Annotated in this window: 47 protein-coding genes and 1 pseudogene (1 of these 48 running past the window's edge); 21 read left to right on the top strand and 27 right to left on the bottom strand. The window is 73.2% G+C overall.

The genetic code is table 11. The features are described 5' to 3' along the window. The 3 genes from ACWDR7_RS00240 to ACWDR7_RS00230 all read right to left on the bottom strand — a co-directional run. Nucleotides 1–146: the 5' portion of a response regulator gene (locus ACWDR7_RS00240; RefSeq protein WP_449852937.1), read on the bottom strand. It extends 550 nt beyond the left edge of the window; only the first 146 of its 696 coding nucleotides appear in the window; the start codon lies at nucleotides 144–146; its stop codon lies beyond the left edge, outside the window. Further along, nucleotides 143–1477, bottom strand: a complete 1335-nt coding sequence (locus tag ACWDR7_RS00235) for a sensor histidine kinase (RefSeq protein WP_449852936.1) — start codon at nucleotides 1475–1477, stop codon at nucleotides 143–145. The genes ACWDR7_RS00240 and ACWDR7_RS00235 overlap by 4 nt, the downstream gene beginning before the upstream one ends. A gap of 76 nt (nucleotides 1478–1553) precedes the next feature. Beyond that, on the bottom strand, nucleotides 1554–2399 hold the full coding sequence (locus ACWDR7_RS00230) for an exodeoxyribonuclease III (protein WP_449852935.1): 846 nt from the start codon (nucleotides 2397–2399) through the stop codon (nucleotides 1554–1556). A gap of 84 nt (nucleotides 2400–2483) precedes the next feature. On the opposite strand from ACWDR7_RS00230, the gene pyrE reads away from it, so the two are divergent. Then, nucleotides 2484–3065 carry an orotate phosphoribosyltransferase gene (pyrE, locus tag ACWDR7_RS00225; protein ID WP_449852934.1) on the top strand — a complete coding sequence of 194 codons (582 nt, stop codon included), beginning with the start codon at nucleotides 2484–2486 and terminating at the stop codon, nucleotides 3063–3065. Beyond that, complete coding sequence (locus ACWDR7_RS00220; protein ID WP_449852933.1) at nucleotides 3062–3964, top strand: ROK family protein; 903 nt, start codon at nucleotides 3062–3064, stop codon at nucleotides 3962–3964. The genes pyrE and ACWDR7_RS00220 overlap by 4 nt, the downstream gene beginning before the upstream one ends. A 218-nt stretch (nucleotides 3965–4182) precedes the next feature. On the opposite strand, the gene ACWDR7_RS00215 is transcribed toward ACWDR7_RS00220, so the two are convergent. After that, nucleotides 4183–5001 (bottom strand): HAD-IIA family hydrolase, encoded by an 819-nt coding sequence (locus ACWDR7_RS00215; RefSeq protein ID WP_449852932.1) that lies wholly within the window; start codon nucleotides 4999–5001, stop codon nucleotides 4183–4185. A gap of 87 nt (nucleotides 5002–5088) precedes the next feature. Between ACWDR7_RS00215 and ACWDR7_RS00210 the strand changes: the two genes are divergently transcribed. Then, on the top strand, nucleotides 5089–6075 hold the full coding sequence (locus ACWDR7_RS00210) for an SDR family NAD(P)-dependent oxidoreductase (protein WP_449852931.1): 987 nt from the start codon (nucleotides 5089–5091) through the stop codon (nucleotides 6073–6075). 28 nt (nucleotides 6076–6103) lie between these two features. On the opposite strand, the gene ACWDR7_RS00205 is transcribed toward ACWDR7_RS00210, so the two are convergent. The 4 genes from ACWDR7_RS00205 to ACWDR7_RS00190 all read right to left on the bottom strand — a co-directional run bounded on the left by ACWDR7_RS00205 (nucleotide 6104) and on the right by ACWDR7_RS00190 (nucleotide 9890). Then, on the bottom strand, nucleotides 6104–6949 hold the full coding sequence (locus ACWDR7_RS00205) for a hypothetical protein (protein ID WP_449852930.1): 846 nt from the start codon (nucleotides 6947–6949) through the stop codon (nucleotides 6104–6106). Nucleotides 6950–6976: 27 nt separating this feature from the next. After that, complete coding sequence (locus ACWDR7_RS00200; RefSeq protein WP_449852929.1) at nucleotides 6977–7897, bottom strand: ABC transporter ATP-binding protein; 921 nt, start codon at nucleotides 7895–7897, stop codon at nucleotides 6977–6979. A gap of 120 nt (nucleotides 7898–8017) precedes the next feature. Further along, complete coding sequence (locus ACWDR7_RS00195; RefSeq protein ID WP_449852928.1) at nucleotides 8018–8620, bottom strand: metal-dependent transcriptional regulator; 603 nt, start codon at nucleotides 8618–8620, stop codon at nucleotides 8018–8020. A gap of 13 nt (nucleotides 8621–8633) precedes the next feature. Further along, entirely contained in the window at nucleotides 8634–9890 is a 1257-nt protein-coding gene (locus ACWDR7_RS00190; protein ID WP_449852927.1) for an Nramp family divalent metal transporter, read from the bottom strand. A 71-nt stretch (nucleotides 9891–9961) separates the two neighbouring features. On the opposite strand from ACWDR7_RS00190, the gene ACWDR7_RS00185 reads away from it, so the two are divergent. Next, entirely contained in the window at nucleotides 9962–10591 is a 630-nt protein-coding gene (locus tag ACWDR7_RS00185) for a TrmH family RNA methyltransferase (RefSeq protein ID WP_449852926.1), read from the top strand. A gap of 124 nt (nucleotides 10592–10715) precedes the next feature. Here the strand turns inward: ACWDR7_RS00185 and ACWDR7_RS00180 are convergent, their stop codons facing one another. Continuing rightward, nucleotides 10716–12047 (bottom strand): MATE family efflux transporter, encoded by a 1332-nt coding sequence (locus ACWDR7_RS00180; protein ID WP_449852925.1) that lies wholly within the window; start codon nucleotides 12045–12047, stop codon nucleotides 10716–10718. 37 nt (nucleotides 12048–12084) lie between these two features. Continuing rightward, nucleotides 12085–13254 carry a MarP family serine protease gene (locus tag ACWDR7_RS00175; RefSeq protein ID WP_449852924.1) on the bottom strand — a complete coding sequence of 390 codons (1170 nt, stop codon included), beginning with the start codon at nucleotides 13252–13254 and terminating at the stop codon, nucleotides 12085–12087. A 104-nt stretch (nucleotides 13255–13358) separates the two neighbouring features. On the opposite strand from ACWDR7_RS00175, the gene ACWDR7_RS00170 reads away from it, so the two are divergent. Both ACWDR7_RS00170 and ACWDR7_RS00165 read left to right on the top strand, forming a co-directional pair. Beyond that, entirely contained in the window at nucleotides 13359–15317 is a 1959-nt protein-coding gene (locus ACWDR7_RS00170; RefSeq protein ID WP_449852923.1) for a M13 family metallopeptidase, read from the top strand. 177 nt (nucleotides 15318–15494) lie between these two features. Continuing rightward, nucleotides 15495–16406 (top strand): serine hydrolase, encoded by a 912-nt coding sequence (locus tag ACWDR7_RS00165; protein WP_449852922.1) that lies wholly within the window; start codon nucleotides 15495–15497, stop codon nucleotides 16404–16406. A gap of 14 nt (nucleotides 16407–16420) precedes the next feature. On the opposite strand, the gene purU is transcribed toward ACWDR7_RS00165, so the two are convergent. The 4 genes from purU to ACWDR7_RS00145 are packed head-to-tail and all read right to left on the bottom strand — an operon-like array spanning nucleotide 16421 to nucleotide 23619. Continuing rightward, nucleotides 16421–17296, bottom strand: a complete 876-nt coding sequence (purU, locus tag ACWDR7_RS00160; protein ID WP_449852921.1) for a formyltetrahydrofolate deformylase — start codon at nucleotides 17294–17296, stop codon at nucleotides 16421–16423. Between the two features lie 4 nt (nucleotides 17297–17300). Further along, nucleotides 17301–20924, bottom strand: coding sequence for a thiol reductant ABC exporter subunit CydC (gene cydC / locus ACWDR7_RS00155; protein WP_449852920.1), 3624 nt, complete (start codon nucleotides 20922–20924; stop codon nucleotides 17301–17303). 25 nt (nucleotides 20925–20949) lie between these two features. Then, complete coding sequence (gene cydB, locus ACWDR7_RS00150; RefSeq protein ID WP_449852919.1) at nucleotides 20950–22014, bottom strand: cytochrome d ubiquinol oxidase subunit II; 1065 nt, start codon at nucleotides 22012–22014, stop codon at nucleotides 20950–20952. Nucleotides 22015–22038: 24 nt separating this feature from the next. Beyond that, entirely contained in the window at nucleotides 22039–23619 is a 1581-nt protein-coding gene (locus tag ACWDR7_RS00145; protein WP_449852918.1) for a cytochrome ubiquinol oxidase subunit I, read from the bottom strand. A 152-nt stretch (nucleotides 23620–23771) separates the two neighbouring features. Here ACWDR7_RS00145 and ACWDR7_RS00140 point away from each other — a divergent pair, with 152 nt between their 5' ends. Beyond that, nucleotides 23772–24128 (top strand): BlaI/MecI/CopY family transcriptional regulator, encoded by a 357-nt coding sequence (locus ACWDR7_RS00140; protein ID WP_449852917.1) that lies wholly within the window; start codon nucleotides 23772–23774, stop codon nucleotides 24126–24128. 52 nt (nucleotides 24129–24180) lie between these two features. Continuing rightward, nucleotides 24181–24957 carry a M56 family metallopeptidase gene (locus ACWDR7_RS00135; protein ID WP_449852916.1) on the top strand — a complete coding sequence of 259 codons (777 nt, stop codon included), beginning with the start codon at nucleotides 24181–24183 and terminating at the stop codon, nucleotides 24955–24957. 15 nt (nucleotides 24958–24972) lie between these two features. On the opposite strand, the gene ACWDR7_RS00130 is transcribed toward ACWDR7_RS00135, so the two are convergent. Further along, nucleotides 24973–25974, bottom strand: a complete 1002-nt coding sequence (locus ACWDR7_RS00130) for a DNA topoisomerase IB (RefSeq protein ID WP_449852915.1) — start codon at nucleotides 25972–25974, stop codon at nucleotides 24973–24975. Nucleotides 25975–26136: 162 nt separating this feature from the next. Between ACWDR7_RS00130 and ACWDR7_RS00125 the strand changes: the two genes are divergently transcribed. Next, complete coding sequence (locus ACWDR7_RS00125) at nucleotides 26137–27360, top strand: MFS transporter (protein WP_449852914.1); 1224 nt, start codon at nucleotides 26137–26139, stop codon at nucleotides 27358–27360. 183 nt (nucleotides 27361–27543) lie between these two features. On the opposite strand, the gene ACWDR7_RS00120 is transcribed toward ACWDR7_RS00125, so the two are convergent. Next, entirely contained in the window at nucleotides 27544–28752 is a 1209-nt protein-coding gene (locus ACWDR7_RS00120; RefSeq protein WP_449852913.1) for a cobalamin-independent methionine synthase II family protein, read from the bottom strand. Between the two features lie 166 nt (nucleotides 28753–28918). Between ACWDR7_RS00120 and ACWDR7_RS00115 the strand changes: the two genes are divergently transcribed. Beyond that, on the top strand, nucleotides 28919–30277 hold the full coding sequence (locus ACWDR7_RS00115; protein WP_449852912.1) for an FAD-dependent oxidoreductase: 1359 nt from the start codon (nucleotides 28919–28921) through the stop codon (nucleotides 30275–30277). Nucleotides 30278–30292: 15 nt separating this feature from the next. Here ACWDR7_RS00115 and ACWDR7_RS00110 read toward each other — a convergent pair whose 3' ends face one another. Further along, on the bottom strand, nucleotides 30293–30892 hold the full coding sequence (locus ACWDR7_RS00110; protein ID WP_449852911.1) for a Pr6Pr family membrane protein: 600 nt from the start codon (nucleotides 30890–30892) through the stop codon (nucleotides 30293–30295). 124 nt (nucleotides 30893–31016) lie between these two features. Beyond that, nucleotides 31017–34490, bottom strand: coding sequence for a bifunctional proline dehydrogenase/L-glutamate gamma-semialdehyde dehydrogenase (locus ACWDR7_RS00105; RefSeq protein WP_449852910.1), 3474 nt, complete (start codon nucleotides 34488–34490; stop codon nucleotides 31017–31019). A gap of 99 nt (nucleotides 34491–34589) precedes the next feature. On the opposite strand from ACWDR7_RS00105, the gene ACWDR7_RS00100 reads away from it, so the two are divergent. The 3 genes from ACWDR7_RS00100 to ACWDR7_RS00090 are packed head-to-tail and all read left to right on the top strand — an operon-like array spanning nucleotide 34590 to nucleotide 36913. Continuing rightward, complete coding sequence (locus ACWDR7_RS00100; RefSeq protein WP_449852909.1) at nucleotides 34590–35552, top strand: LysR family transcriptional regulator; 963 nt, start codon at nucleotides 34590–34592, stop codon at nucleotides 35550–35552. Nucleotides 35553–35574: 22 nt separating this feature from the next. Beyond that, nucleotides 35575–36183 carry a hypothetical protein gene (locus tag ACWDR7_RS00095; protein WP_449852908.1) on the top strand — a complete coding sequence of 203 codons (609 nt, stop codon included), beginning with the start codon at nucleotides 35575–35577 and terminating at the stop codon, nucleotides 36181–36183. A gap of 49 nt (nucleotides 36184–36232) precedes the next feature. Continuing rightward, complete coding sequence (locus ACWDR7_RS00090) at nucleotides 36233–36913, top strand: GNAT family N-acetyltransferase (protein WP_449852907.1); 681 nt, start codon at nucleotides 36233–36235, stop codon at nucleotides 36911–36913. Between the two features lie 108 nt (nucleotides 36914–37021). Here the strand turns inward: ACWDR7_RS00090 and ACWDR7_RS00085 are convergent, their stop codons facing one another. Beyond that, nucleotides 37022–38467 (bottom strand): helix-turn-helix domain-containing protein, encoded by a 1446-nt coding sequence (locus ACWDR7_RS00085; RefSeq protein WP_449852906.1) that lies wholly within the window; start codon nucleotides 38465–38467, stop codon nucleotides 37022–37024. Between the two features lie 136 nt (nucleotides 38468–38603). On the opposite strand from ACWDR7_RS00085, the gene aceA reads away from it, so the two are divergent. Both aceA and aceB read left to right on the top strand, forming a co-directional pair. Further along, the gene (gene aceA, locus ACWDR7_RS00080; protein ID WP_449852905.1) at nucleotides 38604–39899 is read left to right on the top strand and encodes an isocitrate lyase; all 1296 of its coding nucleotides are present in this window, start codon (nucleotides 38604–38606) and stop codon (nucleotides 39897–39899) included. 52 nt (nucleotides 39900–39951) lie between these two features. Continuing rightward, nucleotides 39952–41604 (top strand): malate synthase A, encoded by a 1653-nt coding sequence (gene aceB / locus ACWDR7_RS00075; protein ID WP_449852904.1) that lies wholly within the window; start codon nucleotides 39952–39954, stop codon nucleotides 41602–41604. A gap of 240 nt (nucleotides 41605–41844) precedes the next feature. On the opposite strand, the gene ACWDR7_RS00070 is transcribed toward aceB, so the two are convergent. The 3 genes from ACWDR7_RS00070 to ACWDR7_RS00060 all read right to left on the bottom strand — a co-directional run bounded on the left by ACWDR7_RS00070 (nucleotide 41845) and on the right by ACWDR7_RS00060 (nucleotide 45643). Continuing rightward, nucleotides 41845–43029, bottom strand: a complete 1185-nt coding sequence (locus ACWDR7_RS00070; RefSeq protein ID WP_449852903.1) for an ROK family protein — start codon at nucleotides 43027–43029, stop codon at nucleotides 41845–41847. A gap of 95 nt (nucleotides 43030–43124) precedes the next feature. After that, complete coding sequence (locus tag ACWDR7_RS00065; RefSeq protein WP_449852902.1) at nucleotides 43125–44162, bottom strand: ABC transporter permease; 1038 nt, start codon at nucleotides 44160–44162, stop codon at nucleotides 43125–43127. Continuing rightward, nucleotides 44159–45643: a sugar ABC transporter ATP-binding protein gene (locus ACWDR7_RS00060; RefSeq protein WP_449853121.1), complete on the bottom strand. Its 1485-nt coding sequence runs from the start codon at nucleotides 45641–45643 to the stop codon at nucleotides 44159–44161. Before ACWDR7_RS00060 ends, ACWDR7_RS00065 begins: the two co-directional genes overlap by 4 nt. A gap of 285 nt (nucleotides 45644–45928) precedes the next feature. On the opposite strand from ACWDR7_RS00060, the gene ACWDR7_RS00055 reads away from it, so the two are divergent. The 3 genes from ACWDR7_RS00055 (at nucleotide 45929) to ACWDR7_RS00045 (ending at nucleotide 49314) form a co-directional block, all read left to right on the top strand. Beyond that, nucleotides 45929–46978 carry a substrate-binding domain-containing protein gene (locus ACWDR7_RS00055; RefSeq protein ID WP_449852901.1) on the top strand — a complete coding sequence of 350 codons (1050 nt, stop codon included), beginning with the start codon at nucleotides 45929–45931 and terminating at the stop codon, nucleotides 46976–46978. A gap of 145 nt (nucleotides 46979–47123) precedes the next feature. Beyond that, nucleotides 47124–48272 (top strand): Gfo/Idh/MocA family protein, encoded by a 1149-nt coding sequence (locus ACWDR7_RS00050; protein ID WP_449853120.1) that lies wholly within the window; start codon nucleotides 47124–47126, stop codon nucleotides 48270–48272. A 37-nt stretch (nucleotides 48273–48309) separates the two neighbouring features. Beyond that, on the top strand, nucleotides 48310–49314 hold the full coding sequence (locus tag ACWDR7_RS00045; protein WP_449852900.1) for a sugar phosphate isomerase/epimerase family protein: 1005 nt from the start codon (nucleotides 48310–48312) through the stop codon (nucleotides 49312–49314). A 51-nt stretch (nucleotides 49315–49365) separates the two neighbouring features. Here ACWDR7_RS00045 and ACWDR7_RS00040 read toward each other — a convergent pair whose 3' ends face one another. After that, on the bottom strand, nucleotides 49366–50808 hold the full coding sequence (locus ACWDR7_RS00040) for an MFS transporter (RefSeq protein WP_449852899.1): 1443 nt from the start codon (nucleotides 50806–50808) through the stop codon (nucleotides 49366–49368). Nucleotides 50809–50882: 74 nt separating this feature from the next. Here ACWDR7_RS00040 and ACWDR7_RS00035 point away from each other — a divergent pair, with 74 nt between their 5' ends. From ACWDR7_RS00035 to ACWDR7_RS00025, 3 genes are all read left to right on the top strand, one after another. Continuing rightward, nucleotides 50883–51608 carry a YdeI/OmpD-associated family protein gene (locus tag ACWDR7_RS00035; RefSeq protein ID WP_449852898.1) on the top strand — a complete coding sequence of 242 codons (726 nt, stop codon included), beginning with the start codon at nucleotides 50883–50885 and terminating at the stop codon, nucleotides 51606–51608. Between the two features lie 78 nt (nucleotides 51609–51686). Further along, nucleotides 51687–53072 (top strand): glycine--tRNA ligase, encoded by a 1386-nt coding sequence (locus ACWDR7_RS00030; protein ID WP_449852897.1) that lies wholly within the window; start codon nucleotides 51687–51689, stop codon nucleotides 53070–53072. 83 nt (nucleotides 53073–53155) lie between these two features. Continuing rightward, nucleotides 53156–53809, top strand: a complete 654-nt coding sequence (locus ACWDR7_RS00025; RefSeq protein ID WP_449852896.1) for a GntR family transcriptional regulator — start codon at nucleotides 53156–53158, stop codon at nucleotides 53807–53809. Nucleotides 53810–53825: 16 nt separating this feature from the next. Here the strand turns inward: ACWDR7_RS00025 and ACWDR7_RS00020 are convergent, their stop codons facing one another. From ACWDR7_RS00020 to ACWDR7_RS00005, 4 genes and pseudogenes are all read right to left on the bottom strand, one after another. Continuing rightward, complete coding sequence (locus ACWDR7_RS00020; RefSeq protein WP_449852895.1) at nucleotides 53826–54404, bottom strand: hypothetical protein; 579 nt, start codon at nucleotides 54402–54404, stop codon at nucleotides 53826–53828. Nucleotides 54405–54456: 52 nt separating this feature from the next. Further along, complete coding sequence (locus ACWDR7_RS00015) at nucleotides 54457–55053, bottom strand: winged helix-turn-helix transcriptional regulator (protein ID WP_449852894.1); 597 nt, start codon at nucleotides 55051–55053, stop codon at nucleotides 54457–54459. 115 nt (nucleotides 55054–55168) lie between these two features. Next, nucleotides 55169–55657: pseudogene (locus ACWDR7_RS00010) on the bottom strand (HhH-GPD-type base excision DNA repair protein); the annotation flags it as partial. A gap of 123 nt (nucleotides 55658–55780) precedes the next feature. Beyond that, a protein-coding gene (locus ACWDR7_RS00005) for an IS5 family transposase (RefSeq protein WP_449852893.1) occupies nucleotides 55781–56675 on the bottom strand; the annotation gives its coding sequence in 2 pieces (ribosomal slippage) (nucleotides 55781–56323 and nucleotides 56325–56675; 894 coding nt in all). Nucleotides 56676–56816 lie beyond the last annotated feature (141 nt).

The following is a 56816-nucleotide window of genomic DNA, read 5'->3' as shown; positions in this document are numbered from 1 at the left end:
ACGTCGGGCCGCATGCTGCCCACGGCATCCACCGCCTCGCGTCCGGTCGCGGCCTCGCCCGCGACCTCGACGCCGGAGGCCGCGAGGATCGTGCGGAAGCCCATCCGCATGGCGGCGTGATCGTCGACGATCAGCACGCGCGTCACGCGGCGCTCCCCTGCTCGCCGCGCGTGACCGGCACGCGCACGCGGACGAGGTACCCCGTGCGCTCGAGGCCGCCGGCGGCGTGACGGGGGCCCAACTGCAGCGTGCCGCCGCAGGCCGTGGCGCGCTCGCGCATGCCGAGCTGCCCGATCCCCGGGCGCGCGCCCGAGCGCACCCATCCCGTGTTCGCGATCTCCAGCTCGACGGCGTCGGGCTCGTAGCGCAGCCGCACGTCGGCGGTGACGTCGGGACCGCCGTGACGACGCGCATTCGTGAGGGCCTCCTGCGCGATGCGGTACAGGTTCACGTGCACGAGATCCGAGACCTCGACCGGCTCGCCGACCACGGTGAACCGCGTGGGCGTGCCCGCCGCCGTCATGGCGCGGGCCAGCTCCTCCAGGCCGGAGAGCCGCAGGGCCGAGGGCGCCTCGCGCGCCTCGCGCGCCTCGTCCTCGGGGCTGCGGAGCGTGTCGAGCAGGTGGTGCAGCTCATCGATCGCCGAACGCGCCGAGTCCTCGATGCCGCGGAGCATTCCCTCCGCGGCATGCGGATCCGTCTCGAGCACCGTGCGCGCCGCCCCGGCCTGCACGCCCATGACCGACACGTGGTGGCCGACGACGTCGTGCAGCTCGCGCGCGATCCGCACGCGGTCCAGCGCCACCGCCTGCGCGGCCGAGAGCTCGCGTTCCTCCTCGAGCCGGGCGGCCAGCGCGCTGAGCGCCTGCCGGTCGAGGGCCGCGCGGTACGCGTGGTCGCCCAGGAACCAGGCGCCGCCGAAGTACGCCGCGTTGATGAGCCACTGGATGAGCATGAAGGCGACGAGCGGCGAGAAGGCGCCCGCGTACAGGTCCGGATCGTCCGAGGCCTCGCCCGTGACGGCGAGGAAGGTGGTCACGAGCATCCACACGAACATCGCGATGACGATCCCCGTGCGCGCCCAGAACGCGCGGCGACGGTCGTTCAGCCACGCGCCGATCGTGTAGATCGCGATGAACATGGCCACATTGCTCGCGAACGCCTCGGGCACATAGGCGGTCACGCCCACGAAGTAGGCCGCGCAGATGACCACGGCGACGGCAACGGGGTACCGCCGGCGCAGCGCGAGCGGCAGCGTCGTGCCGATGGCGAGCGGGATCGTCCACACGACGTCGGCGGTCCGCTCGCCGTAGAACTGCGAGATGGACGAGAGCGCCCCGCTCACGATCGCGGCGACGAACATCGTCCCCGCGAGCACGAGGTCCATGCGCAGCTGCTGCCGCGTCGGTCCGGTCCTGCGCGCCGAGTCGGCCGGCGCCGCGGGGGCGCCGACGGGCGCGTCCTGTACTGCCGTCATCCCTTCACCGTACGGGGCCGCTCGGCCGGGATCCTCCCCCGCGCGACGGATCCGCGGGCCGAAGCACCGGGCGGGCTCAGCCGAAGATCATCGGGACGTCGGCGTCGTCCTCGTCCACGGGGAAGTCGAGATCGACGACGACGGGCACGTGGTCGCTCGGCTGCACGCCCTTGCGCTCCTCGAGGTGGATGGCGGCGCCGGCCGCCGCGTCGGCGAGGGCGCGCGAGCCGAGGATGAAGTCGATGCGCAGGCCCTGGTTGCGGGGGAACTTCAGCTGCTTGTAGTCCCAGTACGTGAAGCCCTCGGGCACGAACGGCCGCACGACATCGCGCAGGCCGGCGTCCTCCAGCGCGCGGAACGCCTCGCGCTCGGCGGGCGAGACGTGGGTGGAGGCGCCCTCGACGACCGCGGGGTCGCCGTTGTCGGCGTCGGTCGGGGCGATGTTGAAGTCGCCCACGAGCGCGAGCGGCAGATCTGGATCGGCGGCGAGGGCACCCGCCGTGTACTGCCGCAGCGCCTCGAGCCAGCGCAGCTTGTACGCGTAGTGCGGGTCGGCGAGCGTGCGGCCGTTGGGCACGTAGAGGCTCCACACCCGCACGCCGTTCACGGTCGCGCCGATCGCGCGCGCCTCCTGCGGGGCGTCGTCGCCGTCGTGCCCCTTCAGGAAGCCGGGCATGCCGTCGAAGGCATACTCCACGTCCTCGATCGGCTCGCGGCTGGCGATCGCGACGCCGTTCCACTGGTTCAGACCGTGTGCCTCGACGTGATACCCGGCGGCCTCGAACGCCTCGTACGGGAACTGCTCGGGCTTGCACTTGATCTCCTGCATCGCCAGCACGTCGACGTGCTCGCGATCCGCGAAGCCCACGATGCGATCCACGCGGGCGCGGATCGAGTTCACATTCCAGGTGGCCAGGCGCATGGCTCCCAGCCTAATCGGCGTCCCCGACGCCGCATCGCGCCGCCCGCGGCGCGGCCGGCCCGCGCGCTCCCTAGACTGGGGCGCATGGCCGCACCCGCATCCACGCCCGAGCTCGAAGCCGACCGTCAGCAGCTCATCGAGCTCATCAAGGCGGAGGCGGTGTTCCACGGCGACTTCACGCTCTCGAGCGGCAAGAAGGCCACGTACTACGTGGACATGCGCAAGCTCACGCTCGACCACCGCGCCGCCCCGGCGATCGGCCGCATCATGCGCGACCTCATCGCCGACATCGACGGCGTCGTGGCGGTCGGCGGCCTCACGCTCGGCGCCGACCCGATCGCGAACGCCGTGATGCATGCCTCGGCCGGCACGGATCGGCCGCTCGACGCGTTCGTCGTGCGCAAGGAGCCGAAGGACCACGGCCGCGGCCGCCAGATCGAGGGCGCGGAAGTCGAGGGCAGGCGCGTCGTCGTGCTCGAGGACACCTCCACCACGGGGCAGTCCGCCCTGAAGGCCGTCGAGGCGCTGCGCCGCGCGGGCGCGGAGGTGCTCGCGGTCGCCGTGATCGTCGACCGCAAGACCGGCGCGCAGGCGGCCGTCGAGGCCGAGGGCCTGGAGTGGCGCGCCGCGATCGACCTCGACGACCTGGGACTCGAGCCGCAGTGAGCGCCGTCGCCCTGGGCGTGGACCTCGGCGGGACCAAGGTCGAGGCGGCGCTCGTCGCCGCCGACGGCAGCGTCCTGCCCGGCACGCGCCATCGCAGGGCGACGGGCCGCGACATCACCTCGCACGGGCTGCGCGAGGCCGTCTCGGCCGTCGTCGGCCAGGCGCTCGCCCACCTCCCCGTCGACGCGGACTTCGCCGGCGCCGGCATCGGATCGGCCGGACCCATCGACCTGGACGCCGGCACGATCGCGCCGGTGAACATGCCGGGCGCGCACGGCTTCGCGATCGTCGACGCGGTGCGCGACGCCGTGATCGGGGCGACCGGTCTGCCCGACGCCGAGGTGCGCCTGCGGCACGACGGCGGCTGTCTCGCGCTCGCGGAATCGTGGATCGGCGCGGCGGCCGGATCGCGCGCCTCGCTGTCGATCGTCGTCTCGACGGGCGTGGGCGGCGGGATCGTCGTCGAGGGGCGCCCGGTCGGCGGGGCGAGCGGCAACGCGGGGCACCTGGGCCAGACGCACGTCGACGGGGCGACGACCGAGGAGAGCGCATCGGGGCCGCACACCGTCCGCTGGGCGCGTGAGCAGGGCTGGACGGGCGAGACCGGCGAGGACCTCGCGCGATCCGCCGCCGCCGGCGACGCGGTCGCGCGCGGGGCGATCGAGCGATCGGCGCGCGCCGTGGGCCGCGCGCTCGCGGATGCGACGACGCTGCTCGACCTCGAGGTCATCGCCATCAGCGGGGGTTTCTCGCGCGTCTCGGCCGACTACGTCGACCTCGTCGCGGCGGCGCTGCGCGAGGCGGCCGCGCTCCCCTACGCCCGCGCGACGCGCGTGGTCCGCAGCGCGCTCGGCGACGAGGGCCCGCTCGTCGGCGCCGCCGCCCTCGTGCTGCGCTGAGCGCCGGCGCCCCCGGTCGCCGAGAATCCACCTGCGCGCCGACAATCCCGTTGCGCACGGATTCCCGGCGCGTGGATGGATTCTCGCGGATCGCGGCTACTTGTCGCGGTTGCGCCACCACTGCATCACGAACACCACCAGCGTGCCGCCGATGCACAGCACGGCGACGGCGAACAGCAGATCGCGCGCGTCCATGATCCCCCTCCGGTCGGGGCCGGTCAGACCCCGGCGTCCAGCTCCGCGCCGCCGTCGCCCTCGATCGAGGGATCGAGCAGGTCGGCGACCGAGTCGACGATCTCGTCGGGCCGGAACGGGTAGCGCTCGATCGACGACGGCGTGCTGATGCCCGTGAGCACGAGCACCGTGTGCAGGCCGGCCTCGATCCCCGCGACGATGTCGGTGTCCATGCGGTCGCCGATCATGCCCGTGTTCTCGCTGTGCGCGCCGATCCGATTGAGCGCCGAGCGGAACATCATCGGGTTCGGCTTGCCCACGATGTACGGCTGCTTGCCGGTGGCCGCCGTGATGAGCGCGTTGATGGCGCCGGTGGCGGGCAGCACGCCCTGCGCGCTCGGGCCCGTCGCATCGGGGTTGGTGGAGATGAACCGCGCTCCCCCGTTGATGAGCCGCACGGCCTTCGTGAGCGCCTCGAACGAGTAGTTGCGGGTCTCCCCCACCACCACGTAGTCGGGATCGGACTCCGTCATGATGAACCCGGCCTCGTGCATGGCTGTGAGGATGCCCGCCTCGCCGATGACGAACGCCGTGCCGCCGGGGCTCTGCGACTTGAGGAACGCCGCCGTCGCGAGCGCGCTCGTCCAGATGTTCTGCTCGGGCACCTCGATGCCCGAGTTGCGCAGCCGCGCCGAGAGGTCGCGGGGCGTGAAGATCGAGTTGTTCGTGAGCACGAGGAACGGCGTGCCCGTCTCGCGCCACTGCGTCAGCAGCTCCCGGGCGCCGGGGACGGGCTGGTCCTCGTGCACGAGGACGCCGTCCATGTCGGTCAGCCAGCACTCGATTCCGTCGCGTCGCGCCATGTGGCCAGCCTATTCCGCGCGGCCGCCGTGCGCTCCCCGGCAGCGCGCCGTGCCGATCCGGGCACGCGCCGGGGATATGTTCGGAGGGTGATCGCCCGCGAACGTCCGTCGTGGGATCCCGCGCGCCTGCCGGACCAGTCCGGACGCACGTTCCTCATCACGGGCGGCAACAAGGGGCTCGGCTACTTCGCCGCCGAGCAGCTGGCGGGCGCCGGCGCGCACGTCATCCTGAGCGGGCGCAACCCGAATCGCCTCGCCGCGGCCCACGACGCCCTCGAGGCCCGCGTGCCCGGCGCGTCGGTCGAGACGCTGCTGCTCGACGTCGCGAATCCTGGATCGATCCGCGCGGCGGCGGCCTCGGTGCGCGGCGGCCTGTTCCAGCGCGGGCGCCTCGACGGCGTGCTGCTGAACGCGGGGATCGTGCACACGCCGCGCACGCGCGAGCTGACGCGAGACGGCCGCGAGCTCGTGATCGCCACCAACGCCCTCGGGCACTTCGTGCTCGCCGCGGAGCTGCTCGTGACGCTCGCGAAGACCGCGGCGCGCGGGAGTGACGTCCGGATCGTCTGGCTCGGCAGCGTCTCCACGCGGATGGGGGCGTATGACCCGACCGACATGCAGCTGGAGCGCGAGTACGCGGCGTGGCGCGCCTACGTGCAGTCGAAGGTCGTCGTCCAGGCGCTGGGGCTCGAGGCCGACGCGCGGCTGAGGGCCGCCGACGTGCCGGTGGCGAGCGTCGTGGCGCACCCCGGCTACTCGATCGGCGGGCGGACCCCCACCGTGCACGGGGTGAATCAGCCGAGCCGCTGGAAGCGCGTGCGCGACGCGCTGCAGGCGCCCATCGCGCAGAGCAAGGAGCGCGGCGCGTGGGCGCCGGTGCGCGCGCTCATCGATCCGCGCGTGCGGGGCGGGGAGTACTGGGGCCCGCGCTTCGTCACGCGCGGCGCGCCGGTGCGGCAGACGCCTTCGGCGACCTCGAGCGATCCCGAGATCCGCCGCCGGGTGTGGGAGGAGTGCGAGCGCCTCACCCGCAGCGAGTGGCCGTTCGCGAGGGCGGCCCGCGCGGCGCGCTGAGCGCGGCCGCGCGGGCGCATCCCGCGGGCTACGCGTCGCGGCGGTGCATGACGGCGGCACCGCCGGCGAAGGCCGCCGCCACCCACGCGATCGTGACCGCGAGGTCGGTCAGGTACTCGCCCGTGAGGCCGCCGGTCGTGTCGGGCAGCACCTGGATGGTCGTGCCGAGCAGGTACTCCGAGACGCGGTGGGCCCACTCCCACGGCAGCGTGGCCATGATCATCGGCAGCACGAACAGGAAGACGAAGGTGAGCGTGATCGACCACGTCTCCGAGCGCAGCATGGCCGAGAGGCCGAGCCCGAAGACGCCGGCCAGGGCCGTGCCCAACGCGAGGCCGAGCACGGGAAGCACGAGATCCGCGAGCACGTCGGGCGCGTTCGTGGGCATGCCGAAGGAGGCATAGATGGCGGCGCACGCGGCGAGGCAGAGGGCGAAGCCGACCGCCGCGAAGGCGAACAGCGTCGCCCCGACCACGACGGCCTTGGCGGCGAGGGTGGAGACGCGGCGGGGCGCGGCCGCCAGCTGCGTGCGCAGCGAGCCGGTGGCGTGCTCCTTGGCGTACGCGGCCGCGCCGAGCACCACGCCCACCGCGATCGCGACGATGTAGCCGTTGACGATGGCCATCGGCAGCGGCGGCACGGCCTCCATCGGCATGGGGAACTCGGCCTGATTGGTGGACACGCCGAACATGAAGGCCATGCCCGCGGTGAGGGCGAAGGCCAGCGCGGCTCCGACCCACAGCGACACGTGCGTGCCGCGCAGGCTGGTGAGGGCGATCCACTCGGCCTTCACGAGGCCGCCGAACGTGAGGCGGGAGGCCGTGGCGGGGGTGTGCGGCGTCTGGACGGGGGCGGCGGATGTGAGGGATGACATCGTCATATGCCTTTCGGGGAATCCAGCTCAGGCGGCGACGGCGGCGGCGTCGCTGCGGTACTCGGTGGCCTCGCCGGTGAGCGCGAGGTAGGCCTCCTCGAGGGAGGCCGAGACGGGCGTGAGCTCGTCGAGCTCGAGGCCGGCCTCGGCGGCGATGCGCGCGATGCGCCGCGGCGGCACGCCGGCGATCTCGAGGGCGCCGTCGGCTTCGGGCGGGACGGACACGCCATCCGCGCCGAGCAGCGAGGCCAGGGCGGCGGCGTCCGAGACGCGCACGCGCGTGACCTCGCGGCGTGCGGCGGCGAGGAACTCGGCGATCGGGGCGTCGGCGAGCACGCGGCCCCGGCCGAGCACGATGATGTGGTCGGCCGTCTGCGCCATCTCGCTCATGAGGTGCGACGAGATGAACACCGTGCGGCCCTCGGCCGCGCGCGCCCGCGCGAAGCCGCGCACCCAGTGCACGCCCTCGGGGTCGAGGCCGTTCACGGGCTCGTCGAAGATGAGCACCTGCGGGTCGCCCAGCATCGTCGCGGCGATCCCGAGGCGCTGGTGCATGCCCAGCGAGAATCCGCCGATCCGCCGTCGCGCCACGGACTCGATGCCCGTCAGCTCGAGCACCTCCCTCACGCGCGAGCGGGAGATGCCGTTCGTCGCGGCGAGCATGCGCAGGTGCGCCTCGGCGGTGCGGCCGGGGTGCACGGCCTTCGCGTCGAGCAGTGCGCCGGCCTGGCGCATGGGATCGGCGTGCTCCGCGAACGGACGGCCGCCCACGGTCGTGCGCCCGGACGTGGGGCGGTCGAGCCCCATGATCATGCGCATCGTGGTCGACTTGCCGGCGCCGTTCGGGCCGAGAAAGCCGGTCACCTGCCCGGGCCTGGCGACGAACGAGACGTCGTCGACCGCCGTGTGGGCGCCGAAGCGCTTCGTGAGGTTCTCTGCCGTGATCATGGGCCTCACGCTACGGGGCCGGGCGGGGCCGGTGCATCGGCGCACGGGACCATCCCGCATCGTCCCGGAGGATGATCCTCCGGCGCGCGGAGGGCGTCCCTGCTGTGGTGGCGGCGCCGGTCAGGCGCTGAGCCAGATGGCGTCCTCGGCGCCCGGGGGCACGGGGGCGCCGGCGCGCAGGGTCGAGCCGACCTCGATGCCCGCGTCTTCGATGGCGCGCAGCAACTGCGGATCGCGGTCGCTCACGCGCAGCACGCGCCCCTCGTGCCCGGGCGCGGCCTCGGCCAGCAGCACGAACGGCTCGCGCTCCACGCGGCCGGACGCATCGGGGATCGCGTCGCCGTGCGGGTCGAAGCGGGGTCGGCCCAGTCGCTCGTCGATCTTCTCGAGCAGCCGGTCGCTGATCGCGTGCTCGAGCACCTCGGCCTCGTCGTGCACCTCGTCCCACGTGTACCCGAACTCGCGCACGAGCCACGTCTCGATCAGCCGGTGCCGGCGCGTCATCTCGAGCGCGCGGCGCTCGCCCTCGGGCGTGAGGCGCACGGCGCGGTACGGCTCGTGCGCCACGAGGCCATGCGCCGCGAGCTTCTTGACCATCTCGGTCACGCTCGACGGAGCGATCCCCAGCCGCGACGCGAGCACCGACGGAGTGATGGGCGCGTCCTGCCACTCGGTGTGCGCGTACACCGTCTTCAGGTAGTCGTCGACAGCGGGGGAGGGCACGCCACCAGGGTACTCAGGTCCCCGTGAACGTCAGCCACAGCAGCGCGCCGTTGAGCGCGATGAGGAATGCGCTGCAGACGACGCCGAGCGCGGTCGTCCACCAGCGGTTGCGGAAGGGGCCGAGCGTGCGATCCTGCGCCGTGAGCGCGACGAGCGGGATGAGGGCGAAGGGGATGCCGAACGACAGCACCACCTGGCTGAGGATGAGCGCCCGCGTGGGATCGAAGCCGACCGCGAGGATCGCCAGGGCCGGCACGAGCGTGATGAGCCGGCGGGCGAGCAGCGGGATGCGCACCCGCAGCAGCCCCGACATGATCTCGGCCCCGGCATAGGCGCCCACCGACGTCGAGGCCAGCCCGCTGGCCAGCAGCCCCACCGCGAACAGCGTCGCGATCACCGGCCCGAGGCCGCTCCACAGCGCCGCATGGGCGCCCTCGAGGCTGTCGGTGCCCGGCACGCCGGGCAGGTTCGCGGCCCCCAGCAGCAGGATCGCGAGGTTCACGGTGCCGGCGATGACGAGCGCGATCGTGACGTCCAGCTTGGTGGCGCGCAGCAGGCGGGGGATGCGCACGCCGGCCTCCTCGTGCAGCGCGGATCGCCGCACGGGCGCGTGGAACCGGTCGCGCGAGAGGGCGCTGTGGGCGTAGATGGCGTGCGGCATGACCGTGGCGCCGAGGATCGACGCGGCCAGCAGCACCGACGCGGTGCCCTCGAACCGCGGCACGAGTCCCGCCGCGGTGGCGGCCGGATCGGGCGGGCCCACGAACACGCCCACCGTGAAGCCGACGGCGATGACGGCCATGAGCCCGATGATGACGAACTCGAACGGCTTCGCCCCGCGCGTGGACTGCACGGCGAGCAGGATCATCGACACGGCGCTCGTGATGACGCCGCCGACCAGCAGCGGGATGTCGAAGAGCAGCCACAGGGCCACGGCGCCGCCGATGATCTCGGCGATGTCGGTCGCCATCGCGACGAGCTCGGCCTGCAGCCAGTACGCGCGCCGCGCCCACGGCCGGCGGATGCGCTCGCCGAGGGTCTGCGACAGGCTACGACCGGTCACGACGCCGAGCTTGGCCGAGAGGTACTGGATGAGCCAGGCCATGGCGTTGCCGAGCACGACCAGCCACACGAGCAGGTATCCGAACTGCGCGCCGGCCGACATGTTCGTGGCGACGTTGCCGGGGTCGAGGTACGCGACGCCCGCCACGAGGGCGGGCCCGAGCAGCCAGGCCGGGCGGGGTGCCGAGCGCGTCTTCGCCGTCGTCATCCCGACAGTGTGCCAGATTTTTAGGCACACCGAAAAGAGCGACGATCCGGCGATCGCCGTACGCTGAACCGGTGACCGACGCGACGCCCGAGCCCAGCCGCGAGTTCACGACCCACGGCGTGGGGCCGTGGCCGGGAGAGTGGCCGGAGGGCGCGCAGTACGACCCCGAGCTGCTCGCGAACGGCGACACCCGCAACGTGATCGACCGCTACCGGTACTGGACGATGGAGGCGATCGTCGCCGACCTCGACGCGCGCCGGCACCCGTTCCACGTGGCGATCGAGAACTGGCAGCACGACATGAACATCGGATCGATCGTGCGCAGCGCCAACGCGTTCCTCGCCGACACCGTGCACATCATCGGGCGCAGGCGGTGGAACCGGCGCGGAGCCATGGTGACGGATCGCTACCAGCACGTCGTGCATCATCCGGACGTCGCCGCATTCGCCGCGTGGGCGGCAGAGGAGGGCATCCCGATCATCGCCGTCGACAACGTCGGCGAGGCCGTGCCGGTGGACCGGGCCGAGCTGCCGGAGCGCTGCGTGCTGCTGTTCGGGCAGGAGGGCCCCGGCCTGTCGGACGAGGCGCTCGCCGCGGCATCCGCTCACATCGAGATCACGCAGTACGGCTCGACGCGCTCGATCAACGCGAGCGCGGCGGCGGCCATCGTCATGTACGAGTGGGCGCGGCGCTACGCCTGAGTCCGCAAGTCTGTGCGGAATCCGCTCGTGTGAGCGCCCGGACTTGACACAGACTTGCGGACATCAGGGCAGGTAGTCGAGCGGATCGAGCGGCTCCCCGGCCGCGCGGCGCTACGCCTGAGTGTCAGGCCGACTGGTGCAGCCACGCCGTGCCTCGCACGCGGCGGTGCAGGGTCCAGAAGCGCATGCCCATGAGCACCACGAAGAAGCCGGCCGCCAGCAGCGCGAGCCCCCACGATCCCGTGGGGCGCAGCCACCACAGCACGGCGAGGTACGGCAGGAACGGGACGAGGTTGATCGCGCCCGCGATCGCGAGATAGCGGGCGTCGTTGGCGCCCATGAGCACGCCGTCGAGCACGTAGACGGCGCCGGCGAGCGGCTGCATCAGGCCCATCAGCACGAGCGCGGGCACGAGCAGCGCGGCCACGTCGGCGTCGCCCGTGAACACCAGCCCGATCACGCCGGACAGCGCGGCGATCACGGCGCCGCAGAGCACGCCGAACCACGCGCCCCACGCGAGCGTGCGCGACAGCACGCCGCGCACGTGATCCTCGTCCCCCTCGCCGAGCGAGCGCCCGATGAGCGCCTGGGCCGCGATCGCGAGCGCGTCGAGCGCGAACGCCGCGGTCGACGAGATCGTGAACACGATCTGCCACCCCGCCAGCTCGTCGGTGCCGAGCGCCGTCGCGGCGCCCACCGTCACGAGCAGGCTCAGCCGCAGGCTCACCGTGCGCAGGAACATCCACCCTCCCGAGCGCGCCGAGCCGCGCACGCCCTCGCGCTGGGGGCGGATCGACGCGCTGTGGCGTGCGGCGAGCCGGCCGATCACGAGCACGTAGGCGGCGACCATGCCCCACTGCGCCGCGACGGTGCCTGCGGCCGATCCGGCGATGCCCCAGCCGAGCCCGTACATGAACAGCCAGTTCAGCAGCGCGTTCGCCGCGAAGCCGGCGGTCGCGATCCACAGCGGGATGACGGTGTTCTGCATGCCGCGCAGCAGGCCGGTGGCGGCGAACACGATGAGCATGGCCGGCAGGCCCCACATCGAGATGCCCAGGTAGGTGGCGGCCTGCTCGGCCACGGCGTCGGTCGCGCCGAACAGGCCGACGAGCAGAGGTGTGGCGAAGTGGCCGGCCACGGCCAGTACCGCGCCGATCCCGAGCGCGAGCCACATGCCGTCGATGCCGACCGAGACCGCGCCCGTGCGGTCTCCGGCGCCGAAGCGCCGCGCCACGGCGGGGGTCGTCGAGTAGGCGAGGAAGATCATGAGCCCGACGATCGTCTGCAGCACGGCCGAGGCGATCCCGAGCCCGGCGAGCGGCGTGACGCCGAGGTGCCCCACCATGACGGAGTCGATGATGAGGAAGATCGGCTCGGCGATGAGCGCGCCGAGCGCGGGCACCGCCAGGCGCAGGATGTCGCGGTTCAGCGACCGTCGCGCGCCGGGTTCTGCCACCCTCCGAGCCTAGGGCGTGGCGCCGACACGGCCGCGGTCAGCCCGTGCAGCGCCCCGTCGGCACCGGCGCGGCCGCGGCGTCGACCGACGCGAGGACCGGCTCCAGCTCGGCGGTGGTCATGGCGTACCCGATGCCCGGATTGGCCTCGTCGCGCGCGAAGACGACGCCGGCCACGTCGCCCGACGGGGTGAGCAGCGGGCCGCCCGAGTTGCCCGGTCGCACCTCCACCGCGAGGGCGTAGGTGTCGCGCTCGGTGCGCGCGTCGCCGTAGATGTCCTGCATCGACACCGGTCCCACCGACATCACCGATCCCGCGCGGATCTCGAGGGGCCCTCCGTAGGGGTAGCCCAGCACGGCGGCCTCGGCGCCCACGCCCAGCGGCGCCGTGACGTCGAGGGGCGCGGCGGAGATGTCGGCGGCCACCACGGCCAGGTCGTCCACGGGATCGAAGTACACGATCCGCCCGTCCACGGCCGGCTGCTCGGGCAGCTCGACGACGACCGACTCGACGCCGGCCACCACGTGGGCGTTGGTGACGATGAGGTCGTCGGCCACGACGAAGCCCGAGCCGGTCGACCCGGTGCCGCACGCATAGGCGACGCCCGAGATGCGCGCGACGGACGACGCCGCCTGGGCGAGGGCGGGATCGTCGGTGTCGAGCTCGGGAGAGGGCAGCACGACGCCGGGATCGACGATGCCGCCGAGGGCCGGCAGGGCGTCGTCGACCACGACCGAGCGCAGGCGCGCGAGGGCCTCGGCGACCGGATCGGGGGTGAAGCGGTCGATCGTGCGCAGCGCGGTCGAGGAGGCCACGGCGGCCGAGACGACGGGGATGCCGGCCGTCGCGATGACGGACCCGGCCAGCGCGGCCGCGAGCGTGGCGGCGATCGCGCCGACGACGCCGCCGAGCAGCCGGTCGAGCGCGCCGACCCTGATGCGTCGGGCGCCGCGGCGCAGCAGCGAGCCGATGGAGGTGCCGACGGCCGTGCCCACGGCCAGCAGCGCGATCACCGTCGCGAACACGGCCACGCCGCGCCATGCTGGCTCGGGCACGGCACGGCTCGCCAGCGGCGCGAGCCAGGGGGCGAGCAGCGCGCCGGCGGCGAAGCCCGCCCAGGCGCCGAGCCCCGTGAACAGCCCGACGCGCAGCCCGCTCAGCAGCGCGACGACGATCACCACGATCACGACCACGTCCACCACGAGCATCCGGCGCCTCCCGCCTCTATCGTGCCCTGCCCCCGGTGCGGCGGCCGGTGAGACCGCTGGGAGGCCCGCCCGCCGCCGGGAGGCGCGACCCTACGATGGGACGCATGACTGAACCCTCCGGCATCGCCATCGACGAACTCGACCCGAACGTCCGCCCGCAGGACGACCTGTACCGGCACGTGAACGGATCGTGGATCGCGCGCACGGACATCCCGGAGGACAAGGCGCGCTGGGGCTCGTTCCACCTGCTGGCCGAGCAGGCCGAGGCGCAGGTGCGCGCGATCATCGAGGAGGCGCAGGGCGCCGAGCCCGGCACCGAGACGCGCAAGATCGGCGACCTGTACGCCTCGTTCATGGACACCGACCGGATCGCGCAGCTCGGCACGGCGCCGCTCGCACCGCGCCTGGCCGAGGTCGACGCCATCGCCGACGTGCCCGCGTTCCTCGCCGCGCTCGGCCGCCTGGACCGCGCGGGCGTCGCCGCCCTCGTCGGCATGTACGTGGGGCCCGACAAGGGCGCGCCCGACCGGTACATCGCGTACCTGATGCAGGCCGGGCTCTCGCTGCCCGACGAGAGCTACTACCGCCTCGACACCTTCGAGCAGATCCGCACCGCCTTCCGCGCCCACGCCGAGCGGCTGCTCGCGCTCGGCGGCGTCGCCGACGCGGCCGAGCAGGCGGAGCGCCTCTTCACGCTCGAGACCGAGCTCGCCACGCACCACTGGGACAAGGTGCGCAGCCGCGACGCGGTGGCCACCTACAACCTGAAGTCGTGGGCCGAGGCGCAGCAGCTCGCGGGCCTCGACCTGCAGCCGTGGCTGGAGGCCGTCGCGCCCGATCCCGCCGGGCTCGCGGAGGTCGTCGTGGCGCAGCCGTCGTACCTCGAGGGGCTCGGCTCGCTGCTCGTGCCGGAGCGGCTGGACGACTGGAAGGCCTGGCTGCGCTATCGCGTCGTGCGGGCCGCGGCGCCGTACCTCACCGACGACCTCGTCGACGAGAGCTTCTCGTTCTACGGCACCACCCTCACGGGCGTGCCGGCCAACCGCGAGCGCTGGAAGCGCGGGGTCTCGCTCGTGGAGGGATCCATGGGCGAGGCCGTGGGCAAGGTGTACGTCGAGCGGCACTTCCCGCCCGCGGCGAAGGCCGCCATGGACGAGCTCGTCGCGAACCTCATCGAGGCCTATCGGCAGAGCATCACGGCGCTGGAGTGGATGAGCCCCGCCACGCGCGAGAAGGCGCTCGCCAAGCTCGACGCGTTCACGCCCAAGATCGGCTACCCCGTGAAATGTCGCGACTACGCGGCGCTCGAGATCGACGCCGCCGACCTGCTCGGCAACGTGCAGCGCGCCGCCGCCTTCGAGCACGACCGCGAGCTGGCGAAGCTGGGCGGGCCCATCGATCGCGACGAGTGGCACATGACGCCGCAGACGGTGAACGCGTACTACAACCCCACGATGAACGAGATCGTGTTCCCCGCCGCGATCCTGCAGTACCCGTTCTTCGACGCCGAGCGCGACGCCGCCGCCAACTACGGCGGGATCGGCGCCGTCATCGGCCACGAGATCGGGCACGGATTCGACGACCAGGGATCGCAGTACGACGGCACCGGCGCGCTGCGCAACTGGTGGACGGACGAGGACCGCGCCGCGTTCGAGGAGCGCACGAAGGTGCTCATCGCGCAGTACGACGAGCTCACCCCGGAGGGCCTCGACCCGCAGACGCATCGCGTCAACGGCGCGCTCACGGTCGGCGAGAACATCGGCGACCTCGGCGGGCTCGGCATCGCGCTGAAGGCGTACGAGCTCTCGCTCGCGGGAGGGGAGGCGCCCGAGATCGACGGCCTCACGGGCGTGCAGCGCGTGTTCCTGTCGTGGGCGCAGTGCTGGCAGCAGAAGGGCCGCGAGGCCGAGACGATCCGCCTGCTCACGATCGATCCGCACGCGCCGGCCGAGTTCCGCTGCAACCAGATCGTGCGCAACATCGACGCGTTCTACGGCGCCTTCGGCGTGACGGAGTCGGACGCGCTGTGGCTCGCGCCTGACCGGCGTGTGACGATCTGGTGACGTCTTCTCCGCCCGCCGCGCTCAGCGCGGCGGGCGGATTAGTCTGCTAATGGATCGGCGCGTGAGGGTGCGCGCACGCGCGTGAGCGCACGGGGCCGGGGGCGATGAGCTCCCTGGGGGCCGGCCGCCGGGCAGCGCGCGGATCCTTCCCCCCACCCCGTCATCCCCGGAGGAATCGTGGCCGTCGAGCCCGATCACGACACCGCATCGCGGCGACGCGCGCGCGATGGCCGCTCCCGCGTCGTGCGCCGCGGACGCAACGGGGTCTTCGCCGGCACCATGGCCGCGCTCGACGATCTCGCCTCGTCCGGCGCGCAGGTGTCGATCCACATCACCGATCTCGATCGCGGGTCCGTCGTGCTGTCGGGCGACGACTACGTCACCCTGCCGATCGCCGGGCTCGGCGTCGTGCCGATCCTCGTCGAGGCCGCCGCGCGATTCGAGGAGGAGACCCTCGATCCGTTCGCGCTCGTCGAGCGGTCCGGACTCGACCGGGTCGGCGTGGCGGGGATCTGGCGCCACCTGGCGGTGCCCACGCTGCCGCTCGGCGACCTCGTCGTGCTGGCGGCGGCCACGGGCGACGCCTACGCCGTGAACGCGCTGCTCGAGTCGGTGGGGCTCGAGGCGGTCACGCGCCGGCTCGTGGAGCTGGGGATGCCGCGCTCGGCGGTGCTCGACCGCTTCCGCGACGAGCGCGGGCCGGACGACGCCCCGCACTTCGCGCTGGGCACCACGCGGGAGTACGCGAAGCTGTTCTCGGACCTCGTGAACGGCCGCGCCGTGAACGCGCGGGTGAGCGCGCAGGTGGCCGAGTGGCTGACGCTGGGCTACGACCTCACGCTCGTCGGCGCCGCGACCAACCTCGATCCGTTCGCGCACGACGACGACCGCCACGGGCTGCTCTTCCTCAACCGCACCGGCCGCAACAGCGCGGGCGTGCGCGCCGAGGCCGGCGTGATCGCGGGGCCGGGTGCGGGCATCGCGTACGCGCTCACCGTCTGCTTCGACGACCTCTCGCCCATGCACCGCGACCGCGCCCACCGGGTCTTCCGCACCCTCGGCTCCGAGCTCATGGAGTTCGTGCACTGAGCCCGTCGGTCGCCTCAGAAGACGATCGTGTGGTTGCCGTGGCGGATCACGCGATCCTGCGCGTGCCACAGCACCGCGCGCGAGAGCACGGCGCGCTCCACGTCGGCGCCGCGGCGCTGCAGATCGGCCGCGGTCTCGGCGTGCGTCACGCGCACGACGTCCTGCTCGATGATCGGGCCCTCGTCCAGCTGCTCCGTCACGTAGTGCGCGGTCGCGCCGATGAGCTTGACGCCGCGCTCCTTCGCCTTGCGGTACGGCTCGGCGCCGATGAACGCGGGCAGGAACGAGTGGTGGATGTTGATGACGGGCACGCCCAGCTTCTCGAGGAAGTCGTTCGAGATCACCTGCATGTAGCGGGCCAGCACGACGAAGTCGACGTTCCCGGCCAGCAGCTTCAGGATCGCCGCCTCCGACTCCGACTTGTCGGGGCCGACCTGCGAGGGCACGTGGAAGAAGGGCACGCCGAAGGAGCGCACGTCCTCGGCCACCTTCGTGTGGTTCGAGATGACCATGGGGATCGTCACCGGCAGGTCGCCGCGGCGGTGCCGCCACAGCAGGTCGAGCAGGCAGTGGTCGCTCTTCGACGCGAGGATCGCCATCCGCTTCGGGATCGACATGTCGTCGATCCGCCACGACATGCCGAGCGCGCCGAGCGTGCGCTCGAGGTCGTCGCGGATCTCGGGCAGCGCGGCGACGAGCTCGGGGCGGTGGAACACGACGCGCTGGAAGAAGTCGCCGCCCTCCGGGTCGCTCGAATACTGGTCGAGCGAGGTGATGTTCCCCTTGTTGCGCGAGATGAGCGCCGCGACCTCCGCGACGATCCCGCGCTGGTCCGGCCCATGCACGATGAGGCAGGCGTGGTCGATGAGCGACTCGATGGTCTCGGGCATGCGTCTATTCTGACCGCTCCCGCCGCGAGGTCGCGGCTGCTGCGGTGGCGGCGCGCACCGCGCCCAGGCGGATGACCCGGTCGCCGGCGCGCATGTCGGCGGGGCGGTGCGAGACGAGCACCGTGATGCGATCGGCCGAGGCGGCGCGGATGTCGTCCATCATGGCGGCGGCCGTCGGGGCGTCGAGGTGCGCCGTCGGCTCGTCGAGCAGCAGGATGCCTGCGCGGCTGAGCAGGACGCGCGCCACGGCCAGGCGCTGGCGCTCGCCGCCCGACAGCGCGGATCCCCCGGCGCCGACCCGCGTGTCGAACCCCTCGGGCAGCGCGTCGAGCAGCGCGCCGAGGCCCGCGCGCTCGAGCGCCCGGCGCATGTCGGCGTCGGAGGGCGCGTCCGCGCGGTCGCGCGCGAGCAGCAGGTTGCCGCGCAGGGTCGAGTCGAACACGTACGCCTCCTGCGGGCACCACGCCACGCGCCGCCGCCACGCCGCGGCGTCGAGCCGGGGCAGCGGCACGCCGTCGGCGCGGACCTCGCCCGCGGCCGCAGGCAGCGCGCCCATGAGCACCGAGAGCAGGGTGGACTTGCCCGAGCCGCTCGGCCCCGCGAGCACGAGCCACTCGCCCGCGCGCGCCGCACCGTCGACCCCCGCGAACGCCGGGGCGGCGGCGCCGGGGTACCGCGCGGAGACGCCGTCGAGCTCGATGTGCCGCACCGGATCGGCCGGCTCGCGGTCGCCCGTGAGGGCGGGCGGGATCGGGCGCAGCACGAGGGCGAGCCGGGCGAGCGCGGCGCGCAGCGCGGGCAGGCGGTGGACGGCGCGGACGAGACCGTCGAGCGGCTCCAGCGCCGCGAGGGAGAGAAGGGCGACGACGGCGAGGTCCTGGGCGAGCAGGCCGGGGGCGAGCACCGCGACGAGCGCGGCGAGCAGCGACGTGGCGAGCACGGCGACGGCCGCGCCGAGGCCCGCACCCCACGTCGCCGACCGCTCGGCGCGCGCGAGGCGCTCGGCCGTGGCGTCGAGCCGGGTCAGGGCCGCGCGCACGGGGGCCTCGCCGTTGCCACGCAGGTCGTCGGCGGCGTCGGCGAGGGCGGCGGTGCCCCGCACGACCGCGGCACGCTCGCGCACCCCGGCGGCCCCGGCCCCGCGCGCGGCGATCACCGCGAGCGCCGAGCCGAGGCCGGCGGCGAGCAGCAGGGTCCCGGCGACGGGCAGGGCGAGCGTCGGGGCGACGACCCACGTCGTCGCCGCGATGCCGAGGATCGACAGCACGCCGACGGCGATCGGCGCGAGGGTGCGCGGCAGCTGGTCGCGCAGCTCGTCGGCCTGCGTCACGAGGTGGTCGACGGGGGATCCGCCCTCCAGCAGCCGCCGCGATCCGGCGCCGCGCGCCGCGATCGCTCCCCACAGCCGCAGCCGCAGCGCGTCGATCACGCGGAACGCCGCGTCGTGCGTCGCGAGCCGCTCGGCGTAGCGGCCGACCGAGCGGCCGATCCCGAAGAAGCGCACGCCCACGATGGCCACGAGCAGGTACATGATGTACTGCTCCTCGCTGGCCCGCACGATGAGCCAGCCCGAGATCGCCGTGAGCGACAGGCCCATGCCCGTGGCGACGACGCCGAGCACGATCGCCCCGAGCCAGCGCCAGCGCGCGGGCCGGATCACGGAGGCGAGCAGCCGCGCGGGCGTCGCGGCGCGGACATCCGCTCGTCGAGCGGAGCGCGGAGCGCGGAGCCGAGACGGGCCGAGCGAGGAGCGCAGCGACGAGTCGAGGCCGGGCGCCTCGCGTGGCGGGCCCGGGTCTTCGATCCGCTGCCGCGGCGCGGGCGCGGGTGCGGCCTCGCTCGATCCGACCGCGACGGTGGAGGTCGCCAGGGCGAGGGTCTCGGGCTCGTGGGTGGCGAGGACGACGGTGGCGCGCGCGGCGCGGCGGCGGACGGCGGCGCGCACCCGGTCGGCGGAGACGGCGTCGAGGTGCGCGGTCGGCTCGTCGAGCACGAGCAGGCTCGCGCCCGCGTCGACGCGCGCGAGCGCCCGGGCCACCGCGAGGCGGCGCTGCTCGCCCGGGCTCAGCTCGGCCACCGCCGCGTCGGCGACGCGCTCGAGCCCCAGCTCCGCGAGCGCGGCGAGCGGATCGGCGGCGCCGTACAGTGCGAGTTCCTCGCGGGGCGTCGCGGCGAACGGGCGCGGCGCCTGCGGCGACCACGCGACGGCCGACGGATCGGCGCCGCGGATCGCCCCGGTCACCTCGGCGTCGGCGGGCAGGGATCCGGTGAGCGCCGCGAGCAGCGTCGACTTGCCCGCCCCGCTCGGACCGGTGACGGCGACGATCCCGCGCAGCTCGGCGCCGAGCCCCTCGACGACGGGCGCCGCCCGGCCGGCGTACCGGATCGTGAGGTCGGTGATCCGGATCGGTTCGGGTGGTCGCTTGCGTTCGGCGACCGGCGGGCTGCACCGATCGGTTGCTGAACGGAGCGGCCGGAGGCCGCGGAGATGAAGCGACCACCGCAACATCGGCCGCTCGTCGATCGGCCGCGACGGGTTGCGCGCGCCCGGGCGATGAGCGGGCGTTGCTGTGGTCGCTTCATCTTCGTTCGCTTCGCTCACTTCGTTCAGCAACCGTGGGGTTGCACCGACCACCGCACCCCGCGCATCCCGTGCGATCGGGCGGGCCAGCAGCGCCTTCACTCGGGTGAGGGCCGACAGGCCGTTCTGCGAGGCGTGGAACGCCGTGCCGACGTCGCGCAGCGCCGCGTAGATCTCGGGCGCCAGGATGAGCGCGAGCAGCGCGGGCTCCAGCGGCACGGTGTCGTACAGCAGCCGCAGGCCGAGGAACACGGCCACGACCGCGACCGAGAGCGTCGCGATGAGCTCGAGGGCGAGCGCCGAGAGGAAGGCGGTGCGCAGCGTCGCGAGGGTGCGCTCGCGGTACTCGCGCTGGATCCGGTCGAGCGAGCGCGTCTGCTCCTGCACCCGGCCGAGCCCCACGAGCACGGGCAGCCCCCGCGCCAGCTCGGTGAGGTGATCGGCCAGCCGCGTGAGCGCGCCCGTGGCCTCGTCCGTGCGCTCCTGCGTGTGGCGGCCGATGAGGATCATGAACACCGGCACGAGCGGCACCGTGAGCACGACGATGAGCGCGCTCACCCCGTCGGCCCCGAGGATGCGCAGGCCCACGACGAGCGGGATCGCGACGGCCGCGATCATCGCCGGCAGGCTCTGCGTGTAGTAGTCGTCGAGGTCGTCCAGGCCCTCCGAGGCGAGCACGACGACGCCGCCCTGCTTCTCGGCGCCGCCGGCCGCATCGCCCGCCGCGATCCGCCGCCACAGGCGGGCGCGCAGGTCGCGCTTCACGGCGATCGCCACGCGCTGCGCCGCCACCTGCGTGGCCCAGCCGGCCAGCGCCCGCAGCAGGGCGCCCGAGGCGCCGAGGATCACGACGGCGCGCGCGTCGAGCTCGCCCGCCTGCACGCCCACGACGCCGCGCGCCACCGCCTCGGCCACGAGCACGAGCCCGACCGCCTTCAGCGTCGCGAACACGCCCAGCCACAGCAGCCGCGCCGGCGGGACCGGGCCGAGATCGGGGCGTGGCGTCGGGCTCGGCGCCTCCGGTTTCGACTCGCTTCGCTCGCTCAACCCGTCTCCGCTTCGTTCGCTGCGCTCACTCCGATCGACGAGCGGGCTCGTGCGCCTTCTCGCGCAGGATCGCGGGGATGAAGTCGTGGGCGTCGGGGATCATGCCGGGGGAGAGGCGCTTACGGAACACCCAGTACGACCATGCCTGGTATCCCAGCACGATCGGCAGCCCGATGGCGGCCACCACGGTCATCACCGAGAGCGTGTAGGTGCCGCTCGCGGCGCCCCACACCGTGAGGCCGAAGTCGGGATCGAGCGTCGAGGGCAGCACGTAGGGGAACATGCCCGCGAAGATCGAGCCGGCGCCGAAGAGCACGAACCCGGAGTAGCCGAGGAACGCGCGGCCCTCGTGGCGCCGGCGCGCGCTGCCCCAGCCGAAGGCCGCGGCCACGACGGCGAGCACCACGAGGGCCCACGACATCGGGTTGCCGCCGTGGGCGAACTGCACCCACAGCGCCCACGCGGCGGCGGGCGCGAGCAGCAGCGGCGCCCACGTGGCGCTGAAGCGCGCGGCGCGCTCGCGGATCGCGCCGTCGGTCTTGAGTGCCAGGAACGTCGAGCCGTGCACGAGCGCGAAGCCGACCACGCCCAGGCCGCCCAGGACGGCCGGCACCGTGAGCCACACGAACGGGTGCCCCACGCGGTCGCCGTTGTCGTCGATCGGCAGGCCGGTCGACGTGATGGCCAGGGCCGCCCCGATGCAGAACGCGACGACGAGCGAGCCCCAGCCGAGCGCCCGCGTCCAGAACCGCCGCCAGCGCTCCGAGTGCACCTTGCCGCGGTACTCGATCGACACCGCGCGCAGGATCAGCGCGAGCAGGGTGATCGTGAGCGGGATGTAGAGCGAGCTGAACAGCGAGGCGTACCAGAACGGGAACGCCGCGAAGATCGCGGCTCCCGCCGTGATGAGCCACACCTCGTTGCCGTCCCACACGGGTCCGATCGTGTTGAGCATCGTGCGCCGCTCGCGCTCGTCGCGCGTCGAGAACAGCAGGTGCATGCCCACGCCGAGGTCGAAGCCCTCGAGGAGCAGGAACCCGATCCAGAGCACGGCGATCGCGATGAACCAGACGACGGGAAGGGCGTCCATGATGTCTCTCTCCTTGCCAGCGGATCAGTAGGCGAACGCGAGCACGTCGTCTCGCCGGTCGGTGGGCGGCTCGTCGTCGTGGTCGTCGGCATGGCCGAGCTCGGGCATGCCGGAGACCACCCCGCCGCGGATGTACTTGGCGAGCAGCCCGATCTCGACGACCGCGAGCACGCCGTAGATCGTCGTGAGCGCGATGACCGAGAAGAGCATCTCGCCGGCCGTCACACCGGGGGAGACCGCCGCCGCCGTGAACATGAACACGCCGTCGATGCCCGACGGGTCGGGGTTCGGCGCCACGACGAACGGCTGGCGGCCGATCTCGGTGAAGACCCAGCCGGCGATGTTCGCCGCGAACGGCGCGACGATCCCGAGCAGCGCGAGCCGCATGATCCACTTCGAGGTCGGCACGGTGCCGCGGCGGGTGAGCCAGAGCGCCACCACGGCGGCGGCCGCGACGATGCCGCCGAGGCCGATCATGAGCCGGAAGCCCCAGTACGTCACCCACATCGGCGGCACGTACTGCACCTCCGAGCCCGCGCGGTCGCCGTACAGCTCGTCGTCGGGGATCGTCTCGCCGTACTGGTCGACGTACTGCGGCTCGAGGTCGTTGATCCCGGGCATCTGCGCGTCGAAGTCGCCGGCGCCGAGGAAGCCGAGCACACCGGGGATCTCGATGAGCGTGACGACGTCCTCGCAGTCGGTCGATCCCGGGTCGCCGATCGACAGCACGGAGAACGACGAGCCGGTGTGGCAGGCGGCCTCGGCCGCGGCCATCTTCATCGGCTGCTGCTCGTACATGAGCTTGCCCTGGATGTCGCCCGTGATGACCGTGCCGCCGAAGCCGAGGATCGCCACGAGCGCGCCGATGCGCAGCGACCGCAGCCACACGCCGTGGTCCTTCTCGTCGCGGCCGGGGATGCCGGGGGCGGATCCGACGACGACCGCGCCGCGCTCGTCCACCGTGTCGATGCCGTCGTGGCGGCGGCGCCACAGGTGGTACCAGCTGATGCCGAGCAGGAACATGCCCGCCACGACGAGCGCGCCCGCGATCGTGTGCGAGAACGCCGCCAGCGCCGTGTTGTTGGTGAGCACGGCCCAGATGTCGGTCATGACGGGGCGGCCGTCGGCGCCGAGCTCGACGCCCACCGGGTGCTGCATCCACGAGTTCGCGACGATGATGAAGTACGCCGAGATCCACGATCCGATCACCGCGAACCACAGCGCCATGAGGTGCAGGCCCTTGCGCAGGCGGCCCCAGCCGAAGATCCACACGCCGAGGAAGGTCGATTCGGCGAAGAACGCCAGCAGGCCCTCGAGCGCGAGCGGGGCGCCGAACACGTCGCCGACGAAGCGGGAGTACTCGCTCCAGGCCATGCCGAACTGGAACTCCTGGACGAGGCCGGTGGCCACGCCCACGATGAAGTTGATGAGGTAGAGCTTGCCCCAGAACTTCGTCATGCGCAGGTAGCGCTCGTCGCCCGTGCGCACCCATCGGGTCTGCAGGATCGCGACGGTCATGCCGAGGCCCAGCGTGAGCGGGACCATGAGGAAGTGGTAGACGGTCGTGATGCCGAACTGCCAGCGCGCGATGTCGAGCGGATCCACCGCTGCCCCCTTCGTCAGGTGATGCGTCCCCTGGATTCTACATACTGTAGAAGTAGTTCGACACCACATAGAAGAAGCGATTTCGACCGGGTGTAGAACATCTTCGGCCGCGGGTAGAATAGGACCTCGTCTACGCGCAGGAAGGGGAGGCGATGGCGAATCTGGGTGACCTGGAGCGGGCCGTGATGGACGTCGTCTGGGACGCGGATCAGCCCCTCACCGCCTACGACGTCAAGGACGTGCTCGAGGCGCAGGGGAGGGACCTGGCGGCCACGACGCTGCTGACGGTGCTCTCGCGGCTCGACAAGAAGGGGTTCGTGACGAGCGACCGCTCGGCGCGCCCGCACCGCTACCGCGCGGTCGGCTCGCGCGAGGAGCACATGGCCGAGCTGATGCACGAGGTGCTCGGCGTGGCCGACGACCGCAGCGCGGTGCTCGCGCGCTTCGTCGGCGGCGTCTCCGAGGAGGACGCGGCCATCCTCCGCCGGCTGCTCGCGGGCTCTGTGTAGTTCACCACCGCAGCCGGGAACCGGGCCGGGCGCGGACGAATACGCTTGAGCGGTGAGCGTGACGGCGTGGGACCTGGCGGCGGCCGCCGCCTGCGCGCTCGTAGCCGTGCTGCTGGCGTGGCCCGTGCCGATCGCGCTCTCGCGGGCCGCGTGGCCGCCGCGCCGGCCCGTGCTCGCGCTGCTGCTGTGGCAGGGCATCGCCCTGGCCGGTGGCTTCACGATGATCGGCTCGCTGTGGCTGGTCGGCATCGCCCTCGTGCCCGCCCATCCCTGGCTCGCGGGCATCCCCGCGCTCGCGCTCGCCGCGTACCTGCTCGCGCACCTCGTCGCCTCCGTCGTGTCGTTCGAGCGGCAGCGCCGCCGCCACCTCGCGCTGCTCGAGCTGCTGAGCGTGCCCGATCCGGATCGCGCCCGCACGCGCGTGCTCGACGACGCCGCGCCCGTGGCGTACTGCCTGCCGCGCGGCGTCGGCTCGGTCACCGTGCTCTCGCGCGGGCTGCTCGACGACCTCGAGCCCGGAGAGCTCGCCGCCGTCATGGCGCACGAGCGCGCGCACGTGGAGCAGCGGCACGAGGTGCTGCAGGTGGCGTTCAAGGCGTGGCACCACGCGCTGCCGTGGTTCCCCATCGCGGCCCGCGCCGAGGCCGAGGTCGCCGCCCTCGTCGAGATGCTCGCCGACGACGTCGCCCGCCGCACGCAACCGGCCGAGGTGCTCGCTCGGGCGATCCTCAAGGTGGCGGGCGCCGGATCGCTGGGCACGGATCGCTCCGAGCGCGCGTCGTCGCGCCGCGACCGCATGCACGACCGCTTCCGCCGCCTCGCCTCCTGATCCCGCGCCCGCGCGTCAGTCGCGGATGAGCCGGATCGTCGCGCGCTCGAGCGCGAGCTGGCGGGTGTCGGCGTCGGGATGCGACCGGCGCACGGCCCGCTCGATCGTGCGGCCCTCGTCGAACGCCGACACGACGCGCGGATCCACGTACGACGAGCGGGCGACCGTCGGGGTGTTGCCGAGGAAGGCCGCCACCTCGCGCATCGCGTCGGCGACCGCGCGCTTGCGGGCCGCGGCGGTCGCGCCCTCGTCGTGGCGCCCGGCGAGCTCGCTCGCCGCCAGCACGGTGGCGTGCCACGTGCGGAAGTCCTTCGCGGTGGCGTCGGCGCCGGTCGCGTCGCGCACGTACTCGTTCACGAGGGCTGGCGTCAGCCGCCGCCAGCCGCGCCCGTCGCGGAAGGCGAGCAGCGCCGTCGGCTCGCCTCGGCGCCGGCGCATCGCCTCGATCGCCCCGACGACGCGCTCGTCGTCGATCTCGATCCGGTGTGGGATGCCGGACTTGCCCGTGAAACGGAACACGAGCAGCCCGCCGGCGCGCCGCACGTGCGCGCGCTCGAGCGTCGTGAGCCCGTAGCTGCCGTAGCGGTCGCCGTACACGTCGTCGCCGATCCGGAAGCAGCCGAGGTCGAGCAGGCGCACCGCGGCGGCGCACGCGCGCTCGAGCGGCATGCCGTCGACGTCGAGGTCGTCGAGCAGGCGCGGCCGCGACCGCCCGAGCGCGGCGCCGAAGTCGAGCACGCGGTCGAACTTCGCCGCGTCGCGGCGCGTGCGCCACTGCGGGTGGTAGAGGTACTGGCGCCGCCCGGCGTCGTCGGTGCCCACGGCCTGCAGGTGGCCGTTCTCGTGCGGCGTGATCCACACGTCGCGCCACGCGGGCGGGATCGCCAGCGAGCGGATGCGCTTCACGGCCTCGTCGGGCAGCCGGGCGCCCGACGCGTCGAGGTACTGGAAGCCCCGGCCGGCCCTCCGCCGCGTCCAGCCGGGCTGATCCGGGGACGTGCGGCGGAGGCGGACCATGCCGACAGTATCGGTCGGCACCGGGCCCGCTCGCGCGGGCTTGACACCGATCGCGGCGCACGGGAGCGCGGGAGGCGTCAGAATGAGACGCACGACGGCCGCCGGCGCGTCGGGAACTCCCAGGCGCGCACCCGACGCGCCGCCCCTCGAGCAAGGACCACGATGTCGCAGGCCCTCCCGAAGCAGATCAGCCCCGCGCCCGCCGCGAGCCGGTGGGTGACCGTGCTGTGCTGGCTCACCGTGGTGTTCGAGGGGTACGACATCGTCGCGCTCGGCGCCGCGATGCCCACGCTCACGGGCCCGGTCGGGCTCGACACGGCGGCGATGAACGTCGTCGTCACGCTCTCGCTCGTCGGCGTGGGCCTCGGCGCGGCGACGATGGGGCCGATCTCCGATCGCTTCGGGCGGCGTGTGCCGCTCATCGCGGCGGTGCTGAGCTTCTCGGCGCTCACGCTGCTGCTGCCGCTCTTCCCCGATCCGTTCGCGATGGGGGTGCTGCGCCTGCTCGCCGGCATCGGCCTGGGCGGCTGCATGCCCGTCGCGCTCGCGATGATCCAGGAGGCGGCCCCTCCCGGCCGCCGCGCCCGCGCCAACGGCCTCGTCATGACCGGCTACCACGTGGGCGCGGTGGCGGCCTCGCTCGCCGCGCTCGCCGCCGGCCTGCACTGGGAGTGGCTCTTCGCGGCGGGCGGTGGGCTGGGCCTCGTGCTCGGCATCGTCATGATCTTCGCGCTGCCCGAGACGGCCGCGCACGTCGCCGGTCCGGCGGCCGACGCCGCCCCGCGGGCCCGCGCGCTCGACACGCTGAAGCCGCGCTACCTGCGCATCACCCTTGCGCTGTGGGCGGCGAACTTCATGGGCCTCGTGCTCGTCTACGGCATGAACTCGTGGCTGCCCAAGATCATGACCACGGCGGGCTACCCCGTGGCCGACTCGCTCGTGATGCTCTTCCTGCTCAACGCCGGGGCCCTCGCCGGCATCGTCATCTCGGCGCGCGCCGCCGACGCGCGGGGGATCAAGGGCGTCACGGCGCTGTGGTTCGCCGGCGCGGCGGTGTTCCTGGCCGTCATGTCGATCCGGATCGGCAGCGAGATCGCGCTGAACGCGGTCGTGTTCGTGACCGGGCTGTTCGTCTTCTCCACCTCGGCGCTGCTGTACGCCATGTGCGGTCACGTGTACGAGAAGCACCTCGTGGGCACGGGTCTCGGCCTCGTCTCGGGCGTCGGCCGCCTGGGCGCGATCGTCGGCCCCTACCTCACGGGCGTCATGATCGCGTCGGGCAACGGCTACCCCGGGGTGTTCTTCCTCTATGCCGGCGCGGCGGTGCTGGGCGCGGCCATCGTGCTGCAGCTGCCGCGGTCGAACAGCGAGCGCAGCCGGCCGTAGCTGCCCCCTTGCGCCGCGGGCGCGGACCCGCGACCGCCCCGGTCCTGCACAACGAAGGAACACGGGTCCGCGGGCGAGCGCGGCCGCGGCGTGTCGCCCTGTCCGTCCCGCGGTTTTCCTTCGTTGTGCGGGACAGAGCCCGGGCGCTGTGCAGGAGGGGACGGGCGCCGCTCGGACCGGGGCTCAGACCCGGGCGCCGGCGCGGCGCGCACCCTCGCCGAGGGACTCGAGCTTGGCCCACGCGATCTGCGGGTGCAGGCGGCCGCCCAGGCCGCAGTCGGTCGAGGCGATCACGCGATCCGGGCCCACGATCCGGGCGAAGCGCTCGATGCGCTGCGCCACGAGGTCGGGGTGCTCGACGAGGTTCGTGGAGTGGCCGATGACGCCCGGGACGAGCACGAGGTCGTCGGGGATGATGTCCTTGTTCTCCTCCCACACCGCCCACTCGTGCTCGTGGCGGGCGTTGGCGGCCTCGAACGAGATCTGCCCGACGTTGGCGCCCAGCACGGTCTTGAGGATGTGCTTCAGCTCGATGTCGGTCGTGTGCGGGCCGTGCCACGATCCCCAGCACAGGTGCAGGCGCACGAGCTCCTTGGGCAGGCCGCGGATCGCCTCGTTGATCGCGTCGATCCGGATCTGCGTGAAGGCGAGGTAGTCCTCCACGCTCGGCTCCGGGTTGATCTGGTCCCAGTTCTCGGCCAGCGAGGGATCGTCGAGCTGCACGATGAGGCCCGCGTCGGTGATCGCCTTGTACTCGTGGTGCAGCGCCGCGCCCCACGCGGCGATGTGCTCCTCGTCGGTGGCGTAGTACCGGTTGGCGATGCGCGCGGCCGACCCGGGCGCGAGCGAGGGGATGAAGCCCTGCTCGCCGGGCCGCAGCGCGGCCGTGAGGTTGCGCACGTCGCTCGCGACGGCGTCGTGGCCGGCGTACGCGATGGGGCCGGTCGTGGCGGGGAACGCGGTGGCGTTGCTGCCGACGCTGATGAAGCTGTTCGGGTCGCTGTAGGCCTCGCGGAAGATCGTCCAGTCCCGGCGGTCGGGGAACGACGTCAGCCGGATGTTCCCGGGCTCGGAGCGCACGGGCTGCTGCGAGAAGATGTCCTCGTCGGTGAGGGTCAGGCCCTTCGCGCGCTGGAACGAGTAGACCCACCACGCGCCGTAGTCGGTCGGCGCCGACATGGCGTGGCCGTACTCGCCGTCGCCCGGCTGCGTGATGCCGGCCTGGCGCTGGCGCTCGACGACGTCGGCCACCGCATCGGCCAGCAGCCCCTCGAACTCCGGCGAGGACTTCAGCGTGAAGCCGTCGTCCTCGAACTCGCGCGCCGCGTTGGCGTCGATGAGCGCCTGCGTGCGGGGCAGGCTGCCGGCGGTGGTGGTCTGGATGGTGCTCATGGGGCTCCTCGTCGAGGCGGACGGCCGAACGGGTGGACGATCGCGAGCGTACGCGGAACGCCCCTCGCGTGTCGCGTTCCATGACGCCGCGTGACGCCGGCCCGGCGCCGGCCCGGCGCCGTCGGGGCCGCTCCCGCGGCCCGGAGCGGATAGGGTGGCGCGTGAGATGAGGGTCACGCGACGCACGCTCCTGCTCGGCGCCGGCACCGGCGCCGTGACGCTGCTGCTCGCGTCGTGCACCCCCGATCCGCCCGCCCCCCGCCCCTCGCCGTCGAGCCCCTCGCCCACTCTCACGCCCGAGGGCGGCGTGCCGGCCCCCGCCGACTTCGCGCGCAGCGCGTGGACGACCGATCCGTTCGCCCGCGGCGCCCGCGCCTACGTGCCGCCGGGGTCGTCCGAGGCCGACAGGGCGCAGCTGGCCCGGCCCCTCGCCCAGCGGGTCTTCTTCGCGGGCGATGCCCTGGGCGACCCCGTCGGATCGCTCACCGCGGCCGCGCAGGACGGCGTGCGCGCGGCGGTCGCGGTCACCGAGGTCGCCGGCGACGGCGAGCGGGTGTTCGTCGTGGGCGCGGGCGTCGCCGGGGCCCGGGCCGCCCGGTTCCTCGTCGACGCCGGGTACGAGGTCACGGTGGTGGAGGCGCGCGACCGCGTCGGCGGCCGGCTGCACACGCTCGACGACAAGGACTGGCCGGTCGTGCCCCAGCTGGGCGCCTGGCTCGTCGACGCCGACGACGACTCGCTGCGCGCGCGCCTCGAGGAGCTCGACGCCGACGTGCGCGACCTGGAGGGCGAGGCCGCCCGCTCGGCCGAGGGCGAGGGCGACGTGCCCTCCCTCGATCCGATCCGGAGCGCCGCGGCGTGGGCGCAGGATCAGCCGGCGGACGTGCCGCTGTCGGAGGCGCTCGCGCAGTCGGGCGCCGATCCCGAGGACCCGGCCGTGGCCGCCGCGCTCGCCGTGCTGGCGGCGCACGCGGGGGCGGATGCCGACGAGCTGTCGGCCTGGTACCCGCCGGCGCTGCCCGGCCCCCGCGCCGCCGCGCTCGGCGACACGGCGCGCCTGGCCGCCGACGCCGTCGACGGGCTGTCGGTCTCGCTGTCGACCTCGGTGCTGGGCGTCTCCTACGACGAGACGGGCGTGAGCCTGCGGCTGGGCACGGGCGAGGCGGTGTCGGCCGACCGCGCGATCCTCACCGTGCCGATCGGCGTGCTGCAGCGCGGATCGATCGAGTTCGATCCGCCGCTGCCCCTCGGCCACCGCAGCGCGATCGCCGCGCTGGGCAGCGGCGCCGTGGAGCAGCTCTGGCTGCGGTTCGAGGAGCCGTTCTGGGCGACCGACGCCGCCGTCTGGCACCTGCTCGACGGCGAGGCGACCCTGCGGACGTGGGTGAACCTCGCCGCCGTCACGGGCGATCCGATCCTCGTGGGCCTCATCGGCGGCGAGGCGGCACGCGCGTTCGCGGAACTCGACGAGGCCGACGCCGTGCAGGCCGCGCTCGACGCGCTCGCGCCGTTCGTCGACGCCTGACCTCGCTCGGAGACCTCAGACGGTCTCGCGCCGGCTGAGCAGGATGAGCCCGCTCGCCACGCCCGCGAACACCGCGAGGGCGAAGGCGCACGTGCCGGCGAACTCGGCGAAGCCGCTCACCTGGCGCAGGTCGAGGAAGTAGTACGGGTACCAGCCGATGCGCGATCCGCGCCACATCGTCGCCAGCCCCCACACGACGGGGAAGGCGAGCACCCACGGCACCACGCGCCAGCGGGCGCGCTGCCGCCCCGGCCCGACGATCCACCCCAGCACCGTCAGCGCCGGCAGGGCGAAGTGCAGCACGTAGTCGGACCACGGCACCCACATGGGGATGCCGCGAAGGTTCGACTGCCACATGAGCACGGCGAACACGAGGCCGGCGGTGATCGTCCAGCTCAGCACGACGGTACGCACGTCGGTGAGCCAGCGCGGGTCCTCGCGCCGCCGCAGCGCCACGACGCCGCCCACGGCCGCGACGATCGTGAAGGCGATGTTCGACTGGATCGTGAGGTAGGCGAAGAAGTTCTGCCCGGCGATCGTCTGCGATCCGAGCCCCCACAGCAGGCGGTGCAGCAGCGCGACGGCGCACACGGCGGCGGTCGCGAGGCGCGACACCCCGAACCATGCTCGTGCCGTCACAGGCCCTCCCGCGGCGATCGGGTCGGTCGGGCCCGAGTCTACGGGGCGGCCCCTCGGGGCTCCCGGGCGCGCGGCCGTCCCGCCGGCGCCCGGGACCGTCTCAGGCGCCGGCGATGCCGGCCGGGACCTCGTACCGGCGCGGGTTGCCGAACCGGTGCGCCGTGATCGAGACGGCCTGCTCGCGCAGGAACGGCAGCAGCTCCACGCGGCCGGCCGAGACGACGGGGCCGTCGTAGACCGCGACGTTCGGCGCGCCGCCCGTGGCCTCGCACACCGCCGCCGCCGATCCGCCGATGAGGCGGATGCGGCCGCCCGTCGACGCGAGCGCGGCGGCGCGCGCCGCCCACGCCTCGCCCGACTCGACCGCGAGCTCCACGCCGGAGGCCGCGAGGTAGGCGCGCACGCCCGCCGGGGGCTCCGCGGCCGCGCTCACCGCCACGGGCGATCCGGCGCGCAGGCCGGCCGCGACGACGCGCACGAGCTCGGCGGCGCGGCCGCCCTCGGCGCGCACCGTGACCGGCACCGGCAGGTAGCGCAGCACGTTCTGCTCCAGCTGTAGCCCCTGCACGTCGCGCGCCAGACCGAACTCGTCGGCCACGGCCGCGATGTCGGTGCCCAGCGCGGCGGTGAGCCAGGCGGCGTCCTGCGCCGAGTCCGCGCCCGCCTCGGCCACCGCGGCGACGGCGCGCCGCGCGGCCGGGTCGAGATCGGCCCCGCCCGCGCGCACGGGCGCGTCGCGCCACGTGCCGAGCCCGAACAGGTAGCTCGGGCCGCCGGCCTTCGTGCCCGCGCCGATGGCCGACTTCTTCCAGCCGCCGAACGGCTGGCGCTGCACGATCGCGCCGGTCGTGGCGCGGTTGACGTACGCGTTGCCCGCCTCCACGCGATCCAGCCACGTGGCGATCTCGTCGGGGTCGAGCGCGTGCAGGCCCGACGTGAGGCCGTACTCGACGGCGTTCACGATCTCGATCGCCTCGTCGAGCGTCTCGGCCGTCATGATCCCGAGCACCGGGCCGAAGTACTCCGTGCGGTGGAACTCGCTGCCCGGTCGCACGCCGTCGCGGATGCCGGGCCGCCACAGCGCGCCGGCCTCGTCGAGCCGCTCCGGCTCGCGCAGCCACGACTGGCCGGGCTCGAGCTGCGTCAGGGCGCGCAGCAGCTTGCCCGAGGCCGGCTCGATGAGGGGGCCCACGCGCGATTCGGCCTGCCACGGCATGCCGACCGTGTAGCCGTCGACGGCGTCGAGCAGCTGGCGCCGGAACCGCTCGCTCTTCGCGACGGATCCGACGAGCACGACGAGCGACGCGGCCGAGCACTTCTGGCCCGCGTGCCCGAAGGCCGAGTAGGCCACGTCCTTGGCCGCGAGGTCGAGGTCGGCGCTCGGCGTGACGATGACCGCGTTCTTGCCGCTCGTCTCGGCCAGCAGCGGCAGGTCGCGCCGCAGCGAGCGGAACAGCTCGGCCGTCTCGTACGCACCGGTGAGGATGACGCGCTCGACCCGCTCGTGTGCGATGAGGCGCGAGCCCAGCTCGCTCTCGTCCACGTGCACGAGCCGCAGCACGTCGCGCGGCACGCCGGCCTCCCACAGCGCCTCGGCCAGCACGGCGCCGCAGCGCGCGGCGTTCGGGGCCGGCTTGAGGATCACGGGCGAGCCGGCGGCGAGGGCGGCGAGGGTGGATCCGGCGGGGATCGCGACGGGGAAGTTCCACGGCGGGGTCACGACCGTGAGGCCGACGGGCTCGAACGCGGCGCCGTCGACGTCGGCGAGCCGCTCGGCGCTCTCGGCGTAGTAGTGCGCGAAGTCGATCGCCTCCGAGACCTCGGGGTCGCCCTGCTCGATGACCTTCCCGGTCTCCGATCCCATGACCTCCAGCAGCTCGGCGCGGTGGGCCTCGAGCACGTCGCCGGCGCGGTGCAGGATCGCGGCGCGGGCCTGTGCCCCGAGCTCGCGCCACGCGGCGCCCGCCCCCGCGGCGCCCTCGACGATCGCGTCGAGCGCGGCGGCGTCGGTCACGGTGTGCGCCGCGAGCGTGTCGGCGCCGAGGGTCGATCCCTCCATCCGGGAGCGGATGCCGGCCGCCCACTCGCGGTTGGCAGCGAGGCTCGGGTCGGTGTCGGGCGTGTTCGCGAAGCCGTCGCGCGGTCCGGCCGGCTGCGGCTCGCGGCGATCCTGCACGCGGTTGGGGGCGGGCACCTCGCGCGGCATGAGCTCGATCGAGGCGAGGAAGCGCTGCTTCTCGCGCTCGAACAGCGCCGGGTCGGTGTCGAGGTCGAACACGGCCGACATGAAGTTCTCGGGGCTCGCGCCCTCCTCGAGCCGGCGGATCAGGTACGCGATCGCCACGTCGAACTCGTCGGGGTGCACGACGGGCGTGTACAGCAGCAGCGAGCCCACCTCGCGGCGCACGACGGCCGCCTGCGCGGTGGCCATGCCCAGCAGCATCTCGAACTCCACGCCCGCCTCGGCGCCGCGGCGGCGGGCCAGCAGCCACGCGAGCGCGATGTCGAAGAGGTTGTGCCCGGCCACGCCGATCCGCACGCTGCGCACGCGCTCGGCCGTGAGCGCGTAGTCCAGCACCGCCTTGTACGACGCGTCGCTGTGCTGCTTGCTCTGCCAGGTGGCCAGCGGCCAGCCGTGCGTCTCGGCGTCGACCTGCTCCATCGGCAGGTTCGCGCCCTTCACGACGCGCACCTTGATGGGCGCGCCGCCGCGCGAGACGCGCTCGGCGGCCCACTCCTGCAGGCGCATCATCGCCCCGAGCGCGTCGGGCAGGTACGCCTGCAGCACGATGCCGGCCTCCTGCTCGAGGAACTCGGGCCGCGACAGGATCGAGGTGAAGACCGCGAGCGTGAGGTCGAGGTCCTTGTACTCCTCCATGTCGAGGTTGATGAAGGTGCCGCGCTCGCGCGCGACCTCGTACAGCGGCAGCAGGGCATCGACCGCGTCGCGCACCGCCTCGTCGAAGGCCCACGGGCTGTGCGGCGCGACGGTCGACGAGACCTTGATCGACACGTAGTCGACGTCGTCGCGCTCGAGCAGCCGGCGCGTGCCGGCCAGGCGCCGCTCGGCCTCGCGGCGGCCCAGGATCGCCTCGCCCAGCAGGTTCACGTTCAGGCGCGTGCCCTCGCCGCGGATGCGCGCGAGGGCGGCGCCCAGCTTCTCGTCGCGGGCGTCGACGATGAGGTGGCGCACCATGCGCTGCAGCACGGCGCGGCTGGCCGGCACGACGACGCCCGGCAGGATCGGCGCGAACGCCGCGCCCAGGCGGATGAGGCCGCGCAGCGGGGCGGGCAGGAACGACGGGATGAGGGGGACGAGCTGGGTGAGGTTGCGCGCCGCCACGCGCGTGTCCTCGGGGCGCACGACGCCGTCGACGAAGCCGACCGTGAACGCCAGGCCGTTCGGATCGCGCAGCACGCCGGCCAGGTTGCGGGCGGCGGCGTCGACGCGCTCGCCGCGGGCCGCCTCGAGCCAGGTGCGCACGAGCGCGATGGCCTCGTCCGCCAGCGCGGGGTCGATGCCGGACGGATCGGGGGCGGCGGGCTGCGGGGCGGCGGGCGAGTCGATGGTCATGCGGGGCCTTTCTCGGGTGGGGCGCGTACCAGTGTGCGGCCCGAGACAGTTCGACAAAAGCGACCCGTTTCGAAGGAAACCGTTCGATACCATCGAATGGTGACGGAGGCCTGGAGCACGCGGCGCCTGCAGCTGCTGCGCGAGCTGCAGCTGCGCGGCACGATCGCCGCCGTCGCGGCCGCCCTGAGCTACAGCCCGTCGACCGTGTCGCAGCAGCTCGCGCAGCTGGAGCGCGAGGTGGGCGTGCCGCTGCTGCAGCCCGACGGGCGGCGGGTGCGGCTCACGCCCCATGGCGAGGCGGTGGCCGCCCACGCGGCCCGCGTGCTCGCCCTCGAGGAGGAAGTGCGCGCCGATCTCGACGCCCTCGCGCCCAGCGTCGGGACGGTCCGGATCGCCGCGCTGCAGACCGCGGCGCGCGCCCTCGTGCCGCGCGCGCTCGAGATCCTCGCCGCCGAGCGACCCGGCCTGCGCGTCGAGGTCGCCGTCGTGCCGCCCGAGGCCGGGCTGTTCGAGGTCGAGGCGCGCGGCTACGACCTGGCGATCGCCGAGCAGTACCCGGGACACACCCGCCCGCACCGCGAGGGGCTCGATCGCGAACTCCTCGGCGCCGATCCGATCCGCCTCGCCGCGGCGCCGGGCAGCCACCTCGCCTCGCTCGCGGAGGCGCGCGACGCGGCGTGGGTGATGGAGCCGGAGGGCACCGCCGCCCGCGCGTGGGCCGTGCAGCAGTGCCGGGCCGCCGGCTTCGAGCCCGACGTGCGCTACGCCGCCGCCGACCTGCTCGCGCACATCCGGCTCATCCAGGCCGGGCACGCCGTCGGCCTGATCCCCGACCTCGCGATCGCCGAGGACGACGCCCGCGTGCGCCTCGTGGACCTGCCCGGATCGCCGCACCGCGAGATCTACACCTCGGCGCGCACCTCGGCCCACGCCTCGCCCGCCGTGCAGGCGGCGCGCGGCGCGCTGCGGACCGCGTTCGCCGAGCTGCGCCACGACCACGCCCCCGCGCTCTCGCGCGCCCTCGTGGACGCGCCCGCCGAGGACTCTTCAGCGACGTCATAGCGACGCTTGCTGTGCTGTTCGCATGCGCAGTACCACGCCGACTCCGGAGTCCTCCCGCACCGACGTCCCGCCGCGCGATGACCGAGCGGAGCGTCCCGACCGCCGCCCCGAGCGCGCCGCGCGCCGTGCCCAGCGCCGCGACGCGCGCCGCGCCCGCCGGGCCGCGCGCCCGCAGCGCGTCGCGCCGCCGCGGCATGCCGCGATGTGGCTCACGATCGCTCTCGCCGGCGGCCTCGTGCTCGCCGCCGCCGGCATCGCGATCGGCACCGCGACGGGCCTCGGCCTGCTCGTGACCGTCTCGTTCGTGCTCGCCGGGGCCTCGATCGTCGGACCGATCGCCGCCGCCGGCTGGATGATCGCGCGCGCGATCCGCCGCGGCGCGGGCGTGCTGGGGCTGCTCTTCGCCGCGGGCATGATCGCCGCGGGCGTCGGGCAGTTCGCCGACCAGCCGCCGGTCATGTTCGGCGGCTGGGCCGCGATGATCCTGGCCGCTGCCGCCCTGTACCTCGTCGTGGCCGTTCCCGCCTGGCGGGCCGAGGCGCGCCGCCGCGAGCGGCGCGAGCTGCGGGCGGCCGTGCGCCGGGAGCGCCGGGCGGAGGCGGTCCGGCGCGGGGCCGCGTCGCGCCGCTGACGGCCGCCCCGGTGCGAGGCGCGGCCCGCGAGAGCATACGCTGGAACACATGCGTGAGATCCGCGACCTGGACACCGTCGAGCTCATCCTGGAGGCGCAGGGCATCTTCGACGCCATCCGCGGCCCCGAGAGGGTGATCGACGCCGGCACCATGCGCGCGCTGCAGCAGTCGGGCAACTACGTCACCGGCTACTTCGACGACGGCCGCATGGTGGGCGCCTCGGTGGCGTTCTTCGGCACCCCGGCCTCGCGCTCGATGCACTCGCACATCACGGCGCTGCTGCCCGAGTTCCGCGGCCGCGGCTGGGGCCGCGAGCTCAAGGAGCACCAGCGCCAGTGGGCCCTCGCGCACGAGGTCGGCAACATCACCTGGACGTTCGATCCGCTCATCTCGCGCAACGCGCATTTCTACCTCACGGTGCTCGGCGCGCGCGTGACGGGCTACGCGGTGAACCAGTACGGCATCTTCGGCGGCGGCGACGCGGGCGACGAGAGCGACCGCCTCGACGTGAAGTGGGCGCTCGCCGACTTCGCGCAGACCCCCGCGGAGGATCGGATCGAGGCGACCCTCGAGATCCCGGACGACGTGGAGCGGATGCGCGAGGAGGACCCGCGCGAGGCGCACGAGTGGCGCATGCGCGTGCGCCGCGAGATGGGCGTCCTCACCACCCGCGGCCTCACCATCGGCGGCTTCGACCCCAAGCGCGGCTACCTCTTCACCCGCGCCTGACCCCGACCCCTCGTCGAACCGAGCGCCTGCACGTCAGTTCCTGGGCGCGTGAGCGTCCCGCGGCGCGGCAGCGCCGCCGCGCGCGGAGCGCGCAGATGACACCGCACGTCAGTTCCTGGGCGCGTGAGCGTCCAGGAACTCGTACACGTCGGTCGTGTCCACGCCCGGGAACGATCCCGTGGGGAGGGTCGCGAGCAGGGTGCGGGGCGTGGCGACGTTGGGCCAGGCGCCGTCGCGCCAACGGCCCGCGAGCTCCTCGGGCGGGCGGCGGCAGCACGTCTCGACCGCGTGGCGCGAGACGCGGCGGTTCGGGGTGTCGCGCCCGGCGAACCACTTGGTGTCGTCGAAGCGCACGCCCACGCTCACCGAGTGCGCGCCCTGGCTGGAGTGCTCCACGCGTGCCGTGCACCAGTACGTGCCGTTGCCCGTGTCGGTGTACTGGTAGTACGGGTTGAAGTGGTCCTCCACGTCGAAGATCACCCGGCTCGTCCAGTGCCGGCAGCACAGCTGCCCCTCGATGGCGCCGAGCCGGTCGGCGGGGAAGTTGACGTCGTCGTTCTCGTACGCCTTCGTGATGGTGCCCGACTCGTGCACCTTGAGGAAGTGCACGGGGATGTCGAGGTGGCGCGTGGCGAGATTGCTGAAGCGGTGGGCGGCGGTCTCGTACGACACCGAGTACGCGTCGCGCAGATCCTCGATCGAGATCGCGCGGCGCTCCTTCGCCTCCCGTAGCGCCGCCACCGCACCCTCCTCGGGGATGAGCAGGGCGCCGGCAAGGTAGTTCTGCTCCACGCGCTGGCGCAGGAACTCGCCGTAGCTCGACGGCTCCGCGTGCCCCAGCACGCGGCTGGCGAGCGCCTGCAGGATCGGCGCGCGCGGATCGCCCGAGACCCGGTTCGGCAGGTAGAGCCGCCGGTGCTTGAGGTCGAGCACGCTGCGGGTGGATGAGGGCAGGTCGGCCACGTAGTGCAGCGTGAACCCCAGGTGCGCCGCGATCGCGCTCGCCGCGCGCTGCGTGAGCGGCCCGCCGGGGTGCCCGATCGCCTCGAGCAGCTCGCTCGCCGTGCGCTCGAGGTGCGGGAAGTGGTTGTCCTGCGAGCGCATGAGGGCCCGCAGCTCGCTGTTGGCCCGCCGCGCCTCCTCGGGCGTGGCCTGGCGCTCGTCCTTCAGCCGGTCGATCTCGCCCGCCAGCCGCAGGATCGCCCGCAGGGCCTCGTCCGGCATGCCCTTCGGGATGCGGAACGGCTCGATCCCGAGCGCGCGGAACCGCGTCGAACGCAGCTCGCGCTCGAGCGCCACCTCCATGCGGCTGCGCTCGTCGAGCTCGTCCGGCTCGAGCAGCGCGTCGACGGGCACGTCGAGCGCCTGCGCGATGGCCCGCAGCATCGACAGCCGGGGCTCGCGCCGGCCGTTCTCGATCATCGACAGCTGGCTGGGCGCGCGCCTCACGCGCTCGGCCAGCTCGGCCAGGCGGATGCCGCGCTCCGTGCGCAGCGCGCGGATGCGGCGGCCGACCGCGATCGCGTCGGCACCGGTCTCGTCGTCGAGGGCCATGGCGCCGATCCTGCCACAAAGTTCCGCCCGGCAGAAGAACCGGAATAGTTCTGCGGGTCAATCCTCTCCGCGGCGGTGGATCTTCACACATCGTGGTCTCACGCGGTGCCGCACCGCACGGACGAAGGAGACCGACATGACCACCACCGCCCTTCCGGGAGACCGGACCCAGACCGCCGAGGAGCTCCAGCTGGAGTGGGACGCGAACCCCCGCTGGAGCGGCATCGAGCGCACGTACACGGCCGAGGACGTCATCCGCCTGCGCGGCGCGATCCGCGAGGACGCCACGCTCGCCCACCGCGGCGCCGAGACGCTGTGGCGGCACCTGCGCGGCGACGAGTACGTGCGCGCGCTCGGCGCGCTCACGGGCAACCAGGCCGTGCAGCAGGTGCGCGCGGGGCTGAAGGCCATCTACCTGTCGGGCTGGCAGGTGGCCGCCGACGCGAACCTCGCCGGGCAGACCTACCCGGATCAGTCGCTCTACCCCGCCAACTCGGTGCCGGCTGTCGTGCGCCGCATCAACAACGCGCTGCTGCGCCAGCACCAGCTCGAGTTCGCGGAGGGCGAGGTCACGCGCGACTGGATGGCGCCGATCGTCGCCGACGCCGAGGCCGGCTTCGGCGGCCCGCTCAACGCCTACGAGCTCGCGCACGCCATGATCCAGGCCGGCGCCGCGGGCATCCACTGGGAGGACCAGCTGGCCAGCGAGAAGAAGTGCGGCCACCTGGGCGGCAAGGTGCTCGTGCCCACGAGCCAGCACATCCGCACCCTCAACGCCGCGCGCCTCGCCGCCGACGTCGCCGGCGTGCCGACGATCCAGATCGCCCGCACCGACGCGCTCGCGGCGGATCTGCTCACGAGCGACGTGGACGAGCGCGACCGCCCGTTCGTCACGGGCGAGCGCACGAGCGAGGGGTTCTACCGGGTGCGGAACGGCATCGACCCGGTCATCGCGCGCGGCCTGGCGTACGCGCCGTACGCCGACCTGCTGTGGGTCGAGACGGGCACGCCCGACATCGAGCTCGCGCGCGAGTTCGCCGCCGCGGTGCACGCCGAGCACCCCGGCAAGATGCTCGCCTACAACTGCTCGCCGAGCTTCAACTGGTCGGCCGCCCTCGACGACCGGCAGATCGCGTCGTTCCAGGCGGAGCTGGCGGAGCTCGGCTACCGCTTCCAGTTCATCACCCTCGCCGGCTTCCATGCCCTGAACCACTCGATGTTCCAGCTCGCGCGCGGCTACGCCGAGAGCGCCATGACGGCGTACGTCGAGCTGCAGAACGCCGAGTTCGCCGCCGAGGCCCAGGGCTACACGGCCACGCGCCACCAGCGCGAGGCCGGCACCGGCTACTTCGACCGGGTGTCGACCGCCCTCAACCCCGACGCGTCGACCCTCGCGCTCGCCGGCTCCACCGAGGCCGAGCAGTTCCACTGATCCGGCGGAGCCATCCGCCCCACGGCACGAACCGATCCCCTGGAGGGACATCATGACGATCATCGCCCCCGCGCCCGGCACCGAGCGCACGCACGAGACCATCCACCCCACGATCCGCGTGGTCGGCCCGATGCGGCCGCGCTACGCCGAGATCCTCACGCCCGAGGCGCTGGCCTTCCTCGCGCAGCTGCACGAGCTGTTCGCCGGCGCGCGCTACGACCGCCTGGCCGACCGCATGCGGCACGGCTACGAGGTGGGCCTGGGTCGCGACCCGCGCTTCCGCGAGGACACGCGCCGCATCCGCGAGAACCCCGACTGGCGCGTCGCCGGCGCCGGCCCCGGGCTCGAGGACCGCCGCGTCGAGATCACCGGCCCCACCGACCCGCGCATGACGATCAACGCGCTCAACTCGGGCGCTAGGGTGTGGCTGGCCGACCAGGAGGACGCCACGAGCCCCACCTGGGCGAACGTCATCGGCGGGCAGCTGTCGCTGTTCGACGCGATCCGCGGGCGCCTCGAGCACACCTCTCCCGAGGGCAAGCACTACGCGGTCACCGCCGAGCGCACGCCCACGATCGTGATGCGCCCGCGCGGCTGGCACCTCGAGGAGCACCACCTGCACTTCACCGACCGCCACGGCCGCACGATGGCCGCGTCGGGATCGCTCGTCGACTTCGGGCTCTACGCGTTCCACAACGCGCGCGAGCTCATCGCCCGCGGGCGCGGGCCGTACTTCTACCTGCCCAAGCTCGAATCGGCCGAGGAGGCGCGGCTGTGGGATCAGGTGTTCACCTTCACGGAGCAGTTCCTCGCGATCCCGCACGGCACGATCCGCGCGACCGTGCTCATCGAGACGCTGCCGGCAGCGTTCCAGATGGAGGAGATCCTGTACGAGCTGCGCGACCACTGCGCGGGGCTGAACGCGGGGCGCTGGGACTACATCTTCTCGATCATCAAGACGTACCGCGGCCGCGGATCGCGCTTCGTGCTGCCCGACCGCAACGAGGTCACGATGACGGTGGGCTTCATGCGCGCCTACACCGAGCTACTCGTGAAGACCTGCCACAAGCGCGGCGCCTACGCGATCGGCGGCATGAGCGCCTTCATCCCCAGCCGGCGCGACGCCGAGGTGAACGCCAACGCGCTGCAGAAGGTCGCCGCCGACAAGCGCCGCGAGGCCGCCGACGGCTTCGACGGCACGTGGGTGGCGCACCCCGACCTCATCCCCGTGGCGCAGGCCGAGTTCGACGCCGTCCTCGGTGACCGGCCGCACCAGCTCGACCGGCAGCGCGACGACGTGCACGTGAGCGAGCGGCACCTGCTGTCGCTGCACATCGGCCGGCCGATCACCGATCGCGGCGTGCGCGAGAACGTCGAGGTGGCCATCCGCTACCTCGAGGCGTGGCTGCGCGGCCAGGGCGCCGTGGCCATCAACAACCTCATGGAGGACGCCGCGACCGCCGAGATCTCGCGCTCGCAGATCTGGCAGTGGATCCACCAGGATCAGTCCACCGCCGAGGGCACGCTCATCACGCGCGAGCACGTCGCGGGGGTCGTGGACGACGTGCTCGCGGGCCTCGAGCGCCGCGAGGGCGACCGCTTCGACGAGGCGGCCGAGGTGTTCCGCGACGTGGCGCTGAGCCCCACCTTCACGCCGTTCCTCACGACGCGGGCGTACGCCAGGCACCTCGTCGAGACGGCCTGACGCGCGGCGGGCGCTGGTTGCGGTGGTCGCTTCATCTCCGCGCCTGCGGCGCTCCGTTCAGCAACCGATGGGTGCAGCCTCCCGGTTGCTGAACGGAGCGAGCGGAGCGAGCGCAGATGAAGCGACCTCCGCAACCGATGGGCGCAACCGATGGGTGCAGCCTGCCGGTTGCTGAACGGAGCGAGCGGAGCGAGCGCAGATGAAGCGACCTCCGCAAGTCCCCTCGGGCGGGCGCGCGGCCTACGCGCGGGCGGGGGCGAAGGCGTGCGCCAGGCCCTCGGGCGAGAGCGCGTGCTCGACGGCGAGGATCGCGGCGCCGCGCACGGCGGCCCGCTCGGCGGCGGCCGACTGCACGATCGCGAGGTGCTCGGTGGCCAGCGGGGCGGAGCGGGTGTAGACGATCTCGCGCACCCCGGCGATGAGGTGCTCGCCGACGCGCGACATCGATCCGCCGATCGCGATGACCGAGGGGTTGATGAGGCTCACGGCCGTCGTCAGCACCTCGCCGATGTCGCGCCCCGCCTGCCGCACCGCCTGGATCGCCTCGAGGTTGCCGCTCTTGACGAGCCGCACGACGTCGCCGCCCGTGCGGGCCTCGATGCCCTGCGCGCTCAGGGTGCGGGCCAGCGCGGGACCGGAGGCGAGCGCCTCGAGGCAGCCGCTGTTGCCGCAGCGGCACGGCACGTCCACGTCGCGCGCCGCGCGCACGTGGCCGATGTCGCCCGCGGTGCCCTGCGCGCCGCGCTGCAGCAGGCCGTGTGAGATGATGCCCGCGCCGATGCCCGTGGCCACCTTCACGAACATGAAGTGGTCGTAGCCGGGCCAGGCCAGCGCGCGCTCGCCGAGGGCGCTGATGTTCACGTCGTTGTCGACGAGCACCGGCACGTCGAGGTGCTCGCGCATCCAGCCGGGCACGTCGAAGCGGTCCCAGCCGGGCATGATGGGCGGGTTCACCGGCTGACCCGTCGAGTGCTCCACGGGGCCGGGCAGGCCGATGCCGATCGCGGCGACGTCGGAGCGGCCGCGGCCGATCCGCTCCAGCAGGGTGTCGGCGCCGTCGACCACCCACGCCAGCACGTGCTCGGGCCCGCGGTCGATCGGCAGCGGCTCGGAGTGCTCGTCCAGCAGCTCGCCCGACAGGTCGGCGACGGCGACGGTGGCGTGCGACGCGCCCAGATCGGCGGCGATCACCACCCTCGCGCGGGGGTTGAGGGCGAACTGCGACGGCGGCCGTCCTCCCGTGGAGGCGCCCTCGCCCACGGGGGTGATGAGTCCCAGGCGCATGAGCTCGTCCACCCGGCCCGTGACGGTCGAGCGCGCCAGCCCCGTCGACTTCGCCAGCTCCGCGCGCGTGCGCGGGGCGCCGTCGCGCAGCAGCTGGAACAGCTGCCGGATGTCGGCGCGCCCTGTCGCGGAGTCCGCCATGCTCACTCTCGATCCGTCTCTCGCCCGTGCCGCCACTTTCGACGGAACCGCATCATCCTATGCCCGCGGGTCGGCGGAAGCCCGCGAGGTGCGCCTCACCTGCGCACCGCGAAGCGCTGCTGCAGCAGCACGGCAACGACGATGATGACGCCCTTGGCGACCGCCTGCAGCGAGGACGACATGTTGTTCTGCACGAACACGTTGCTGAGGGTGGCGAAGATGAGCACGCCGAAGACGGTGCCGGTGATGGTGCCGCGGCCGCCGGCCAGCAGGGTGCCGCCGACGACGACGGCGGCGATGGCGTCGAGCTCCATGAGCGTGCCGTGCGTCGAGGTGCCTGCCGTGGTGCGGCCCAGGTACATGAGCGCCGCGATGCCCGCGCACACGCCGGTGATCGCGTAGAGCCACACGGTGTGGCGCTTGACGGGGATGCCGGCCAGGCGCGCGGCCTCGCGGTTGCCGCCGATCGCGACGGTGCGGCGGCCGAACGTCGTGCGGTTGAGCAGCAGCCAGCCGCCGATCGCCACGATCGCGAAGATCCAGATGAGCAGGTCCACGCCCAGCAGGTCGACGTTCATGGCGCGCAGGAAGTCGCGGTCCGAGACGACGAGCGTGCGGTTGCCGGCGAGGATCTCGGCCAGGCCGCGCGCGCCGACGAGCATCGCGAGGGTCGCCATGAAGGCGGCGACCTTGCCGTAGGAGACGACGACGCCGTTGATGAGGCCGGCGCCCAGGCCCACGAGCAGCGCGATGACGACCGTCACGATCCAGTGCGTGCTCTCGACGACGTCCTGCACGACGGCGATCGTCGCCACCACCGAGGCCAGGGCCGTCACGGCGCCGACGGACAGGTCGATGCCGCCGGCGATGATGACGAACGTCATGCCGATGCTCACGACGCCGATGATCGACGCCTGCCGCAGGATGACGAGCGCGTTGTCGAAGGTCATGAAGCTGTCGAACGCGGTCGCGGCGCCCACGGCGACGATGGCCAGCAGCGCGAGGACGAGCCCGAGGTTGCGGCCCATCGCGCCCGAGAAGAGGCGGCGGGCGAGCGGGGGCTGCGCCCGCTCGGCCGAGCGGGGGGCGTCGGTGCGGTTGCCGGCGGGGCCGGTCGTGGTCTGCGCGCTCACGCGGCGGTTCCTTTCATGACGAGATCGAGCACGCCGTGCTCGTCAATCTCGGAGGCGGGCACGGTGGTGAGGACGCGCCCGTCGCCGATGACGAGCACGGTGTCGGCGAGTCCGAGGACCTCCTCGATCTCGCTGGAGACGATCACGATCGCGTTGCCGGCGGCCGCGAGATCGCGGATCAGCCCGTAGATCTCGGCGCGGGCGCCCACGTCGACGCCGCGCGTCGGCTCGTCCAGCAGCAGCACGCGGCTGCCGTGCACGAGCCAGCGGGCCAGCAGGATCTTCTGCTGATTGCCGCCGGAGAGCGCGCGGGCCGGCGCATCCGGATCGGAGGGGCGCAGCTCCATGGCCGCGATCTGCTCGACGGCGATGCGCCGCTCCGCGTCCTCGCGCAGCCAGCCGCCGCGGGCCTCGCGCGCGAACGACGACAGCGTGATGTTGCGGAACACGGGCTCGTCGAGCACGAGCCCCTGCGACTTGCGCTCCTCGGGGCTCAGGCCCATGCCCGCTGCGACGGCCGCGGTGACGGAGCCGCGCGGCAGCGTCTTCCCCGCGACGCGGACGGTGCCGCGGCTGGAGCGGCGGGCGCCGAAGACGGTCTCGAGGATCTCGGAGCGGCCCGATCCGACGAGTCCGGCGAGGCCCACGACCTCGCCCGCCCGCACCGTGAACGAGACGTCGTCGAACTCGCCGTCGAGCCCCAGGCCCTCGACCTCGAGCAGCGCCGGGGACGCCTCGGGCACGGGCGGGCGGATCGGGAAGACGTTCTCGACCGTGCGGCCGGTCATGTGCCGGATGAGGTCGGGCGTGGGGGTGTCGGCGACCGTGAGGTCGCTGGCGGTGGTCGCGCCGTCCTTCAGCACGGTGATCCGGTCGCCGATCTCGCGGATCTCCTCGAGGCGGTGCGTGATGTAGATGACGGCGATGCCCTGGGCGGTGAGCTCGCGGATGACGCCGAAGAGGTTGCGCACCTCGCCCGAGTCGAGCACGGCGGAGGGCTCGTCCATGACGATGAGGCGGATGTCGTGCGAGAGCGCGCGGGCCATGCTCACGATCTGCTTCTCGGCGGCGCTCAGCTCGCGCACCTCGGTGTGCGGCGAGAGCGACGAGTGGCCGAGGCGCGCCAGCAGCGCGCGCGTCTCGCGGGCGGCGTCGGCGCGGCGCAGGAAGCCGCCGCGGGCGAGCTCGTGCCCGAGGAAGATGTTCTCGGCGATCGTGAGGTCGTCGACGACGTCGAGCTCCTGATACATCGTGGCGATGCCGAGCTCGAGCGCCGCCTCGGGCGTGGCGATCGTCGCCGGCTCGCCGTTCCAGCGGATCTCGCCCTCGTCCGGCTGGTGCACGCCGGCGAGCGTCTTGATGAGCGTCGACTTGCCCGCGCCGTTCTGGCCCAGCAGGCAGTGGACCTCGCCGGCGCGCACGTCGAGGTCGACGCCGCGGAGCGCCCGGACGGGCCCGAAGGACTTGGTGACGCCGCGCATCGACAGTAATGACGGCTGGTGGTCATCTTTGATCACGCCGAGAACATAACACGCCGTCCCGCAAAGCGCGAGGGTGCGCTTCGGGCCGAGCGCCCCCGGCGCGGAAGGCTGCTCGTGCGGCCGCGACGCGCGTCAGCGCGCGGAAGAGCACTTCTGACGCGGATCAGACAAAAGCTGTACACGGCGGATCCGACCTGTTACCGTGTCGACGTCGGCGCGGGCGGTCCCGGGGGCTCAGGAGGTTCGCGGCGCACGGCACATCTGCATCACATTCAAGGAGGAATCATGCGGACACTGCGCAAGCGCGCAATGCGGACGGCCGCCTACGGCGCCGCCGCCGTCGCGGCCATCGGCCTGCTGGCCGGCTGCACGAGCGACGGCACGGAGGGCGAGGACCCGGTGAACCAGGGCACGAGCGCCGACGAGAACGCCGAGGAGGGCGACACCGTCGTCATCGGCTGGTCGGGGCCGGAGGCCGATCACGGCTGGCTGGGCGCCATCAACTCGGGCGCCCTCGCCGCCGCCGAGCGGTTCGGCGACGTCGAGCTGCGGCAGGCGGAGGGCACCAACGACGCCACCGCGCAGATCGCCGCCGTCGAGCAGTTCATCAACGACGGCGTGGACGCGATCGTGCTGCTGCCGACCGACGGCGCGGCGCTCACGCAGGTCGCCATCAGCGCGATGGAGGCGGGCATCCCCGTCATCAACGTCGACCGGGAGTTCTCGGATCCGGCCGCCTCGCGCGCGACGATCCTCGGCGACAACTACGGCATGGGCGTGAGCGCGGGCCGCTACATCTGCGAGGAGCTCGGCGGGCAGAGCGACGCCATCATCGGCGAGATCGCCGGCATCGACTCGCTGCCGCTCACGCAGGACCGCTCGCAGGGCTTCTCGGACGGCCTGGAGGAGTGCGGCCTCGAGGTCGGTCCGCGCGTGGCGGCCGACTTCACCGTCGCGGGCGGCGAGACGGCGGCGTCGCAGCTGCTGTCGGCCAACCCCGAGCTCGACGCCGTCTGGAACCACGACGACGACCAGGGCGTGGGCGTGCTCGCGGCCATCGAGTCGGCCGGTCGCGACGAGTTCTTCCTCGTCGGCGGCGCCGGCAGCGTCAACATGATGGATCGGATCGAGGCCGACGACAGCGTCATCAAGGCCACGGTCATCTACCCGTCCACGCAGGCGGCCGACGGCATCGCGCTCGCGCGTCTCGTCGCGCAGGAGAAGACGATGAGCGACCTCATCACGCCCAGCGTGCCGAACCGGATCGTCCTCGACGCGCCGGTCGTGACGAAGGACAACGTCGCCGATTACATCGACCTCGCCTTCGAGTCGTGACGGTGCGCCCCTCCCTCCCGCCCCGCGCGACGGGGGAGGGGCGCCACCCGGCGCGGGGCGGCGCTGATTCGCCCTGCGCCCGCACGACGCGGCGACGAGACGAGGAGGAACGAAGATGAAGGAGACGGGCGCGCTGCGGGTCGCCATGATCGGCTACGGCTTCATGGGGGCCGCGCACTCCCAGGCGTGGCGCACAGCGCCGCGCGTGTACGACCTGCCGAGGGGCGTGGAGCTGGCGGTGATCGTCGGGCGCGACGCCGCGGCGGTCGAGTCCGCCCGGAGCAGATGGGGCTGGGCCGAGGCGGCGACCGACTGGCGGGAGGTCGTCGCGCGCGACGACATCGACGTGGTCGACATCGTCACGCCGGGGCACTCGCACGCCGAGATCGCGATCGCGGCGCTCGAGGCGGGCAAGCACGTGCTGTGCGAGAAGCCGCTGGCCAACACCGTGGCCGAGGCCGAGACCATGGCCCGCGCGGCCGAAGCGGCGCGGGAGCGGGGCGTGCGGGCGATGCTCGGCTTCACCTATCGGCGCGTGCCCGCACTCACGCACGCCCGCGACCTCGTCGCGGCGGGGCGGATCGGCGCGATCCGGCAGGTGCGGGCCTCGTACCGGCAGGACTGGCTCGTCGATCCGAGCGCGCCGCTGTCGTGGCGGCTGCGCAAGGATCAGGCCGGATCGGGCGCGCTGGGCGACATCGGCGCCCACGCCGTCGACCTCGTGCAGTTCGTGACGGGGCAGCGCGTCGAGCGGGTCACGGGGGTGCTCGACACGATCGTGCGGCAGCGCCCGGTCGAGACGGAGCGCGCGGGGATCGCCGGCGTCGGCGGCGACGAGCTGGGCGAGGTTACCGTCGACGACGTGGCGATCTTCACGGGCCGGCTCGACTCCGGCGTGCTCGCGAGCTTCGAGGCGACGCGGTTCGCGACGGGGCGCAAGAACGAGCTGCGCATCGAGGTGTCGGGCGAGCGCGGCGCGATCGCGTTCGACCTCGAGGACCTCAACGTGCTGTGGCTGTACGACCGCACGGCCCCGGAGACCGAGCAGGGCTTCACGCGCATCGTCGTGACCGAGCCCGGCCACCCGTACCTCGAGGGATGGTGGCCCACGGGGCACATGCTCGGGTACGAGCACGGGTTCAGCCACCAGGTGAAGGACCTCGTCGAGGCGATCGCGCGCGGGGCCGACCCCGAGCCGGGCTTCGCCGAGGGGCTGCAGGTGCAGCGGGTGCTCGACGCCGTCGAGCGCAGCGCGGAGAACGACGCGGTGTGGACCGCGGTGGACCAGGACTGAGCGGTCGAGGACGACCGAGAGAGAGGGAGAGGGAGCGATGGCGCGACCGATCACGCTGTTCACCGGCCAGTGGGCCGATCTGCCGTTCGAGGAGGTGGCGCGGCTCGCGGGCGAGTGGGGGTACGACGGCCTCGAGATCGCGTGCTGGGGCGACCACCTCGATCCGAACCGCTGGGACGACGACGCCTACGTGCAGGGGCGGCTCGACATCCTCGAGCGCAACGGCCTGAAGGTGTTCACGATCTCGAATCACCTGAAGGGTCAGGTGGTGTGCGACGACCCGATCGACGAGCGCCACCGCGCCATCGTGTCGGATGAGCTGTGGGGCGACGGCGACCCGGAGGGGGTGCGGCAGCGCGCCGCCGAGGAGCTGAAGAACACCGCGCGCCTGGCCGCCGCGCTCGGCGTGAAGACGGTCACGGGCTTCACCGGCTCGTCCATCTGGAAGTACGTGGCGATGTTCCCGCCCGCCACCGACGAGATGGTCGACGCCGGGTACCGGGACTTCGCCGACCGGTGGAACCCGATCCTCGACGTCTTCGACGAGGTGGGCGTCCGCTTCGCGCACGAGGTGCACCCGTCCGAGATCGCCTACGACTACTGGACCACGAAGCGCGCGCTCGAGGCGATCGGCCACCGCGAGGCGTTCGGACTCAACTGGGACCCCTCCCACATGGTGTGGCAGGACCTCGACCCCGTCGCGTTCCTGTGGGACTTCCAGGACCGGATCTACCACGTGCACTGCAAGGACACGAAGAAGCGCATGACCAACGGGCGCAACGGCCGGCTGTCGTCGCACCTGCCGTGGGCGGACCCGCGCCGCGGCTGGGACTTCATCTCGACCGGCCACGGCGACGTGCCGTGGGAGGACGCCTTCCGCATGCTCAACGCGATCGGCTACGCCGGCCCGCTCTCGGTCGAGTGGGAGGACGCCGGCATGGACCGGCTCGTCGGCGCGCCCGAGGCGCTGGCGTTCGTGCGGCGCATGTCGTCATACGAGCCGTCGGCCGCGGCCTTCGACTCCGCCTTCTCCACGCGCTGATCGCGCGCGGCTTCAGGTGGTCGCTTCATCTCCGCGGCTTCGCCGCTCCGTTCAGCAACCGATGGGTGCGACCGCGCCGGTTGCTGAACGGAGGCCGCGGAGCGGCCGGAGATGAAGTGACCACTGCAACTCCGCCCTTGCGCCATCTCGTATGTGTGTGCGCATATATGAGAGGGCGGTCGGCACGGCCACGCCCTCGTGCTGCGCGACCATCGAGGCGAGCACGGCCGCCATCACGGTCGATGCCGTGGAGGTGCCGAGCGAGCGGGCGAGGGCGTTGATGCCGTTGGAGGCGCCGGTCTCGTCGGCGGGGACCGAGCGCATGATGAGCATCGGCATCGCGGCGAAGCTGAGGCCGATGCCCACGCCGACGATGAGGTTGGCCGTGAACAGGTGCCACACGCTGTCGGACCACAGCAGCAGGTACACGTACGACAGGGCGACGAAGCCGACGCCCGCCGAGAGCATGATCCGCGGTCCGATCGTGCGCTCGAGCCAGCCCGACAGGGGCGAGATGAGCATCATGAGCAGGCCCGACGGCATGACGACGAGCGCGGTCTCGAACACGCCCAGGCCGAAGCCCGACCCCGTCTCGGGCGGCAGTTCGAGCATCTGCGGCAGCGTGACGTTCCACCCGAACAGCGCGAACCCCATGCAGATCGCGGCGAGGTTCGTGAACAGCACCGAAGGGCGCGCCGCGACGCGCAGGTCCAGCAGCGGCTCGCGCGTGCGCAGCTGATACCAGCCCCACACGAGCAGCACCGCGACGCCGCCGATGCCGCACAGCAGCGTGGCGGGCGAGGTCCAGCCCCAGTCCGGCCCGCGCGAGACGGCCAGCAGGATGCCGCTCAGGCCCGCCGTGAGCCCGATCACGCCGGCGACGTCGAACCGCCCGGGTGCGCGCAGCACGCTCGGCGGCACGAACAGGTGCACGAGCGCGTACGCGACGACGCCGAGGCCCCCGGCGATCCAGAACAGCGCGTGCCGGCTCAGGTTCTCGACGACCCAGGCGCTCACGGGCATGCCGACCGAGCCGCCGACGCCCATCGTCGCGCTCATGAGCGCCACGGCCGTGCCGAGCCGCGCCGGCGGCAGCACGTCGCGCATGATCGCGATGCCGAGCGGCACGACGCCCGTGGCCGCGCCCTGCAGGCCGCGGCCGACGATCACGCCGACGATGCCCGGCGCGAGGGCGGCGACGACGGAGCCGGCGATGAGGAAGCCGATGAGGATGAGCACGATGCGCCGCTTGCCGTACATGTCGCCGAGGCGGCCCGAGATGGGCGTGGCGCACGCGGCGACGAGCAGCGTGATCGTGACGACCCAGGCCGTGTCGGGGCGCGGGGCGTCGAGCAGGTGCGGCAGCTCGGACTGGATCGGCACGACGAGCGTGAACATGTAGGCCGAGACGAGTCCCGTGAACGCGAGCGCGAAGACCGTGAGCCACCGGGGTGTGGTGCGGGAGAGCCGCCGTCTCTCGTCCCGTTCCGCCACATCCTTCACCCTAGCCGCGGCCAGGGACACCGGCGCCGGGCGGGGATGTCGGAGGGCCGTGGCAGGCTGAGGGCGTGTCCGAGAAGCGCGCAGATCCCGGGGTCGCGGATCCTGGCCCCGGGACTCCCGGTGGCAGCCCGGAGCGGCCCGCGGTGTTCTTCCGCGACGCCGCGGAGTTCCGCGCCTGGCTCGAGCGGCACCACGACACCGCGCCGGAGCTGTGGATGGAGGTGCGGCGCGCGCACGTGCCGGATCGCGGTCTCACGTGGGCCGACGCCGTGCTCGAGGCGCTGTGCTTCGGCTGGATCGATTCCGTCTCGCAGCCGATCGACGACGACCGGCGGCGGCAGCGGTGGACGCCGCGCAAGCCGCGCAGCATCTGGTCGAAGGTCAACATCGCGCACGTCGAGCGGCTGATGGCGGAGGGACGGATGCACCCGGCCGGCCTGGCGGCCTTCGAGCGCCGGGCTCCCGCCCGCAGCGGCGTCTACTCGCACGAGAACGGCGAGGCCGAGCTCGACCCGCGCCTGCGGGGGATCGTCGAGGCCTCGCCCGCCACGACGGCGTTCCTCGCCGAGGCGGCGCCCGGCTATCGCAAGGCCGTGCGGCACTGGATCATGTCGGCCGCGCAGGAGGCCACGCGCGAGCGGCGCGCCCGCCAGCTCGTGGCCGACAGCGAGGCGGGGCGGCTCGTCCCCCCGCAGCGACCGGGACGCCCTCCGGCGTGGCTGCCGCGTGCCGCGGCGGCCGCCGCGGCGGCGGCATCGGACGGCGCCGAGGCCTCGGGCGGCCGAGACTAGAATCGACGTGCGGCTCCGTGCCGCTCCACGCCGCCCCCAGGCGGCGTCCGATTCTCCTCCCCGACCATTGGAGCCACCGTGGCCGAACAGTCCCGCCTCGACAAGGTGATCAGCCTCGCCCGCCACCGCGGGTTCGTCTTCCAGGCGGGAGAGATCTACGGCGGCTCGCGCTCGGCTTGGGACTACGGCCCCCTCGGCACGGAGCTCAAGGAGAACATCCGCCGCCAGTGGTGGCAGACCTTCGTGCGCGGCCGCGGCGACATGGTCGGCCTCGACTCGTCCATCATCCTGCCGACGAAGGTGTGGGAGGCGTCGGGCCACGTCGCCACGTTCACCGATCCGCTCGTCGAGTGCCTGCAGTGCCACAAGCGCCACCGCGAGGACCACCTGATCGAGGCGTACGAGCAGAAGAAGGGCCGCGCTCCCGAGAACGGCATGGCCGACATCGTCTGCCCCGACTGCGGCACGCGCGGCCAGTGGACCGAGCCCCGCTCGTTCTCGGGCCTCGTGAAGACCTACCTCGGCGTCGTCGACGACGAGTCGGGCCTGTACTACCTGCGCCCCGAGACGGCGCAGGGCATCTTCGTGAACTTCGCCAACGTCGTCACCGCCGCGCGCAAGAAGCCGCCGTTCGGCGTCGGCCAGGTGGGCAAGGCGTTCCGCAACGAGATCACGCCGGGCAACTTCATCTTCCGCACGCGCGAGTTCGAGCAGATGGAGATCGAGTACTTCGTGCCGCCGGCCGAGGCCGCCGAGTGGTTCGAGCACTGGGTCGACGCGTGCTGGGACTGGTTCGTCGACCTCGGCATCGACCCGTCGCACATGCGCAAGCTCGACATCCCCGACGGCGAGCGGGCGCACTACTCCGACCGCACGATCGATGTGGAGTACGACTTCGGCTTCCCCGGCAAGGGCTGGGGCGAGCTGATGGGCGTGGCCAACCGCACCGACTTCGACCTGTCCAACCACATCGAGCACTCCGGCGCGAACCTGTCGTTCTTCGACCAGGCCTCGGGCGAGAAGTACGTGCCCTACGTGATCGAGCCGTCCTTCGGCCTGACCCGCTCGATGATGGCCTTCCTCATCGACGCCTACGCCGAGGAGGAGGTGCCGAACGCGAAGGGCGGCACCGACGTGCGCACGGTGCTCAAGCTCGACCCGCGCCTCGCGCCCGTCAAGGTGGCGGTGCTGCCGCTCAGCCGCAACGAGCGCCTCTCGCCGCTCGCGCGCGAGGTGGCGGACGACCTGCGCGGCACGTGGAACGTCGACTTCGACGACGCGGGCGCCATCGGCCGCCGCTACCGCCGCCAGGACGAGATCGGCACGCCGCTGTGCGTCACGATCGACTTCGACTCGCTCGAGGACCGCGCCGTGACGGTGCGCGACCGCGACACGATGGCGCAGGAGCGGGTGCCGCTGGAGCGCCTCCGGGAATTTCTCACGGAAAGGCTTAGCGGCGCGTAACCGCGTGGGGGTATGATCAGCGCGCGCGGCGCCGACCCGAAAGGCACCGCGTGACCGATCTCCAATCCCTCCCTGGACTGTTCATGCCCGTCGATTCCGTCGCGCCCATCGCGCTCTCGTCCGCCCCCCGCCTGTCCGACATGGTGTTCGATCGCCTCGCCCAGGCGATCGTGCGCGGGGAGTTCGCCCCCGGTGAGGCGCTACGAGACCAGCAGCTCGCCGAGCGTCTCGGCGTCTCGCGCATGCCCGTGCGCGAGGCGATCCAGCGCCTGGAGCGCGCCGGCCTCGTCGAGATGGCCGCGAGCCGCTACACACGCGTCGCGCAGATCACCCCCGAGCGCATCCGCGACACGATGGAGCACGCGGGGTACCTCTACGGCGCGGTGACCCGCATGGCGGTGCTGCGCATGACCGACGCGCAGCGCGCCACCGCCCTCCAGCTGCTCGAGGAGGCGAGCGCGCAGGTCGACGACGCCGAGGCCTTCATCGAGGCCGGCGCGGCCGTCACCGCGCACTTCGTCGCCTGCTGCGGCAACGCCCTGATCGCGCTGCGCGGCGACGTCTTCCACACCCTGCGGTGGGTGATGCGGCACAGCAGCACCCTGCCGACCGCGGTGCCGCCCGAGGTGCGCGAACTGCACCAGCAGCTGATCGGCGCCGTGATCGACCGTGACGGCGACCGCGCCGAGCTGATCATCCGCCGGCGGTACGGCGTCGCCGTCTTCCCTCCCGCCTGAGCAGCCGCGCGTCCGCTCAGGCGATCACGAGGCGCACCGTCGCCGCCGTGAGGCAGGCCCAGCTCAGGCTGGCGAGCGTGCCGATGATGAAGCGCTCGCGCGCCTCCGGTGAGCCGAGCTCGGTGAAGCGCGCGATGCCCTTGATCGCCACGACCACCGCGATCGCCTCGGGGTAGCCGACGATCAGGGCGAGCGCCGAGGCCGTGCGCTCCAGGTACCCGATCGTCACGCCGCCGCGCATCACCTCGGGCGCGCCCTGCCCGCCGCCGCCGGGCGCACGCAGCAGGATGCCGCCGTGCGGTCCCTCGCGCACGCCGTCGTCCGAGGCGAACGCCAGCACGCGGCGGGCGACGGGGTCGCCGCCGAGGACCGCGACGGCCGTGGCCAGCACCGCCAGCGCCGCGACGAGCGCCACAGGCACGGCGAGCGGCACGATCGCGACCGTGAGAAGCGACAGCACGACGAGGATCGCGGCGGCGAGCAGCGGACCCGACGCCGGCCGGCGCCGCCGGACGAGCACGAGCACGAGGGCGGCCGCCATCGCGGTCACGAGGATCGCGCCGATCACGACATCGTGCAGGTCGAGCAGGGCCATGCGGCTCAGTGTGCCACGTGGCTCCGACGCACCCGGGCCCGGCCGCGGCGGGTCACCCGAGCGCGTCGAGCCGCGCCAGCAGCCGGGCGAGTGCGGGCACGGCGGCCTCTTCGGTGCGCAGCGCGGCGGAGCGGACGCGCCTGCTCACCGCGCTCTCGGTGATCCCGAGCCGGCGCGCGATCTCGCGCTGGCTCAGCCCCTCGGCGAGAAGGTCGTGCACCTCCCAGCCCTCGTCGCTGCGGCGATCGCGCAGCTCGACGAGCAGCCGCAGCAGCGCTTCCGCGTCGGCCGCCGCCTCGGGTTCGGCGCCGCGGAGCGCGAGCCGGGTGGGCGAGCCCTTCGCGTCGTCCACGGCCTCGCGCGCGTGCAGGAAAGCGGCGCCGCGCGCGGCGCGCACCACTTCGGGCAGCGGGGTCTCCACGGCGCCCACGCCGATCCCCACGCTCCAGTGCCCGGTGCGGGTGAGCGCGAGGGCGACGGAGAGCGCGACGGCACCGTCGTCCACGAGAGCCTGGATCTCGTCGCCGGCCGTTCGCTCGGCCGGCAACGGCAGCGCGTCGGCGCCAATCCGCCCGATGGCGTCGAGCGCGGCCGGCACGAGGTCGGTGCCCTCCTGGCTGTTGCGCTGATCGGCCGTGACGACGAACATCCGACTCCCTTGCCCTCTGAGGCTCACGTTTGAGCAGTTGAGCCTGCATGCGCAAGTCTGCGATATTGCATCCAGGTACGCAAGTCTCCTGCCGGCATCCGATCCGGCGCGCGGATCAGCGCTGCTGCTTGGCGGCGGCCTTCATCGCCTTCTTGTGCTCGCGCACCTTCGTGAGCGACTCCGGGCTCACGATGTCGGCGACCGAGCGGAACGATCCCTCCTCGCCGTACGGATCCGACGCCTCGCGCCAGCCCTCGCCCGCGAAGCCGCACTGCTTTCCCAGCAGCGCGAGGAAGATCCTCGCCTTCTGGTCGCCGAAGCCGGGAAGCGCCTTGAGTCGCTTGAGCACGGTCGGCCCGTCGGGATCGTCTCGCGTCCACAGCTCGGCGGCATCGCCGCCCCAGTCGTCGACGAGCGCCCGGCACAGGGCCTGCACGCGCCCGGCCATCGAGCCGGGGAAGCGATGCACGGCCGGCGACTGCGCGAACGCCTCGGCGAAGGCGTCGGGGGCGTACGCGGCGATCGCGCCAGCGTCGACGGATCCGATCCGCTGCCGGATCTTCTCGGGCCCCGCGAACGCGGTCTCCATCGCGACCTGCTGGTCACAGCGCGTGCGTTGACCACCTACAGCGGGGTCTGCCTTCATGGCCCGACTCTATCGGCCACGGGAGCGTTGGCCCAGGTGGTCATCGAGCCGCAAGGCAGCGGCAGGGCGTTCGACCCTGACCTAGGGTGTGTCTGACAATTGCCGGGTCCAGGCGATGACGGCGTTGAGGATGACGGCGGCGCGGTAAACGACGGCGAGTTTGTCGTAGCGGGTGGCGAGTCCTCGCCATTGCTTGATGTGGCAGTAGCGGCGTTCGATGACGTTGCGGCCTTTGTAGTCGGCCGCATCGAGCCCGACGGGGCGGCCGCCTCGTGACCCGCGGCGCTTGCGATGCCCTTGCTGATCGGACGGCTCGGGGATCACGGCCTTGATCCCGCGGGCGCGCAGGTGCCCGCGGATCGCGCGGGACGAGTACGCCTTATCGCCCCGGATCGCGTCCGGGCGAGTGCGGGGCCGACCGACCGGACGGGCCACGCGCAGCTGTCCCATCAGCGGCAGGAACATCGGCGAGTCGCCGGCCTGCCCTGCAGTCAGCAGCGCAACCAGCGGCAGCCCGTTGCCGTCGACGAGCTGATGGATCTTCGTCGACAGGCCACCCCTGGAGCGGCCGACCGCGTGATCAAGCGGCTCGACGCGAAGATTCGTGTAATTCGATCCAGCCCCCTGTGAGGCGCTTCGTGTTCGTCGCGTGCTGGTGCGCGCGGGCGATCGTGGAGTCCACCGACAGCGACCAGTCCACCAGCCCCGCCTCGTCCGCGGCGGCGGTGAGCGTGGCCAGCACCTTGTCCCAGGTTCCCTCGACGGCCATGCGGTGATGCCAGGTCCACACCGTCTGCCACGGCCCGAACACCTCCGGCAGATCTCGCCACGCGATCCCGCACCGATACCGGTAGATGATGCCCTCGACCATCAGCCTGGCGTCGGAGAACGGCCGCCCCTTACGCCCCGTGGGACGGGGCAGCATCTCCTCGATCAACGACCACTGGGCATCCGAGAGCATCTGAAACCGCGACACGACCACAGCCTCCCAGCACGCCACCGAACTATTTGTCAGACACGCCCTAGGGCGTGTCTCCCAATAGTCGGACCCAGGTGAGGATGGCGCAGAGGGTGACGCCGGCGCGGTACGTGATGGCGAGTTCGTCGAAGCGGGTCG

This window comes from Microbacterium sp. NPDC003461, assembly GCF_053588335.1.
The sequence above is the reverse complement of the archived record's forward strand: the minus strand, read 5'-3'. Positions and strand labels throughout refer to the sequence as shown.

Excerpts from the sequence above, each read along its gene's own strand:
- ACWDR7_RS00235 (WP_449852936.1), bottom strand. The coding sequence starts at position 1,477 with ATGACGGCAGTACAGGACGCGCCCGTCGGCGCCCCCGCGGCGCCGGCC.
- ACWDR7_RS00230 (WP_449852935.1), bottom strand. The coding sequence starts at position 2,399 with ATGCGCCTGGCCACCTGGAATGTGAACTCGATCCGCGCCCGCGTGGAT.
- pyrE (WP_449852934.1), top strand. The coding sequence starts at position 2,484 with ATGGCCGCACCCGCATCCACGCCCGAGCTCGAAGCCGACCGTCAGCAG.
- ACWDR7_RS00215 (WP_449852932.1), bottom strand. The coding sequence starts at position 5,001 with ATGGCGCGACGCGACGGAATCGAGTGCTGGCTGACCGACATGGACGGC.
- ACWDR7_RS00205 (WP_449852930.1), bottom strand. The coding sequence starts at position 6,949 with ATGTCATCCCTCACATCCGCCGCCCCCGTCCAGACGCCGCACACCCCC.
- ACWDR7_RS00200 (WP_449852929.1), bottom strand. The coding sequence starts at position 7,897 with ATGATCACGGCAGAGAACCTCACGAAGCGCTTCGGCGCCCACACGGCG.
- ACWDR7_RS00190 (WP_449852927.1), bottom strand. The coding sequence starts at position 9,890 with ATGACGACGGCGAAGACGCGCTCGGCACCCCGCCCGGCCTGGCTGCTC.
- ACWDR7_RS00175 (WP_449852924.1), bottom strand. The coding sequence starts at position 13,254 with ATGCTCGTGGTGGACGTGGTCGTGATCGTGGTGATCGTCGTCGCGCTG.
- ACWDR7_RS00170 (WP_449852923.1), top strand. The coding sequence starts at position 13,359 with ATGACTGAACCCTCCGGCATCGCCATCGACGAACTCGACCCGAACGTC.
- purU (WP_449852921.1), bottom strand. The coding sequence starts at position 17,296 with ATGCCCGAGACCATCGAGTCGCTCATCGACCACGCCTGCCTCATCGTG.
- cydB (WP_449852919.1), bottom strand. The coding sequence starts at position 22,014 with ATGGACGCCCTTCCCGTCGTCTGGTTCATCGCGATCGCCGTGCTCTGG.
- ACWDR7_RS00140 (WP_449852917.1), top strand. The coding sequence starts at position 23,772 with ATGGCGAATCTGGGTGACCTGGAGCGGGCCGTGATGGACGTCGTCTGG.
- ACWDR7_RS00130 (WP_449852915.1), bottom strand. The coding sequence starts at position 25,974 with ATGGTCCGCCTCCGCCGCACGTCCCCGGATCAGCCCGGCTGGACGCGG.
- ACWDR7_RS00125 (WP_449852914.1), top strand. The coding sequence starts at position 26,137 with ATGTCGCAGGCCCTCCCGAAGCAGATCAGCCCCGCGCCCGCCGCGAGC.
- ACWDR7_RS00120 (WP_449852913.1), bottom strand. The coding sequence starts at position 28,752 with ATGAGCACCATCCAGACCACCACCGCCGGCAGCCTGCCCCGCACGCAG.
- ACWDR7_RS00115 (WP_449852912.1), top strand. The coding sequence starts at position 28,919 with ATGAGGGTCACGCGACGCACGCTCCTGCTCGGCGCCGGCACCGGCGCC.
- ACWDR7_RS00105 (WP_449852910.1), bottom strand. The coding sequence starts at position 34,490 with ATGACCATCGACTCGCCCGCCGCCCCGCAGCCCGCCGCCCCCGATCCG.
- ACWDR7_RS00095 (WP_449852908.1), top strand. The coding sequence starts at position 35,575 with ATGCGCAGTACCACGCCGACTCCGGAGTCCTCCCGCACCGACGTCCCG.
- ACWDR7_RS00090 (WP_449852907.1), top strand. The coding sequence starts at position 36,233 with ATGCGTGAGATCCGCGACCTGGACACCGTCGAGCTCATCCTGGAGGCG.
- ACWDR7_RS00085 (WP_449852906.1), bottom strand. The coding sequence starts at position 38,467 with ATGGCCCTCGACGACGAGACCGGTGCCGACGCGATCGCGGTCGGCCGC.
- aceA (WP_449852905.1), top strand. The coding sequence starts at position 38,604 with ATGACCACCACCGCCCTTCCGGGAGACCGGACCCAGACCGCCGAGGAG.
- aceB (WP_449852904.1), top strand. The coding sequence starts at position 39,952 with ATGACGATCATCGCCCCCGCGCCCGGCACCGAGCGCACGCACGAGACC.
- ACWDR7_RS00070 (WP_449852903.1), bottom strand. The coding sequence starts at position 43,029 with ATGGCGGACTCCGCGACAGGGCGCGCCGACATCCGGCAGCTGTTCCAG.
- ACWDR7_RS00060 (WP_449853121.1), bottom strand. The coding sequence starts at position 45,643 with ATGCGCGGCGTCACCAAGTCCTTCGGGCCCGTCCGGGCGCTCCGCGGC.
- ACWDR7_RS00055 (WP_449852901.1), top strand. The coding sequence starts at position 45,929 with ATGCGGACACTGCGCAAGCGCGCAATGCGGACGGCCGCCTACGGCGCC.
- ACWDR7_RS00050 (WP_449853120.1), top strand. The coding sequence starts at position 47,124 with ATGATCGGCTACGGCTTCATGGGGGCCGCGCACTCCCAGGCGTGGCGC.
- ACWDR7_RS00045 (WP_449852900.1), top strand. The coding sequence starts at position 48,310 with ATGGCGCGACCGATCACGCTGTTCACCGGCCAGTGGGCCGATCTGCCG.
- ACWDR7_RS00025 (WP_449852896.1), top strand. The coding sequence starts at position 53,156 with ATGCCCGTCGATTCCGTCGCGCCCATCGCGCTCTCGTCCGCCCCCCGC.
- ACWDR7_RS00020 (WP_449852895.1), bottom strand. The coding sequence starts at position 54,404 with ATGGCCCTGCTCGACCTGCACGATGTCGTGATCGGCGCGATCCTCGTG.
- ACWDR7_RS00015 (WP_449852894.1), bottom strand. The coding sequence starts at position 55,053 with ATGTTCGTCGTCACGGCCGATCAGCGCAACAGCCAGGAGGGCACCGAC.